Below are 57,671 nucleotides of genomic sequence, written 5' to 3'. Positions count from 1 at the left end.
CTTGGGGTGATTAATTACGCGCCGAATGTCGCGCAGTCTGCAGAAACCATTGTTGGTATGCAATTCATTATGATCGCGCTACCTGCACTCTTTTTTGTGGTGACCTTAGTCCTTTACTTCCGCTTTTACCGACTGAACGGCGACACGCTGCGCAGGGTCCAGATTCATTTGTTGGATAAGTACCGTAAGGTGCCGCGGCACCATGAGGAACCGGATATCCCGGCTATTGCGATAGTCACCCCAGGTGATGTGAAGGCGTAGCTATGGAATGGCATTCGTGGATTGGGTATTTGGCGGCTAGCCTGACGACGCTCTCATTCTTACCGCAAGCGATTAAGGTCATTACCACCCGCAACACGCAGGGTATCTCCGGTTTAATGTATGTAATGTTTGTGTGTGGGCTGGTGTTGTGGCTGATTTATGGATTATTGATTGAAGATACTGCCGTCAGCATGGCGAACTTTCTGACACTCCTGTTCGCCTTGCCGATTCTGGTTATCAAGTCTCGCAATGGGTAGGCAGATTGCCGGATAAGCGTCAGCGCTATCCGGCAGTTTTTAACTGTCTGTTGTGCCAGCCCGCCAACACGAGCACCGTGGTTAGCGCACCGAGCAGGGCGCAGAACATATCCGACTGGGTATCCCACGGGTCGCCCTGCGTCCCGAGAAAATCATCTGCTCCCTGACCCATCGCCAGCGCTGCCCACCATTCGATCAGCTCATACATCGCGCTAATCGCCAGCGCCACGCAGCAGACCAAAAATGCCAGCATTTTGCGGCCACGAACTATATTACCGCGCACTAAAATCTCTCTTGCCGTCAGGGCGGGCACCAGACCCTGGAAGAAGTGACCCAGCTTGTCATAGGGGTTACGACTGAGATCCAGCCACTCCTGAACCTGAAAACCGACAGGGACTTTAGCGTAGGTATACATACCGCCGACCATCAGAATGATGGCGTGCAAGAAAATGAGCGTGTAGAGCAAGGGCGTCAGCGGGTAGCGCTTCATGGTCGCCAGCAACAGTGGAACGACAATAATGACCGGCGTAACTTCCATCAGCCAGGTGATTTTCTCTGTGGCTGAGATACCGGTGTAGATAAGTATTAGCGCCAGGAGCAGCGCGCCAGAGTGCAAGATTGTGGAGTTCAGTGTGCGGAGCATGGCGAATTCACAAGTAATGGAAAAGGTTACTATTCCCTGTGAGCGGCAAAAATTCAACGCCAGTAAATGGGGGGATAAAGTTGGCCCGGGGGGATCACTGGACTGACGCCAAAAATCTGTTGTCAGTCCAGTGCCGGGCCGAATGGGTTACTTCGCGCAGTTAGCGCATTGTTTGCTGACGATTTGCTGGAAGAAATCGTTGCCTTTGTCATCGACCAGAATGAAAGCCGGGAAATCTTCGACTTCGATTTTCCAGATAGCTTCCATACCCAGCTCAGGGTATTCCACGCATTCCAGATGTTTAATACTCTGCTGCGCAAGTACCGCTGCCGGGCCACCAATGCTACCTAAATAGAAGCCGCCGTGTTTATGGCAGGCGTCTGTCACCTGCTGGCTACGGTTACCTTTTGCCAGCATGATCATGCTGCCGCCGTGAGACTGTAGCAGGTCAACATAGGAGTCCATACGACCCGCAGTGGTTGGCCCTAAAGAGCCGGACGGATAACCTGCAGGTGTTTTGGCCGGGCCCGCGTAGTAGATAGGGTGATCTTTCACGTACTGCGGCAGACCTTCGCCGGACTCAATACGTTCTTTTAGCTTCGCGTGGGCAATATCGCGACCGACAATGATGGTGCCGCTCAGCGACAGACGGGTAGAAACCGGATACTGAGAGAGCTGAGCGAGGATCTCTTTCATTGGGCGGTTAAGGTCAACTTTAACCACTTCACCTTCGCCTGCCTGGCGCAGCGACTCCGGAATGTACTGGGCTGGGTTATGTTCCAGTTTTTCGATCCAGATCCCTTCGCGGTTAATCTTGGCCTTGATGTTACGGTCTGCGGAGCAAGACACACCCATACCAACCGGGCAGGATGCGCCGTGGCGAGGCAGGCGGATCACGCGGATATCGTGCGCGAAGTATTTTCCGCCAAACTGGGCGCCGAGGCCGAGTTTCTGCGCTTCTTCCAGTAGTTCCTGTTCCAGTTGCAGATCGCGGAACGCCTGGCCGTGCGCATTACCTTCAGTCGGCAGTGCGTCATAGTAGTGTGTGCTGGCCAGCTTCACCGTTTTCAGGGTGCTTTCCGCTGACGTGCCGCCAATGACGAATGCAATGTGGTACGGCGGGCATGCTGCGGTACCCAGCGTGCGCATTTTCTCAACCAGGAAGTTTTTCAGTTTGCCGGGGGTGAGCAGCGCTTTGGTTTCCTGATACAGATAGGTTTTGTTCGCTGAACCGCCGCCTTTGGCCACGCACAGGAATTTGTATTCGTCACCATCCACGCTGTACAGGTCGATTTGTGCGGGCAGGTTGGTGCCGGTATTCACTTCTTTGTACATATCCAGCGCCGCGTTTTGCGAGTAGCGCAGGTTATCTTCAATATAGGTATTAAATACGCCCTTGGAGAGTGCCGCTTCGTCGCCGCCACCGGTCCAGACGCGCTGACCTTTTTTACCCATGATAATTGCCGTACCGGTGTCCTGGCAGGTTGGCAATACGCCTTTAGCAGCGATTTCGGAGTTTCTCAGGAACTGCAGCGCTACGTATTTATCGTTTTCGCTGGCTTCGGGATCATGGAGAATTGAGGCGACTTGCTGTTGGTGTTCAGGGCGGAGCATGAAGGAGGCATCGTGGAAGGCTTGTTGGGCCAGTAGCGTAAGTGCTTCAGGGGCTACTTTCAGGATTGTTTCGCCTTCAAACTCGCCGACGCTGACGTGATCGGAGGTCAGCAGGTAGTACTCAGTTTTGTCTTCCCCCAGTGGGAAAGCCGCCTGATAAGTGAATTCAACTTTTGACATTTGCTTCCAGCCTTTTCATTTTTCTCAGGAATTTTAAAATTCTCTGTGTCTTGACGGTGGCGTGCCGTTCCAAAGCGGACGGCACGCGCACTGTAATTACAGGAAACCGTACATTGCAGCGAAGATCCAACCAAAGACACAGGATACGCTCACGCCGATCAACCCAGGTAGAATGAAGCTGTGGTTGATAACGAAACGGCCAATGTGGGTGGTGCCGGAACGGTCAAACTGAATAGCCGCCAGATCGCTCGGGTAAGTCGGCAGAATGTAGTAACCGTAACATGCCGGAGCGGAAGCAACGATGTACGCTGGATCAACCCCAATTGCCAGTGCGACCGGAACAATCGCCGCCAGCGCCGCAGCCTGGGAGTTTACAAATTTGGAAACCAACAGCAGAACAATTGCATAGGCCCACGGATACTCTTTCACCATATTGCCCAGCACACCTTCGATTTCCGTCATGTGCGCGCCGAACATTGTTTCGGCCATCCAGGCAATACCGTACACCGCCACAATCGCGATCATACCGGAACGGAAGACTTCGTTTTTAGATATTGAAGCGGGATTGGTCTTCGTCAGGATAATAATCAGCGCACCGGTCAGCAGCATGAACATCTGGATAACCAGTACCATTGACAGCGGTTTGCCGCTGAAGGTAGGGCGCAGCTCAGAGAACGCGCCGAGCACGGCAACAACGGCGATAGCGGCAAGGAAGATCCACATGGCCAGCCAGTTGCTTTTCGGCAGCTTTTTGTCTAACAGTGTGGCGGTATCGCCATAAACGTAGTTGTGGTTTTCAGGAACGGAAATAAACTTCTGGAACTCTTCATCTTTATCCAGATCTTTACCGCGGAACCAACTGAAGATACCGATCGCCAGGATACCCAACAGGGTAGACGGGATAGTGATGCTAAGCAGGTCGAGGAATTCAAGATGCTTGCCTTCAAACGTTACGTTACCCAGCATTGCGACCAGTGATACAACGGCCACGGACACCGGGCTGGCGATAATCCCCATCTGCGCACCGATAGAACTCGCCGCCATCGGACGTTCCGGGCGAATATTGTTCTTAATAGCAACGTCATAAATGATTGGCAGGATGGTGTAGACCACGTGGCCTGTACCGCAGAGAATCGTCAGGGTGCAGGTAACGAAGGGGGCGACGATGGAAACGTATTTTGGGTTACGGCGCAGCAGCTTTTCAGCGATTTGCAGCATAACGTCAAGGCCGCCGGAGGCTTGCAAGGTTGCCGATGCGGCCACCACGGCAATAATAACCAGCATTACATCTACAGGTGGTTTACCCGGCTGGAGATGGAAAACGAAAACCAGAATGACCAGGCCGATACCACCTAATAAACCCAGCGCGATACCGCCCTTTCTGGCACCATAAAACAAACATATTAATATTATAAGAAGTTGTATACTAAATAACATTTTATTTACCCTCGCGAAAAAACCAGTCAATTTTTTGAAAAATGGATCTGTGCCACATTCTTTTTTGCCGGAATAGGCATCAAAAAATGGTCAGTATTCGATATGTCCGTATTTGCGATTAATGTTCAAATGTCTTGCTAGAATGTTTTTTTAACGTTATGGCGATATTTAGCTTTTTTCTGTGGCTTTGATCAGAGGAGAGAATCCTCAGGCGATGGGAAGCAGAGCTGGACATGGAGAGCTGCGGTTGACGCTGTAATTTATCTGTTTTGCGTTTTCCGCTATTTCGTGAACCACCGACAGAATGGGTGAGTAGGTTATTTGTGTGATCACGCTCACGCCATTTCATAATGTGATGAGGTTGGCGTGCGGATACTTTTATTTGCTCACAAAAATGTACGGTGTCCATGGTACGTAGCATGGTCTCCATTGCTACCAGTCTAGATTTTGTATGTCTGGTTAATTTCAGACTAATCCTTTATGGGTAAAAATACACACTCTGCGAGCTAGATAATACTTAATTAACTTTTGTTAGCGATTTTGAAATTAAAAACAGTGTGACGTTAATCAATATTAAAATAATACATTTAACATGCTGGATACAAATATATTTGATCTAACGCAAATTTATAATTCTGCAGCATGATTCAGAAAAGAAGGGATTTTTCATTATTTTAATAATTGTTACTTTCAAATAACAAATAATCCCAAATTGTTTTTATTGGCAATATTGTTTTAGTAATGAGTAATGTTCAGCCTGAACGCGGTAACGATAAACCGGTCTACCGGTTACGCCATAATGGATGCTGGTAAATAGGATGTGACAATTGACGAGCCAGATAAGATATTTACGGCAAGAAACGCGCGAGATATTGACCTCGTTGGCCAGTTCATCGGTGGAGAATTCCTGATCCTGATGCTCATCAATCCACTGGCACAGCGTGCGTAACGTTTGTGGCGTTAATCCTTTAGGTAAGCGCCGCGCTTCCTGTTCATTGGAGGAGCTGCCGTGAATCAACTGGTCAAGCTCAGACTGTTCATAGTACTGATGCTTTTCCATCTCGGTTTTCTTTTGTAGCCAGCCGGTCAGCGCCTCTTCAAAACGGGATGCCTGGAACGGTTTGATCAGGTAGTCAACGACACCATAGTGGAGAGAGTCTTTGATGGTGGTCGCGTCAGCGGCGGAAGAGATGACAATGACATCACACTTGCAACCTTCGCTGTGCAATACAGGCAACAGATCCAGACCGTTTTCTTTTTGCATATAAATATCAAGCAAAATCAAATCGATATGATTGCCGCTATGAAAGATTATCTCTTTTGCTTTCTCCAGCGTGGAGGCTGTGCCGCAGCAATGAAAACCGGAGAGTTGCGCGACATAACGGCGGTTTAATTCCGCTACCATTGCATCGTCATCGACAATTAAGACATTGATCATCTGCTGGCCCTCTCACCATTCCACGGTAACTGTACAAAAAATTGGGTGAAGATCCCAGGTTCTGACTCGACGGAAATATTGCCGCCAACGTTTTCAACCTGTTGTTTAACAAGCGCTAAACCAACGCCCCGTTCGGTTCCTTTTGACGAAACGCCCTTCTCAAAGATGTGCTCAATGTGTTCGGGGGCAATCCCCGGACCATCGTCATTCACTTCGCAATGCAACCAGCCGTGTCGATAATGCAAGGATACGCTGATCTCGCCACCAGGTTCTTGACCTAGCGCCTCCAGGGCGTTTTCAATTAAATTCCCCAGAACGGTAATCAGCACAGCCACCTGATCTTCGTTGCTGTTTTCCGGCAACTGGCTTTCATTGCTGATCACCAGGCTATGGCCTAAATCAGATGTGCGATTAATCTTACTGAGTAAAAATCCTGCGATCACCGGGGATTTTATTTTTCCTAACAGTGAGCCAATCTCTTCCTGATAACTGTTCGCGGTCTTCAGGATGTAATTTTCAAGCTGCTTATAACTTTTCAGATGCAATAATCCCAGAATCACGTGCAATTTATTCATGAATTCGTGGGATCGTTCACGAAGTGCGTCGGCATAGTTGACCATGCCGTCCAGTCGTTGCATTAGTTTTCGGACTTCAGTCTTATCTCTGAATGTTGAAATGGCCCCGATGATTTTACCGTTGCTGAGTACCGGAACCGTGTTAATTAAGAGTAGCCGATCCTTCACCATGATCTCTTCATCGCGACGCGGCGTTCCGTCATGCAGTACCTGTGAAAAATCGGCCACTTTTGACCATGCGTGGCTGAGCGTGGAGAGCTGGGCATCGTCTTGCGATTTGTGGTAATCCAGCAGCTCTTGTGCCGCCTGGTTTATCAGCGTCACTTCACCGCACTCGTCAACGGCAATGACGCCTTCCTTTATAGAGTGCAGCATCGCCTGGCGTTGTTCGAACAGATTGGAGATTTCATAAGGCTCCAGACCAAACAGAATACGCTTGAGGACTTTGACAAATACCCATGTGCCGAGCAGCCCAACCAGCACGCCAAATAAGATGGACCAAAAGATGCTGCCACGGCTGTTATTGATCTGCTCAGTCACCCTGCTTAGCTCAAGGCCGATCGACACGACGCCTATCTGCCGGTGATGCTCGTCATAAATAGGGGTAAATACGCGCAGGGCTTGCGCCAGAAATCCGCGATTAATGGCGACATTCTCTTTCCCTTGCAGGGCCAGCAAAATGTCATCGCCTTTAAACGGCTGACCGATTCGCTGCGCTTCGGGATGGGAGTAACGAATGCTTTGCATATCGGTGACGACGATGAACAAAAAATCGTTGCTCTTATTCACCGCTTGGGCAATCGCCTGAATACCGCTTTCCTCAGGCTTTTTCATTAGCCCCTGGCGGATCTCCGGGGAGTTTGCCAGCGTTCGTGCGACCGCAAGCGCTTTACCCGCTAATGCATCGCGCGTCATGTTGCTGATTTGCGAGAAATAAATCAGATGAACGACAAGCAGTACGGAGAAGAGTACCGCACTGACCATGAGGATCACGGTAGTGCCGAGCTTCATCGGGCGTTTGCGTATAGCAGTACGTTGCAGAGAGTGTCTCATCACGGTCCTGGAATCACGGTTTGTATGGGTATTATCGCCTGATGGGATGCGTAATTCAAAGGTGGTAGGGATGATGGGGCATGGGCTGCCTGGGCTTTTCTTCTATATATAACGTAGAGCGAGTCTCTTTTTATATAGAGATTTCCTTATCTGCTTTCACTTCTTTCAGGGAGGCTGACCACTATTTTGCTTACGATTGTGGATAACTCTGTGTGTAAATGGGTATAAGGCGGGGTTTTGCTGTGGAATGCAGCGGTCAGTCATTTTTCTGCAATTTAAGGGTTGCGGGCCGCGGGAAACTCCCTATAATGCGCCTCCATCGACACGGCGGATGTGAATCACTTCACACAAACAGCCGGTTCGGTTGAAGAGAAAAACCTGAAAATGAGGGTTGACTCTGAAAGAGGAAAGCGTAATATACGCCACCTCGCGACAGAGCGCTAAAGCGCGTCGCAACTGCTCTTTAACAATTTATCAGACAATCTGTGTGGGCACTCGAAGATACGGATTCTTAACGTCGCAAGACGAAAAATGAATACCAAGTCTCTGAGTGAACACGTAATTCATTACGAAGTTTAATTCACGAGCATCAAACTTAAATTGAAGAGTTTGATCATGGCTCAGATTGAACGCTGGCGGCAGGCCTAACACATGCAAGTCGAACGGTAGCACAGAGGAGCTTGCTCCTTGGGTGACGAGTGGCGGACGGGTGAGTAATGTCTGGGAAACTGCCCGATGGAGGGGGATAACTACTGGAAACGGTAGCTAATACCGCATAACGTCGCAAGACCAAAGAGGGGGACCTTCGGGCCTCTTGCCATCGGATGTGCCCAGATGGGATTAGCTAGTAGGTGGGGTAACGGCTCACCTAGGCGACGATCCCTAGCTGGTCTGAGAGGATGACCAGCCACACTGGAACTGAGACACGGTCCAGACTCCTACGGGAGGCAGCAGTGGGGAATATTGCACAATGGGCGCAAGCCTGATGCAGCCATGCCGCGTGTATGAAGAAGGCCTTCGGGTTGTAAAGTACTTTCAGCGAGGAGGAAGGTGTTGAGGTTAATAACCGCAGCAATTGACGTTACTCGCAGAAGAAGCACCGGCTAACTCCGTGCCAGCAGCCGCGGTAATACGGAGGGTGCAAGCGTTAATCGGAATTACTGGGCGTAAAGCGCACGCAGGCGGTCTGTCAAGTCGGATGTGAAATCCCCGGGCTCAACCTGGGAACTGCATCCGAAACTGGCAGGCTAGAGTCTTGTAGAGGGGGGTAGAATTCCAGGTGTAGCGGTGAAATGCGTAGAGATCTGGAGGAATACCGGTGGCGAAGGCGGCCCCCTGGACAAAGACTGACGCTCAGGTGCGAAAGCGTGGGGAGCAAACAGGATTAGATACCCTGGTAGTCCACGCCGTAAACGATGTCGACTTGGAGGTTGTGCCCTTGAGGCGTGGCTTCCGGAGCTAACGCGTTAAGTCGACCGCCTGGGGAGTACGGCCGCAAGGTTAAAACTCAAATGAATTGACGGGGGCCCGCACAAGCGGTGGAGCATGTGGTTTAATTCGATGCAACGCGAAGAACCTTACCTACTCTTGACATCCAGAGAACTTAGCAGAGATGCTTTGGTGCCTTCGGGAACTCTGAGACAGGTGCTGCATGGCTGTCGTCAGCTCGTGTTGTGAAATGTTGGGTTAAGTCCCGCAACGAGCGCAACCCTTATCCTTTGTTGCCAGCGATTCGGTCGGGAACTCAAAGGAGACTGCCAGTGATAAACTGGAGGAAGGTGGGGATGACGTCAAGTCATCATGGCCCTTACGAGTAGGGCTACACACGTGCTACAATGGCATATACAAAGAGAAGCGACCTCGCGAGAGCAAGCGGACCTCATAAAGTATGTCGTAGTCCGGATTGGAGTCTGCAACTCGACTCCATGAAGTCGGAATCGCTAGTAATCGTGGATCAGAATGCCACGGTGAATACGTTCCCGGGCCTTGTACACACCGCCCGTCACACCATGGGAGTGGGTTGCAAAAGAAGTAGGTAGCTTAACCTTCGGGAGGGCGCTTACCACTTTGTGATTCATGACTGGGGTGAAGTCGTAACAAGGTAACCGTAGGGGAACCTGCGGTTGGATCACCTCCTTACCTTAAAGAAACGTTCTTTGTAGTGCTCACACAGATTGTCTGATGAAAAGTAAATAGCAAGGCGTCTTGCGATTGAGACTTCAGTGTCCCCTTCGTCTAGAGGCCCAGGACACCGCCCTTTCACGGCGGTAACAGGGGTTCGAATCCCCTAGGGGACGCCACTTGCTGGTATGTGTGAGTGAAAGTCGCCGACCGAAGTATCTCAAAACAGACTTTCGAGTCTCGTTTGAGATATTTGCTCTTTAAAAATCTGGATCAAGCTGAAAATTGAAACGACACACTGTTTCATTTCTCCGTAAACAAGAAATGAAAAGCGGTGTGTTCGAGTCTCTCAAATTTTCGCAATACTGAAGTGTTTTACGAAACATCTTCGGGTTGTGAGGTTAAGCGACTAAGCGTACACGGTGGATGCCCTGGCAGTCAGAGGCGATGAAGGACGTGCTAATCTGCGATAAGCGTCGGTAAGGTGATATGAACCGTTATAACCGGCGATTTCCGAATGGGGAAACCCAGTGTGATTCGTCACACTATCATTACGTGAATACATAGCGTAATGAAGCGAACCGGGGGAACTGAAACATCTAAGTACCCCGAGGAAAAGAAATCAACCGAGATTCCCCCAGTAGCGGCGAGCGAACGGGGAGCAGCCCAGAGTCTGAATCAGCATGTGTGGTAGTGGAACGGTCTGGAAAGTCCGGCGATACAGGGTGACAGCCCCGTACACAAAAGTGCATATGTTGTGAACTCGAAGAGTAGGGCGGGACACGTGGTATCCTGTCTGAATATGGGGGGACCATCCTCCAAGGCTAAATACTCCTGACTGACCGATAGTGAACCAGTACCGTGAGGGAAAGGCGAAAAGAACCCCGGCGAGGGGAGTGAAAAAGAACCTGAAACCGTGTACGTACAAGCAGTGGGAGCCTCTTTATGGGGTGACTGCGTACCTTTTGTATAATGGGTCAGCGACTTATATTCTGTAGCAAGGTTAACCGAATAGGGGAGCCGAAGGGAAACCGAGTCTTAACTGGGCGTTAAGTTGCAGGGTATAGACCCGAAACCCGGTGATCTAGCCATGGGCAGGTTGAAGGTTGGGTAACACTAACTGGAGGACCGAACCGACTAATGTTGAAAAATTAGCGGATGACTTGTGGCTGGGGGTGAAAGGCCAATCAAACCGGGAGATAGCTGGTTCTCCCCGAAAGCTATTTAGGTAGCGCCTCGTGAACTCATCTTCGGGGGTAGAGCACTGTTTCGGCTAGGGGGTCATCCCGACTTACCAACCCGATGCAAACTGCGAATACCGAAGAATGTTATCACGGGAGACACACGGCGGGTGCTAACGTCCGTCGTGAAGAGGGAAACAACCCAGACCGCCAGCTAAGGTCCCAAAGTCATGGTTAAGTGGGAAACGATGTGGGAAGGCACAGACAGCCAGGATGTTGGCTTAGAAGCAGCCATCATTTAAAGAAAGCGTAATAGCTCACTGGTCGAGTCGGCCTGCGCGGAAGATGTAACGGGGCTAAACCATGCACCGAAGCTGCGGCAGCGACACTATGTGTTGTTGGGTAGGGGAGCGTTCTGTAAGCCGTTGAAGGTGTGCTGTGAGGCATGCTGGAGGTATCAGAAGTGCGAATGCTGACATAAGTAACGATAATGCGGGTGAAAAACCCGCACGCCGGAAGACCAAGGGTTCCTGTCCAACGTTAATCGGGGCAGGGTGAGTCGACCCCTAAGGCGAGGCCGAAAGGCGTAGTCGATGGGAAACAGGTTAATATTCCTGTACTTGGTGTTACTGCGAAGGGGGGACGGAGAAGGCTATGTTAGCCGGGCGACGGTTGTCCCGGTTTAAGCATGTAGGCGGAGATTCCAGGTAAATCCGGAGTCTTGCTAACGCTGAGGTGTGATGACGAGGCACTACGGTGCTGAAGTAACAAATGCCCTGCTTCCAGGAAAAGCCTCTAAGCATCAGGTAACACGAAATCGTACCCCAAACCGACACAGGTGGTCAGGTAGAGAATACCAAGGCGCTTGAGAGAACTCGGGTGAAGGAACTAGGCAAAATGGTGCCGTAACTTCGGGAGAAGGCACGCTGATATGTAGGTGAAGTGATTTACTCATGGAGCTGAAATCAGTCGAAGATACCAGCTGGCTGCAACTGTTTATTAAAAACACAGCACTGTGCAAACACGAAAGTGGACGTATACGGTGTGACGCCTGCCCGGTGCCGGAAGGTTAATTGATGGGGTTATCCGTAAGGAGAAGCTCTTGATCGAAGCCCCGGTAAACGGCGGCCGTAACTATAACGGTCCTAAGGTAGCGAAATTCCTTGTCGGGTAAGTTCCGACCTGCACGAATGGCGTAATGATGGCCAGGCTGTCTCCACCCGAGACTCAGTGAAATTGAACTCGCTGTGAAGATGCAGTGTACCCGCGGCAAGACGGAAAGACCCCGTGAACCTTTACTATAGCTTGACACTGAACACTGGTCCTTGATGTGTAGGATAGGTGGGAGGCTTTGAAGTGTGGACGCCAGTCTGCATGGAGCCAACCTTGAAATACCACCCTTTAATGGCTGGTGTTCTAACGTAGACCCGTGATCCGGGTTGCGGACAGTGTCTGGTGGGTAGTTTGACTGGGGCGGTCTCCTCCTAAAGAGTAACGGAGGAGCACGAAGGTTAGCTAATCCTGGTCGGACATCAGGAGGTTAGTGCAAAGGCATAAGCTAGCTTGACTGCGAGAGTGACGGCTCGAGCAGGTGCGAAAGCAGGTCTTAGTGATCCGGTGGTTCTGAATGGAAGGGCCATCGCTCAACGGATAAAAGGTACTCCGGGGATAACAGGCTGATACCGCCCAAGAGTTCATATCGACGGCGGTGTTTGGCACCTCGATGTCGGCTCATCACATCCTGGGGCTGAAGTAGGTCCCAAGGGTATGGCTGTTCGCCATTTAAAGTGGTACGCGAGCTGGGTTTAGAACGTCGTGAGACAGTTCGGTCCCTATCTGCCGTGGGCGCTGGAGAATTGAGGGGGGCTGCTCCTAGTACGAGAGGACCGGAGTGGACGCATCACTGGTGTTCGGGTTGTCATGCCAATGGCATTGCCCGGTAGCTAAATGCGGAAGAGATAAGTGCTGAAAGCATCTAAGCACGAAACTTGCCCCGAGATGAGTTCTCCCTGACCCTTTAAGGGTCCTGAAGGAACGTTGAAGACGACGACGTTGATAGGTCGGGTGTGTAAGCGTAGCGATACGTTGAGCTAACCGATACTAATGAACCGTGAGGCTTAACCTTACAACGCCAAAGGTGTTTTGGCGAAAGAGACATCGAAATTCAGCTTGATTACAGATTACATCGACAGGCCCGAGAGGTGTGTTGATAAACAGAATTTGCCTGGCGGCTGTAGCGCGGTGGTCCCACCTGACCCCATGCCGAACTCAGAAGTGAAACGCCGTAGCGCCGATGGTAGTGTGGGGTCTCCCCATGCGAGAGTAGGGAACTGCCAGGCATCAAATAAAAACAAAAGGCCCGGTCGAAAGACCGGGCCTTTTGTTTTATCTGTGGTCTGTCGGTGAGTGCTCTCCTGAGGAGGACAAATCCGCCGGGAGCGGATTTGAACGTTGCGCAGCAACGGCCCGGAGGGTGGCGGGCAGGACGCCCGCCATAAACTGCCAGGCATCAAATAAGTGAAGAAGCTCATCCTGCCGGATGGGCTTTTTTGCGTCTGCAGGGAATGAAGACTGCCGATGCAGCGTACCGTTTTATCCAGCCCATACTGTTGTAACCGGTGTGCGGGCCTGAGAAGCGCAGCACACCAGGCTCTCCCTGCAGCACATTGCCTGCTATCCGTGCACGGGGTTGAGTAACAGGTACTGTCGCTCAGGATCGCGGACCTCTGTACGTCCCATCACGTTAACCCCCATCTTCTTATAGAACCCAGATGTCAGCTTGTTAAAAGGCACGACTAATCTTGCATATGGATTTTGTGGGGGGTAGAGCAGTAAAGATATTGAGAGATGATCGGTTGGAAAGTATCAGAAACTATAAAAGCAAAAACCCGCCTCTAGGGCGGGTTCTTTAAATAGTGGTGCCCGGACTCGGAATCGAACCAAGGACACGGGGATTTTCAATCCCCTGCTCTACCGACTGAGCTATCCGGGCAACGGGGCGCATTAAACCGTAATCCGGACACCCCGTCAACCAAATTTCTCGCTTTTTCTGTCGGTTGCTTAACTATGCAGCGATTTCGCTGTTTTCTCGAGGATTTTGCTCAAAATTACAGCCCACCGTTATCGCCTTCGCGGGGAACCCATTCACTTTTAATGGATGTTACATGGCGTGTGCCGGTAACTGAATACTCTCCGACAATATCCTGATCTTTTGGCGAAACGAGAGTGATGAACTCTCCTCTACCAAAATAACTCTCGACAGAACCGATAAGGCACTCCCCATTTACCCAGACAGGAATGGCTGCGACAGGTTCAGACGTATAGTTCCCTGCAATCCCTGAACTGTAATTGTCCGCGTCTTCCTGCAACGTACCGGCAGGGATTGGGCAGATTGGGGAAACGCCGTCGCTTGCCTGTTGGTTTTGTAAAAGAATGCTTTGCATTTTGTTCAGTTCGGTAATGAGCTTTGTTTTGTCTTTGGTATTCAATTTCGGGAGTAGGGGTTGTCCTTCTTCTCGTGGTTCGATTGAATTCATATCGTATTCATAGCGATAGTGGACGGCTACGACGGGAGCCTTCTCGTCTGGGCTAAATGGACGCAACAGATAAAGCTTCTCTTCATTATATAAGCCGTTGTACCAGAGAGCGTAAACCTTACCGTTGATGCGCACCCATTGGCTCCACTGGTTGGCGCCGCGCCCATTCTCCGAAAATAGCGCCCCGGGTACGCCAAAGTTATCGTCATCCTGTTTGCCATTAACGACGACGAAGGCATTATCACCGCGTTTGAGTACGCCGGTGTAGCTGAATAATCCTGTGCCACCAACGTAGCTGTTGATGATGAGATCGCGTTTACCGTCGTCATCCAGATCAATGAGCGTAAAGTTCACGCCTCCATTTTCCGAATCGACACTAAACGTTGTGCGGGAAAATGCCTGCCACTCATCATCGCTAATCTCAGGGGAGGGTTTCGTGGTTGGTTCTGTTGAGTCTTCAGCGTAAGAGATCCTGAAATCAGTGATTTGACCGGTTAATGGAAACTGACTGGCGATTTTGCTCAGTTCTAAGCCCGGATCGCTTTTTTGCATGCTCTCTACGGCGCTACGTAGCGTTTTTAGGGCCGTGTTATCTGTGTCTACATCAGACTGAGAACGTACGATGCTAACGAACGTAGGGAGCGTCCAGACACCGCCAACAGAAAGGTTTCCTTGTCCGCCGCTGCGGTATTCGTCGCGCAAGGTGAAGTTGTTACCCTCCCAGACCCAGAGCTGAATGGGATCGCTGAAACGGGCTATCTCACCGTTCTCATATTCACTGGCATCACTCGTGATTAGTTTAGGCGAAGAAGTTAGTTCAGTATTGGTTAGCCAGAGGATGGTACGTGAGCTATCAAAGCATTCGGTTTGAATGAGTACATGTTGTTTATCCACCGGAATGCGGTAATAAATGCGTTCCTGACCCTCTTCCAGTTCGCGGCAATTCATCTCGGGAGTGACCCTAATTTGGGGTTCTATTTTTTGTCGCTGCGCGGTCGTTAATGGTTCCACGTCCGGCGTGCGGATGACGGGTTGGGTGATGATAAGTGGGGCAGGCTCAGCGTTAAGCACATCATTACTGGTTTTATCTCCTGGATGCAGCACAGCGCTTTGGGTATTGATGCGTTTCTGGAATTCATCCATTTTCAGCAGCACAGCGCTCGAACCTGCATTAGAAAGCAGTAATCGTTCGCCATCTGCTGCAAACTCAATGGTATTGTCCTGACGTAAGGCGTCCAGAAACACCTTTCGCTGTTGGTAGTTGAGTTTAAAATATCCCTCTGCGGAAAACGTTAGCGCGCCTTGCTTTTGACCATCAATAAAAAGCGTGGCGTCTTTCAGGGAGGGTTGATTCGCCGTACGCTGTGCAAAAGCAACCTCGACATACACGCTGGTGTCGGGGCCAGCCGCACGTGTGAGCAGTACGCTTACCGCATGGTCACTATAACCTGCTGCCCGACAGGTACCCGTATTATCACACGCAACTTCCCAGTCTTTATGTGCAAACGAAAAACCGTTTAATGGATTGGCATACAGGGGGGCAGAGATAAAACCTGCGAGGAGAATGCAGTGCGCGAGACGCATATAATTCCTTTTAATATGTCGGTATTGCCGAAATTATATGCGGTTCACAAAAGTTACGAAATCCGAATTAAGTCAGCGCACCGCCCATACGGCACTGAGCAAAGCGCAGGATATCTTCAGCCAGGCGGTGTGCCGTTTCGACATCAGCATGGCTACGATTCACCAGCATGCGGCTCAGACAGCCCTCCAGCACCAGTTCCATCTGTTTGGCAACCATTGCAGGGTCGTCAACTTCCAGCGTCGTCAGCAGCTCATGGGTGAAGTCATGTGCCGCCTTTTTTTGCTGATCGGCTAACTGATGGATCGGATGCCCGGGATCGGGGTAAAACGTACAGGCGGCGATAAACAAGCAGCCTGGATAGCGATTATTGCTCACGCATTCGGACAGCGCGGTGTAGCGTGCCAGTAATTTCTGTTCAGCGCTCAGGGTGTCATCCAGCAAAAGTTGACGCCGCCAGATATCCACCCGCTGGCTGAGGTAACGTAACGCATCGTACAGAATGGCCTCTTTGTCGGGCCAAAAGCGTTGTAGTTCATCAAGAGGATAATCGATACGATCGGCCACCATTTCCAGTGTGGTATTGGCTATCCCTTGAACCTCAAGTAATTTCAGGGCTTCTCCCAGGACATCTTCACGTTGCACGGTATTCTCCTCCGTATTTCCTGTTGCAAGTGTCGCTCACGGTTGGCGATCGCGCAAATGTGCGCTGAAGGTCGCGGCATCCATAAAGCCGGTTACCCGAGCCTCCGGATGCTCTTTCCCCTCGGCGTCAAAGAACAAAATAGTCGGCAAACCTAAAACCTGTAGATGTTTCAGCAGAGCGACATCCTGGGCATTATTTGCAGTCACATCCGCCTGCAAAAGCACCGTGTCGCCTAGCGCTTGCTGAACCTGCTGATTGCTAAACGTATACTTCTCAAACTCCTTGCAGGCCACGCACCAGTCAGCATACAGATCCAACATCACGGGCTTGCCTTTAGCTTGTGCCAGCGCCTGATTTAGCGCATCCACCGAAGCCACAGGCGTGAAGTTAAGGTGTGTCTGGGTTTGAGCATGCGGCACGCCGAACGTCCAGTCCTGCAATGGCCGAACGCTTACCAGCGCTGCAGCTAACAGGATAATCTGCACGATGCGCATCCAGGCGTGCTTTGCCTGCAGGCTGGTGATAAATGCCCAGCTAAAGAATGCGACGCCCAACAGCGACCACAGGCGAACGCCCCAGTCGTCGCCAATGATGCGTTCGAGTAAGAAGACGGGGAGCGCCAGAATGACAAAGCCAAAAGCGGTTTTGACATGTTCCATCCATGGGCCGCTTTTAGGCAACAGACGATTACCGAATACGGTAATTAGCATCAGAGGTAATCCCATCCCTAGCGCGTACAGATACAGCGTGCCGCCTCCCAGCCACATGTTCCCGCTCTGAGCGATATACAGCAAAATCGCGCTTAGCGGGGCCGTTGTACAAGGAGAACAGATGAGGCCGGCAATCGCCCCCATCGCAAAGACGCTACCGGGGGAACCGCCTTGCTGACGGTTACTCATCAATGTAAGGCGTGTTTGCAGCGATGAAGGGAGTTGCAGCGTGAACAAGCCAAACATCGAAAGGGCCAGCAGCGTAAAGACCACGGCAAGGCCAATCAGGACGTAAGGATGCTGTAGCGCAGCCTGGAACTGCAATCCAGCGGCGGCAACAACCAGACCCAGCGCGGTATAAGTGAGCGCCATTCCCTGGACGTAGATAAACGTCAGCAGCAGCGCGCGTCCGGTTGATAAGCGTTGTTTGCCGCCCAGCACGATACCGGAAATCAGCGGATACATCGGCAATACGCAAGGTGTAAACGCGATGCCAATTCCGATTAGCAATGCCCACAGCGCAGAGAAGGGAAGCTGGGTTGCGGGTTGTGGTCTCTCTTGCAAAGTATCGGTGGCAGGAACTGGCGCAGCTGTCGCCCTGGTATTGGCAGACACTTCACTTAATGGCACCGTTTTAGTTTCAGGCGGATAGCAAAAACCGGCGTCGGCACAACCCTGGTATGTGACCGTTAATGTTGCGCCAGATTTAGCCTGATTGACCGTGACCGGGATAGTCAATTGTTTACGGTAAATCTCACTTTTGCCATAAAACTCATCTTCATGCCAGACGCCTGGCGGTAGTTTTACCTCGGCGATATCGGCCTGAGATGGCGTAATGCTTATCTGTTTGCGATACAGATAGTAGCCATCTTTAACCTGCCATGAGAGGTTCAGATCGTGTTGGTTTTGCTGAAAATCAAAAACAAACGCCCGATCGGCAGGAACAAACTGCGAGCGGCCAGGCGCGTCAAATAATCCGGCAAAGGTAGATGTGCTGCACAGCAGCAGGATCAGCGTAAGGATGCGTTGAGCCATGAGCGGTAATCAAAGTCTCCGTGAGTGACGGGTAAAACCAGAAGTTCAGGCGTTTGGTATGGATGATGTGACTTCAGGCAATCGAGAAGGGCTTGCTGGTGTGTGACGGTGGTTTTTAAAATCATCTGGACTTCATATTCCTGCTCCAGCTTACCTTCCCAATAATAGAGGGAGGTCGCGCCAGGCAGCAGCGTCACGCAGGCAGCCAGCTTTTCCGCCAGCACTTTGGCGGCCAGATCCTGGGCGGTTGCTTCATCTGGGGCGGTACAGAGCACCACAACGGTATCGGGGATGGAAATATCCTGACTCTTTACATCAAGCATAAACACCTCGAAAGAACAGAGTAACCAGCTAAAGAGTGGTCACTATACAACGGACGAGGGAAGGATGTTAGTTAAAGCGGGATGATGAGGAGGAGGAACTGCAGGGCGCGAAGGCACCCTGCAGTAAAGTCTTACAGCATGAAGCTGCCCAGCAAGAAGCCGAAGCAGACAGCCAAAAGCACGCCCAGAGTACCCGGGATGAAGAACGGATGGTTAAAGACGAATTTACCGATGCGGGTTGTACCGGTGTCATCCATCTGCACCGCCGCAACCAGCGTTGGGTAGGTTGGCAGAATGAACAGGCCAGAAACAGCTGCGAAAGACGCAACAGCAGTCAGTGGGGAAACGTTCAGAGCCAGAGCCATCGGCATCAGTGCTTTAGCAGTTGCAGCCTGAGAGTACAGCAGCGCAGAAGCAAAGAAGAAGATGACAGCCAGCAACCACGGATGACCCTGAATTACGCTACCTGCAGTATCTTTGATCCAGTCAATGTTGTGAGATACGAAGGTATCACCCAGCCATGCAACACCCAGGATACAAATACAGGCGCTCATACCCGCTTTAAAGGTGCTGGAGTTCAGGATGGAGTCAGTTTCAACGCGGCAGACGATCGTAGTCAGCGTCGCGACGCTCAGCATGATGATCAGGATTGCGTTGGTGGTGTTCATCAGCGGTTTAGCGACCAGGCCGAGGCTTGGGCTGTTGATGATGGCGTATACAACTACGCAAATCACGCCCAGCAGGAACAACCAAACGGAGGTTTTCGCGCCAGCTTTGATTTCAACTTGTCTTTCACCACGCAGTTCAACCAGGCCTTCTTCCAGACGCTTACGATAAATCGGGTCGTCAGACAGTTTGGAGTTGAACAGCATCGTTACCAGGAAGGACATCACCAGAACGGCCAGCAGAGTGGACGGAATGACCACGGACAGCAGGTGAATGTAGCTGATGCCATGACCTTCCATTACGGAAGACATGTAAACCACAGCTGCGGAGATTGGCGACGCCGTAATCGCAATCTGTGCAGAAACCACTGCGGTAGAGAGCGGACGGCAAGGTTTGATACCTTGTTCCTTCGCGACTTCAGCGATAACCGGCAGAGTTGCCAGAGAGATGTTGCCGGTACCGGCAAAGATAGTCAGGAAATAGGTCACGATTGGTGCAAGGATCGTGATGTATTTCGGGTTTTTACGCAGCAGTTTTTCAGTTTGATGAACCAGATAGTCCAGACCACCGGCAATCTGCATGGCAGAGATGGCAGCGATAACCGCCATGATAATGGAAATAACATCGAACGGAATATTACCTGGTTTTACGCCAATAGCGGCAAGAACCAGAACACCCAGCCCACCTGCAAATCCAATACCGATACCCCCAAGTCTGGCACCTAAAAAGATTGCCAGCAAAACGATGATAAGTTCTAAAACTATCATATTAGCCTTCCTTGTTGTTTAACAAGTTGATATTAAATTGTTGTTTTTAAGTAACTTCGAATAAGAAAAAAGGCACGTCATCATGACGTGCCTTCTCTGGTACTACCCTACACGATTACTGTTCGCTTTCATCAGTATAACGTTTTGCTTTATAAGCAGGGTGCATCAGGTTCTGTGCAGAGAAGATATCGTCCAGTTCAGACTCGGTCAACAGACCGCGTTCCAGGACAACTTCACGTACGCTCTTACCGGTTTCGGCACAAATTTTACCGACGATGTCGCCGTTGTGGTGACCGATGAACGGGTTGAGGTAAGTAACGATGCCGATGGAGTTGAATACAAACGCTTCACAGACTTCTTTGTTAGCAGTGATACCACTAACGCATTTTTCCAGCAGGTTGTAGCAAGCATTGCTCAGAATGTGAATGGATTCAAACATTGCCTGGCCAATGACCGGCTCCATTACGTTCAGCTGCAGCTGACCAGCTTCAGATGCCATAGTAACGGTGATGTCGTTACCGATGACTTTAAAGCAAACCTGGTTTACGACTTCTGGAACAACTGGGTTCACTTTTGCTGGCATGATAGAAGAACCAGCCTGCAGTTCCGGCAGGTTGATCTCGTTCAGACCAGCACGTGGGCCAGAGGAGAGCAAACGCAGGTCGTTACAGATTTTGGACATCTTAACAGCCAGACGTTTCAGTGCGCCGTGAACCATAACGTATGCGCCGCAGTCAGAAGTTGCTTCAATCAGGTCTTCTGCCGGAACACAGGCGAAGCCAGTGACTTCAGCCAGTTTCTGTACTGCCAGCGGGGAGTATTCTTTCGGCGTGTTCAGACCCGTACCGATTGCAGTTGCACCGAGGTTAACTTCCAGCAGCAGCTCAGCGGTACGACTAATGTTTTTCACTTCTTCTTTCAACAGTACGCTGAAAGCATGGAATTCCTGACCGAGGGTCATCGGTACAGCATCCTGCAGCTGGGTACGGCCCATTTTCAGGATGTCCTGGAATTCAACAGCTTTTTGTTCGAAGCCTTCACGCAGCTGGTTCAGGGCATCGATCAGTTTGATGATGGATGCGTATACCGCGATACGGAAGCCAGTTGGGTAAGCGTCGTTGGTAGACTGACATTTGTTAACGTGGTCGTTCGGGTTCAGGTACTGATATTCACCTTTCTGGTGACCCATCAGTTCCAGACCGATATTGGCCAGCACTTCGTTGGTGTTCATGTTGACGGAGGTACCCGCACCACCCTGGTAAACATCTACCGGGAATTGATCCATGCATTTTCCGTTATTCAGGACTTCATCACACGCCGCGATGATGGCATTTGCCACACTCTTAGGAATGGTTTGCAGCTCTTTGTTGGCCATTGCCGCTGCCTTTTTAACCATTACCATACCGCGAACAAATTCAGGAATGTCGCTGATTTTGTTGTTGCTAATGTAGAAGTTTTCAATCGCTCTCAGAGTGTGAACACCGTAGTAGGCGTCCGCTGGAACTTCCCTGGTACCCAACAAGTCTTCTTCGATACGAATGTTGTTTAACATGTGAACCTTCTTTTTCAAGCTGCCAATGATTTGACTAAACACACAGGATATATGTGATTTCGATTGTTTCTCGACCGACGATTATCCCCTGCATCGGTCTGATACTCGAGATCATATGCTGGTTCAGGATTTCTACCGTAATCTGGATCACTTAAAGCGTGGAATTTACCCCTTATTTATTATTCTGTGAAATGGATCACCCCTTTAGGATTAATACTAAAAATAAGTGTACAAGCGACTTGAAATTTTGCTAACCACCTCAACATCTAATTGATGCGAGTCACATAATTCATCGGACAGGCGTTGAAAAAAACGACTGTTATTGACAGGAGAACCCTTTGCGCTGGATACCATTACTTGCCATTTTTCTCTATGTTTACATAGAGATATCTATTTTTATTCAGGTTGCCCATGTCCTGGGTGTCCTGATGACGCTGATTTTGGTTATTTTTACGTCGGTTATCGGTATGTCTCTGGTTCGTAACCAGGGATTTAAAAACTTTTTACTGATGCAACAAAAAATGGCGGCTGGTGAAAGTCCTGCTGCAGAAATGATCAAGAGCGTGTCGCTGATCATTGCTGGTCTGCTGTTGGTACTGCCCGGTTTTTTCACCGATTTCCTCGGTCTTCTTCTTTTATTACCCCCGGTGCAAAAACATCTGACGATGAAACTGCTGCCGCATTTGCGTTTTTCGCGTATGCCGGGCGGTGGTTTCAGCGCCGGAACCGGTGGCGGTGAGACCTTTGATGGCGAATTTCAGCGCAAAGACGACGATCGCAACCGTATTGATCATAAAGACGATCCTCGGGATTAAGCATCAGTATGCGGGCCGGATAAGCGTGAGCACCATCCGGCAAAATGCTTATCTGCCGGATGATGGCGTCAACGTCACCTTATCCGGCCTGCGGGGTAAAAACAGCCACAGCCCTGCCAGCATAATCAGCGCATACAGGCTCTTCCAGCCAACCATTGCCAACAGCAGCAGACACAGTAGACCGCCAATGACCGCCAGCATGCGATACTGCCCTTTCAGTAATCGACATCCCGCCAGCATGCATAGCAAATAAATCATAATAAAGATGCCGTTAGCATAGACGATTAACGCATCGAGATTGATTTTCAGCATATAGATGCACAACGTACTGATCACGCAGCAGCCCAATACGGCGTTTAGCGCATTGCGCGGAAGGTGACGGGGAGACAGACGCGCCAGATGGCTCTCCGGCTTATATTGCGCTTGCGACCAGACCAGCCGGGCGAAGCTTTGAATATAAATGTTGAGACTGGCAAAACAGGCCAGATAACCAATGATGCAGGCGACCCACAGTGCCTGTTCGCCAAATAACTGCACGACGATCTCTGGCAGTGAGGCCGCCGCCGCCATTTGCTCACCGTAGGCGCCAAAATGAAGCACGACGACGGTGCATGCCCAATAAACAGAGCCCGCAAGCAGCAGGCCGATCATCAGCGCGCGCGGGAAATCCCGCTCCGGGTTTTTGAATTCAGATGCCAGATGGGCAAACGCTTCAAGGCCAACAAAACACCAGAACATCACCGACAGCGCGGCGAACAGTCCGGGGAGCTCAATCTCGGTTATCGCAGGGAAGGGGATTTCGCCAGGTTTCACATCGCCTGCCCACCAGATGGCGACAATGAGGGCAACAATCAATCCGGCAATGACCGTTTGCAGATTAGCGCTAGAGCTGGCACCGTGGGAGCCGATATACCAAACCAATGCCAGCGTACCGAGCTCTGCCAACAGAAGCTGTTCGTCATGCCAGCCAAACATCGCCTGACCAAATCCGGCGGCAATATGTAATGCCGCAGGCAAGCCGACGGGAATCACCGACAAAAATAGCCATCCGGTGACGCGCTCCAGGCGTGAGCCAAAGGCCATACCAACAAAATGCGCCACGCCACCCGCGCTGGGAAAATGACGACCCAGTACGGCAAAGACAATCGCCACGGGAAAGACTAAAACAATCAGCACCGGCCAGGCCCACAGGCTGTTGTTGCCAGCCACCAGCGCGGCTAGCGCAGGGACGGCGAAAACGCCTGTACCTAGTAATGATGTCGACAACAGGCCAATGCCCTGAGCCAGTCCCAGCTCTTGTTTCAGTCCGCTCATAAGTTGTTATCCGGTTATGCCCATTGACCGGGCTACAGCGCAGATTTTTGATGGTATCACAATCGTATTTGCTTATGACGACGTGACTGAAATCGTTATAAAATGTGATGCGCGTCGGCGTTTTGCCGGAATTTTCTGCTGATATAAATTTTTTTTCGCTTGCCCCCTTGAAGGTACAAAGCCCCATCCCCATTTCTCTGGTCACTAGCCGGGAAACCGTTCACGGGCCGGCGTCACCCATAACTGATAAAGACTTTCTCAAAGGAGAGCTATCAATGAGTATTCGTCCGTTACATGATCGTGTGATCGTCAAACGTAAAGAAGTTGAATCTAAATCTGCTGGCGGCATCGTACTGACCGGTTCTGCAGCAGGTAAGTCAACTCGTGGCGAAATCATCGCTGTCGGTAAGGGCCGCATCCTGGACAACGGTACCGTACAGCCGCTGGACGTTAAAGTCGGCGATATCGTTATTTTCAACGATGGCTACGGTGTTAAATCTGAGAAGATCGACAATGAAGAAGTGTTGATCATGTCTGAAAGTGACATCCTGGCAATTGTTGAAGCCTAATCCGCGAACGACACTGAACATACGAATTTAAGGGAAAGAGAAAATGGCAGCTAAAGACGTAAAATTCGGTAACGACGCTCGTGTGAAAATGCTGCGCGGCGTAAACGTACTGGCAGATGCAGTGAAAGTTACCCTCGGTCCAAAAGGCCGTAACGTAGTTCTGGATAAATCTTTCGGTGCACCGACCATCACTAAAGATGGTGTTTCCGTAGCCCGTGAAATCGAACTGGAAGACAAGTTCGAAAACATGGGGGCGCAGATGGTGAAAGAAGTTGCCTCTAAAGCGAACGACGCTGCAGGCGACGGTACCACCACCGCAACCGTACTGGCGCAGTCCATCATCACTGAAGGTCTGAAAGCCGTTGCTGCAGGCATGAACCCGATGGATCTGAAACGTGGTATCGACAAAGCTGTCGCTGCTGCCGTTGAAGAACTGAAAGCACTGTCCGTACCGTGCTCTGACTCTAAAGCTATTGCTCAGGTTGGTACTATCTCCGCTAACTCCGACGAAACCGTAGGTAAACTGATCGCTGAAGCGATGGACAAAGTCGGTAAAGAAGGCGTGATCACCGTTGAAGACGGTACCGGTCTGCAGGACGAACTGGACGTGGTTGAAGGTATGCAGTTCGACCGTGGTTACCTGTCTCCTTACTTCATCAACAAGCCGGAAACTGGCGCAGTAGAACTGGAAAGCCCGTTCATCCTGCTGGCTGACAAGAAAATCTCCAACATCCGCGAAATGCTGCCGGTGCTGGAAGCAGTAGCAAAAGCCGGTAAACCACTGCTGATCATCGCTGAAGATGTTGAAGGCGAAGCGCTGGCAACTCTGGTTGTTAACACCATGCGCGGTATCGTGAAAGTCGCGGCGGTTAAAGCGCCTGGCTTCGGCGACCGTCGTAAAGCGATGCTGCAGGATATCGCTACCCTGACCGGTGGTACCGTTATCTCTGAAGAGATCGGTATGGAGCTGGAAAAAGCAACACTGGAAGATCTGGGTCAGGCGAAACGCGTTGTTATCAACAAAGACACCACCACCATCATTGATGGCGTGGGTGACGAAGCTGCAATCCAGGGTCGCGTGACTCAGATTCGTCAGCAGATCGAAGAAGCAACTTCCGACTACGACCGTGAAAAACTGCAGGAGCGCGTAGCGAAACTGGCAGGCGGCGTTGCGGTTATCAAAGTTGGTGCTGCGACTGAAGTTGAAATGAAAGAGAAGAAAGCCCGCGTTGAAGATGCCCTGCACGCGACCCGTGCTGCGGTAGAAGAAGGCGTGGTGGCTGGTGGTGGTGTTGCGCTGATTCGCGTAGCGTCTAAGATTGCCGGTCTGAAAGGTCAGAACGAAGACCAGAACGTAGGTATCAAAGTTGCGCTGCGCGCAATGGAATCTCCGCTGCGTCAAATCGTACTGAACTGCGGCGAAGAGCCGTCTGTAGTGGCTAACACCGTGAAAGCGGGTGACGGTAACTACGGTTACAACGCTGCAACTGAAGAATACGGTAACATGATCGACATGGGTATCCTGGATCCAACCAAAGTAACGCGTTCAGCTCTGCAGTACGCGGCTTCTGTTGCGGGTCTGATGATCACCACCGAGTGCATGGTTACTGACCTGCCGAAAGGCGATGCGCCTGACTTAGGTGCTGCTGGTGGTATGGGCGGCATGGGTGGAATGGGCGGCATGATGTAATTTAATCTTCATACTTCAAGCCGCAGGTTCATTGGCTGCGTTCGTTCACCCCAGTCACTTACTCATGTAAGCATCTGGGGATTCATGAACTTGCCGCCTGCCTGCAACTTGAATTATTTGATTAAATACGTATCTCGCGAAAAATGAGAAACCCTCGGGCAGAAATGTCCGGGGGTTTTTCTTTTGGTCATCTTTTTAGTATATGATTCAGCTACGGACATAACGTCCAGCTCATTGATTATGGGGAATGACATGCACGTGAAATATTTAGCAGGGATCGTTGGTGCCGCGCTACTGATGGCGGGTTGTAGCTCCAGCAACGAACTGAGTTCAGCCGGGCAAAGCGTACGCTTCGTCGAAGAGAAGCCTGGCGCAGAGTGTCAACTGATTGGCACTGCAACCGGTACGCAAAGCAACTGGCTTTCTGGCCAGCACGGCGAAGAGGGTGGCTCTATGCGTGGCGCAGCAAACGATCTGCGTAACCAGGCTGCGGCAATGGGTGGTAACGTGATTTATGGCGTCAGCAGCCCATCACAGGGAATGCTGTCCAGCTTTGTTCCTACTGCCAGTGAAATGACTGGACAGGTTTATAAGTGCCCAAATTGATAAATGCTGTTGATGCCTGATGGAGACGCTACAACTTCTTATCAGGCCTACGATACAAATTCGTCGGCCTGATAAGCGCAGAAACATCAGGCATTTTGAGCGTTATGCACAGACTGAGCGCGTAAATGATGCAGCGCGCCCAGGCACTGATCCTGATTGAGCTTTTGCGCCTTATCACCCGTCAACGTTCTGACAAACACCTGGCACGGTACACCAGCAAGCTTTTTCAGCCGTGGGCTGAAATCGAGAAGACGGCGAGTAATGGCTTCGGCCTCTTTGCTGCCGGAAGGGGCGCGAGTTTTTACTACCGAACCACAGAACTGGGCTTTTCCTTGATCATCCGTATAGCGGTAAATAATCGCCAGATAATGATTAAACAGGCTTTGTTTCCATTCGGGGTGCGTATAAGAGTCGTATTCCAGATTGTCGTTTGCCCGGCAATCAACATCGTACAGCGGCAGGAAATCCAGCAGCGATGTAATTCGTAGCGCTAATTCCCGCATGCCAGCATTATTTATTGCATGAATAACAGCATGGATCAGCACCCGAATCTGTAGTTCATTAACCAGTAATTCACACGTTTGTCCATCATGCAGTGTCAGAGAAAATGTTAAGTTTTCGCCTTTGTCATCCACTAATATCAGCGAATTTATGCGACGATTAATGTCGGCATTTTTTAGCTCATCTTCCTGAATCAAAGGAATATTTTCGTGCATCTTTTTGCTGACTTTATCGCATTCCTTCTCATATTGCGCATGTTCGTCTTCGCTAAGCTGATGTTTGGCGGATAGCCTGCTTTCCAGGGCGATAAGCAGATCTCTTAGCCCAAGCGGAGAAAGAAAAAATAACGACGTTTTATTCCTTGGTTCTTTTATCTTTAATGCTAAAGCAATAAATTCATTCTTTTGACGGATAACACCGGTATTAATGCCCTTAATACTTATAGCCATAAAAGGTTCTCCCTAACCATATATTTATTAATATTCTGAATTTGGTTCTACTGATACAAATTATGAATTAATGATTTTATAGCGCTAATTAAAATAGCACAGATTAAAAGCGTGGCTCCACTTGTGAGGATTTAAATAATAAGTAATCGTGGTGAGTGTCCGAAATCGGACACTCAATAATGGTTATTGTTGGCGTAGTTGCAGATCCAACGGCGTTTTACTTGGCTCTCCGCCAATTTCACGCGCCAGTTTGGGGACCATATAGCCGGAAACCAACGTCAGCAGTTCACGCATAATGTGACGTGCCTCATCGTCGCTGACCATAAAGTGGGCGGCACCTTGCACTTTGTCCAGTACGTGCAGGTAATAGGGCATCACCCCCGCATCAAACAGAGTGTTGCTCAGGTTCGCCAGCGTTTGTGCGTTATCGTTCACGCCACGCAGCAAAACGCTTTGGTTGAGTAGGGTGACGCCAGCGGTACGCAGTCGGACCATCGCCTGGTGAAACGCCTCATCGACCTCATTGGCGTGGTTAATGTGGTTGACCAGCAGAATCTGCAGGGAGGAACGCGCAAAGCGCTGGGCCAGTCCTTCAGTAATGCGCGCGGGGATCACAATCGGCAAACGGCTGTGAATGCGCAGACGCTTAATGTGCGGGATGGCTTCCAGTTGCGTGAGTAACCAGTCCAGTTCATGGTCCTTGGCCATTAGCGGATCACCACCGGAGAAGATAATCTCATCCAGCTCAGGATGCGCGCTAATGTAGTCCAGGGCGACCTGCCAGTTGCGCTTATTGCCCTGGTTTTCGGCATACGGGAAGTGTCGGCGGAAGCAATAGCGACAATTTACCGCGCAACCGCCTTTAACCAACAACAGCGCCCGATTGCGATATTTATGCAGCAAACCGGGGACCACGCTGTGCTGTTCTTCCAGCGGATCGGTCGAGTAGCCAGGTGCAGCAACAAACTCTTCCTGGGAAGTAAGTACCTGACGCAAAAGCGGATCGTCCGGATTGCCTTTTTCCATACGAGCAATAAAGGCGCGCGGTACGCGCAGGGCGAAAAGTCGTCTCGCGTCGCGTCCGGCCAACAGTTTTTCATCTGCGTCTATATTCAAAAGATGCAGAAGTTCATCAGGATCGGTCACAACATCGGCAAGTTGCGATAACCAATCTTCTCTGGATGGGGTATTTAGGGTTACAATATGCGCCATTTTGTGGCTTAGCTACCAGTTAACAATTTTCAGAGGGCCTTATGGCAACGTACTATAGCAACGATTTTCGTGCTGGTCTTAAAATCATGTTGGACGGCGAACCTTATGCGGTTGAAGCCAGCGAATTCGTTAAACCAGGTAAGGGCCAGGCATTTGCGCGCGTTAAGCTGCGTCGCCTGCTGACCGGTACTCGCGTAGAGAAAACCTTCAAGTCTACCGATTCCGCTGAAGGCGCAGACGTAGCCGACATGAACCTGACCTTCCTGTATAGCGACGGTGAGTTCTGGCACTTTATGAATAACACCACTTTCGAACAGCTGGCTGCAGACGAGAAAGCGGTAGGCGATAACGCTAAATGGCTGCTGGACCAGGCTGAATGCATCGTGACCCTGTGGAACGGTCAGCCGATCTCCGTGACTCCGCCAAACTTCGTTGAGCTGGAAGTCGTTGAAACTGACCCAGGTCTGAAAGGCGATACCGCTGGTACTGGCGGCAAACCGGCTACTCTGTCTACTGGCGCAGTCGTTAAAGTTCCGCTGTTCGTACAGATCGGTGAAGTGATCAAAGTGGATACTCGCTCCGGCGAATACGTTTCTCGCGTAAAATAAGATATCTATTTGATCTTATGGCGCAGGTTGCTGCGCCATACTTTTTCCAGGGCAGGAATGATGAAACGTCTTCTCAGTCTTGTAATGCTCATCCTTTTCACCAGCACTCTCCTGGCGGGTTGTAATACCGCGCGCGGCTTCGGTGAAGACATCAAACATCTTGGCAATTCAATCTCTCACGCCGCCAGCTAACACTCTCTCATAGTCTTAAAAACGGTTGTTTATCCATCACACTTGCGGATCTTGTCTATTATTAATGAGCTATACACAAACAATATTGGCTAGAAAAGGAAGACGTTATGGTTAAAAAGACAATTGCTGCGATCTTTTCTGTGTTGGTTCTTTCTTCAGTGTTGACTGCGTGCAATACCACGAAAGGTGTTGGGCAGGATATCTCTGAGGGCGGTAGCGCAATCTCTGGTGCAGCGACAAAAGCTCAACAATAATCATGAACGGTACGACGTCACGTCGTACCGTTAATTCCCCTTCCCGGGGAGTGAGAGAAACGGCGAGAAGCGGTTCCCCATGTGCAGTTTCATGCGGATATTCCGTTTATAGGTGTAGACCGTCTTGCCATGAATGCTGAGTGCGGCGGCTATCGCATTGTTACTCACACCATCCATCCACATCGACAATACTTTCTCCTCCTGCGGCGTAAGCAGCGGAGTCGCGTTTTCGGCTATTTCTAATGTGGGGCGAAGCTGTAGCGCCTCCTGAATCGTGTGTGAGAGCGCGTTCAGTGTGGTGTGCTTGGTTAAGACCGAATAGGCGACGGATTGAGAGGAAGCCATTGAGGTGTGCTGTCTTTCAACTGATTGCAGTAAAATCAGCGGGATGACGCCGCAGCTCATGAAAAAGGGTTTAATTGGCGGACTGGTATGCGTCTCGCTAATAAAACTGTATAAATCCGCGATCACCAGATGCGGCTTCCACTGCAAAATATGCTCTTTTGCTAACAGGAGATTATTGATCCCTGACACAAGAAATGAGGAGCTGAACCTGCCAGAATGATTAAGCAAGGCCTCAATCCCTGTGCGGGTAAAGTGGCACCGGTCAATCACTAAAATTTTAAGCATAACCTTTTCGCATTCAGAAGAGAGGCAATCGACTTTCCGGATTCAGAAAGCCCTTCATCATAGAGAACTCCGATGAGTGCCAAATGCGGGAACTACGCCGCTAATTATGCTTAATTCTTGCTTTTAGCGGGCAGCGAATAAAAAGGTTGAAATTCATTTTCTCTCGGGCAAAAATGCCATTTCACACATCAGCTTTGCAGGACGACCTGCAAACGCTTCTTTCACCGGGGACGGCCCCATTGTTCTGGAGCCTGATATGTCCTGGATCGTATTATTAATTGCAGGTCTGCTCGAAGTTGTCTGGGCGATTGGCCTGAAATATACCCACGGTTTTACGCGTTTGACGCCAAGCATTATCACTATTGTGGCAATGATCGTCAGTATCGCCATGCTCTCCTGGGCAATGCGTACGTTGCCTGTAGGAACCGCCTATGCTGTATGGACCGGTATCGGCGCAGTCGGGGCGGCCATTACAGGGATTCTGCTGCTGGGTGAATCTGCCAGCCCGGCGCGGTTACTGAGCCTCGGGCTGATTGTGGCCGGTATTATTGGCCTCAAGCTGAGCACCCACTAAGCGCCAGGCTGTTTTACCCAAATCAGCTTATTCACCTCAAACCCTTCCCGGGTCGCGATGGCCAGCATTTGCTGTTTCATTTCATCTGAAATAGTAGGGGTCCGTGAAAGGATCCACAGGTAGTCGCGATCCGGCCCGCAAACCAGCGCGTGACGATATTCCCTGTCGAGGGCAATCACGTTATACCCGCCATAGAAGGGGCCAAAAAACGAGACCTTGAGCGCAGCGCGGTTTGGGTCGCCAGTGAAGTAGGCTTTCCCCTCCGTTTTCTGCCACATTCCTCTGTCCGGGTTATAGCCCTTGTTAATAACATTGATACCGCCGTCGTCGCGCAGGCTGTAGGTAGCAGTCACTTTTTCCAGTCCGCGCTCGAATCGATGGTCGAAACGCGCAATTTCATACCAGGTGCCCAGATAGCGTTTGGCATCAAAGTTATTTACTACGGTAACACCTTTCGGTGGTGTTGGGGTGCTGCAAGCGACAACCAGAAATGCAGCCGTAACTGCAGCAACGACGGGCAGAATGCGCATGGGATTTTCCTTGCTGGATTTTTGTTAAGTGTAGATGACAGCAGGAAAAAAAGAGAAAGAAAGGAAGCCCAATATCCAGGGCCTCCTTGTCCGTTACTGCAGTTTTTCAAGAATGCGCCAGGCGGCCTCGACGCGAACAGGGTTTGGGTAGCTCTTGTTTGCCAGCATCACGATGCCAAGGTTTTTTTCTGGAACGAAAGCAACGTAGCTGCCGAATCCGCCAGTGGAGCCCGTTTTATGCACCCATGAGGCTTTCACGGCAGGCGCGGGCGGGTTTACCTCAACGGCAGGAAGCGCTGCCAGTGCCACTTTGCTGTCGCTACCGCTAATTATCGAGTTGGCCTTCACCGGCCAGTTCAGCATCTCCCAGCCCAGGCCCTGGTACATATCGCCAATACGCCAGTAACGTGACTGCGCAAGCTCGATGCCCTGCTGGAGCGTTTTCTCCTGAACCTGGCTGGCGTCCATGTTGGCCTGAACCCAACGGGTCATATCGATAACGCTCGATTTCACCCCGTAGGCTTCGGCATCAAGTTGGCCAGGGGATACATGCACTGGCTTTCCTTCGCGATAACCCCAGGCATAATCTTTTTGTTCGCTCTGCGGAACCGTAATCCAGGTATGCGCCAGTTTTAAGGGGTGCAGGACGCGTTTCGTCATCGCCTCTTCGTAGCTCATGCCTGAGGGTTTCACCGCCAGGGCGCCAAACAGGCCAATGCTGGAGTTAGCATAAAGACGTTTAGCGCCTGGGGCCCATTGCGGCTGCCAGTTTTGATAAAAGCGTAGTAACGCGGCTTTATCCGTAACGTCGTCCGGAACCTGAAGCGGCAGGCCGCCTGCCGTGTAGGTGGCTAAGTGCAGCAGGCTGATACCCTGCCACTGCTTACCAGTCAGTTCAGGCCAGTACTGCGTGACCGGATCGCTGAGCTTAATTTCGCCGCGGGCGATAGCATCGCCGCCCAGCACGCCGTTGAACGTTTTACTGACCGATCCGAGTTCAAACAGCGTTTGTTGCGTGACTGGACGGTTATTGGCGATATCGGCTTTACCCCAGGTAAAGTAATAAGGTTTCCCCTGATAGATAATCGCAACGGCCATACCCGGAATAGCCTGCTCCTGCATCAGCGGTGTGATGGTGCGGTTAACGATATCGGCAATTTGTTGTTCTGTTTTTGCGGCGGCAAACGTGGAGAACGAAGCTGTCAGCAGCAGCGCGCAGCATATCGATTTTTTCATCATGAAATCAGTTCCGTAATTAAAAGCGAAAGGGTGTCCGGGCCCGTCAGACGTAATCAGTGTGTTTGATTTGCACCGTGTTGACAAACGGTTAAATTTAGCAGCAGATATAAGTTTTTCTAACAGGCCAGATAATGACGCGTAGCTATATCCCCCTTAACTCGCTGCGGGCTTTTGAAGCAGCGGCCAGACATCTCAGCTTTACCCGCGCTGCGATTGAGCTCAACGTGACGCATTCTGCAATAAGCCAGCATGTGAAAGCGCTGGAGCAACAGCTGAATTGTCAGCTTTTTGTACGTGGTTCTCGAGGGTTAATGTTGACGACTGAAGGGGAAAGTCTGTTACCTGTACTTAATGACTCTTTCGATCGTATGGCGGGGATGCTGGATCGTTTTGCCACTAAACAGACTCAGGAAAAACTAAAAATTGGCGTGGTGGGGACCTTTGCGGTCGGTTGTCTTTTCCCTCTGTTGAGCGACTTTAAGCGCCACTGTCCGCATATTGATTTGCATATTTCCACCCACAATAACCGTGTGGATCCCGCCGCCGAAGGGCTGGATTATACTATTCGCTACGGAGGAGGAGCCTGGCACGATACCGATGCGCAATATTTGTGTAGTGCGCTGATGTCTCCGCTGTGTTCACCGACATTGGCCTCGCAGATTAAAGCACCTGTGGACATCCTGAAATTTCCGTTATTACGATCGTATCGGCGTGATGAATGGACGCTTTGGATGCAGGCCGCCGGAGAAGCGCCTCCGTCACCGACGCACAACGTGGTGGTGTTTGACTCGTCCGTCTCAATGCTGGAAGCCGCGCAGGCGGGGATTGGTGTGGCAATTGCACCGGTAAGAATGTTCACGCATTTGCTCAGTAGTGAACGTATCGTGCAGCCTTTTCTAACGCAGATTGATCTGGGGAGTTACTGGATAACGCGTTTACAATCTCGTCCGGAGACGTCCGCGATGCGTGAGTTTTCCCGCTGGTTGACCGGGATGCTGCACTAATAAAAAGGCCCGCCATTGGCGGGCCTGATAATTAACGCATGCGATTAGATGGTCAGGATCCCAATAGCCGTTACAACGGTCAGGATAGCTGCCAGTCCGTAGAATACCCATTTGCCCGCAGGCACGTGGATTTTCAGGTCATGCATTGCGTGGTGCATACGGTGTAAACCGCACCACAGCGGCAGAACGATCATCAGGAACAGAAACGCACGTCCGATGAAGCTCTGAGCGAATGCCAGTACGCGTTCATAGCTGAAAGCATCAGGAACAAAGCCCAGCGGCAGCATAATGCCGACCAGCAGGATCATCACCGGCGCAATGATTGCGCTCCACATACCGCCTGCACCAAACAGGCCCCAGAATACGGGTTCGTCAGAGCGTTTTGGATTTGGATTAATCATTCCGGACTCCTTACCAGAACAGGGCAACAAACAGTATTACTACTGTCGCAACCACAGTAACTGCCCAGAGACCTTTGATGATCGGCTCTGGCCCCATTTTTTCGTCTTTTACGATGATGTTGGCAGCTTTTGGCGCCAGCTCAAACCACGTTTTGGTATGCAGCAGCGCTGCTGCCAGGGCGATAATATTCAGGATCACCACCACCGGGTTTTGCAAAAAGGCGACAAAGCCCATCCAGGAGTCTGCACCATGCTTGAGTGCAAACAGGCCGATAATCAGTTCAATGCTGAACCAGACTGCCGGAACCGCCGTGCCTTCGCGCAGCATGTAAAAACGATAAAATGGCAGCTTTTTCCACCAGGTGGACGTCATTGGTCGCACATAGGGTTTGCGTTTAGTCGTCATCGTGCACTCCTTAGCGTGGTTTCAGGGTAGCGATAAGAAAGTCTTTTGAACTTTCAACTTTACCCTGCTGAATGGCTGCAGCCGGATCGACGTGTTTCGGGCAGACTTCGGAGCAGTAGCCCACAAAAGTACAGGACCAGACGCCGTTCGGGCTGTTCAACTGAGCCATACGCTCCTTCTTACCGTGGTCGCGGCTATCTTCGTTGTAACGATGCGCCAGCGTAATCGCAGCCGGTCCAATGAACTCTGGGTTCAGGCCGAACTGCGGGCACGCGGCGTAGCACAGACCACAGTTGATGCAACCGGAGAACTGATGATACTTCGCCATCTGCGCCGGAGTCTGGGTGTTTGGACCCTGATCCGGTGTACGCGGGTTACCGATGATGTACGGTTTGATCGCTTCCAGGCTTTCGATAAAGTGCGTCATGTCGACGACCAGATCGCGCTCAATCGGGAAGTTGCCCAGCGCTTCAACCTTCATGCCGTTGGTGTAATCACGCAGGAAGGTTTTGCACGCCAGTTTAGGTACATTGTTGACCATCATGCCGCAGGAGCCGCAGATCGCCATACGGCAGGACCAGCGGTAGCTCAGGTCCGGTGCCAGGTTATCCTTGATGTAGCCCAACGCATCCAGCAATGACGTGGTTTCATCATAAGGAACTTCGTAGAAAGCACTGTGCGGCGCGGTATCGGTTTCCGGGTTATAGCGCACCACCTCAACTTTCAGGTTTTTCATCTCAGCCATTCGCCTTCTCCTTCTTATCGGCTGCTTCCGCTTCGCCACCGTAAACACGTTTAGCCGGTGGCAGAGTGGTGATTTTCACGTCGCTGTATTCCAGACGAGTCGTGCCGTCAGCATCGCGGAAGGCGAGGGTGTGTTTGAGGAAGTTCACATCGTCACGCTCGGTGCAGCCTTCATCCAGACGCTGATGCGCGCCGCGGGATTCTTTACGCGCCAGAGCAGAGTGCGCCATACATTCAGCAACGTTCAGACCGTGACCCAGTTCGATGGTGTACAGCAGGTCGGTGTTGAAGACGCTGGAGGTATCAGTGATACGTACGCGCTTGAAGCGTTCCTGCAGCTCCGCCAGTTTATCAACGGTTTTCTGCATGAGTTCCGGTGTACGGTAGATACCGCAACCTTCTTCCATGGACAGGCCCATTTCGTCACGGATCTTAGACCAGTTTTCGTTACCTTCCTGGTTAACCAGATCTTTCAGACGTTTTTCAACGCCAGCAACCTGCGCATCGAGCGCGGCACTGTTTGCAGCGCCAGCCGTTGCAGCACGTTCTGCAGCCTGTTCACCGGCCATACGACCGAAGACCACGAGTTCCGCCAGGGAGTTAGAACCCAGACGGTTAGCGCCATGCAGACCAACAGAGGAACATTCGCCCACAGCGAACAGACCTTTAATGCGGGTTTCACAGTGCTGATCGGTTTCGATACCGCCCATGGTGTAGTGCGCGGTAGGACGTACCGGGATCGGCTCTTTAACCGGATCGACACCCACGTAGGCTTTCGCCAGTTCGCAGATGAACGGTAAACGTTCGAGCAGTTTTTTCTCGCCGAGGTGACGGAGGTCGAGGTGAACCACATCGCCACGCGGGGTGGAAATGGTGTTGCCTTTACGCCATTCGTGCCAGAAAGCCTGAGAAACTTTGTCGCGCGGACCGAGTTCCATGTATTTGTTTTTCGGTTCGCCCAGCGGGGTTTCCGGACCCATGCCGTAATCTTGCAGATAACGGTAGCCGTTTTTGTTGACCAGGATACCGCCTTCACCACGGCAGCCTTCGGTCATCAGGATACCAGAGCCTGGCAGACCCGTCGGGTGATACTGAACGAATTCCATATCACGCAGCGGAACGCCGTGGCTCAGCGCCATGCCCATACCGTCGCCAGTTACGATGCCGCCGTTGGTGTTGTAACGGTAAACACGACCTGCGCCGCCCGTTGCCATCACAACAGCATTAGCACGGATCTGCATCAGCGTGCCTTCCATCATGTTCATGGCAACCAGGCCGCGAGCATGGCCATCATCAACCAGGATATCCAGAACGAAGTGTTCGTCAAAGCGCTGAATCTGTGGGAACTGCAAAGATGTTTGGAACAGCGTATGCAACATGTGGAAGCCGGTTTTATCCGCGGCAAACCAGGTACGCTCGATTTTCATACCGCCGAAGCGACGTACGTTGACGCTACCGTCTTCACGGCGGCTCCATGGGCAGCCCCATTGTTCCAGTTGCGTCATTTCAGTTGGGCAGTGGTGGACAAAGTAATCCACGACATCCTGCTCACACAGCCAGTCTCCGCCTGCTACCGTATCGTGAAAATGGTAGTCAAAGCTGTCATGATCCTGCGCGACAGCAGCAGAGCCGCCTTCGGCAGCAACGGTATGGCTGCGCATTGGGTACACTTTTGAGATCAGTGCGATTTTAGCGTTGGGATTTGCTTGTGCGGCAGCAATTGCAGCACGTAATCCCGCGCCACCGGCGCCTATAATGGCAAGATCGGCTTGAAAGGTTTGCACGACATTCCTCCAGATTGTTGTTATTTCATTCCTGCCTGAAATCAGATGCTTCATCGGCTTCAAACAGGTTATGAACGCGTTTCCACTGCTCCTTTATAGGTACAATAGTATAGTCTCAGGGATGTGCGGGAAATTTGACGTGTTCGATTTTTTTAGCGTGTCAAAGGGGGGAATTATCATTGAATTTGATTAATTTAATTACTAAACCACCCCATGTCGCTTTTTTTATCCAATTGCCAGTGTGGATTATTGGCGCGCGAAATTTGTCTCGTTAACGCGATACGAGTAGACTTCGTGCCCTTGTCTTAAATCGGAGAAACAACCATGAGCGAAACGGCAACCTGGCGGCCGAGCGCGTCCATCCCCAATCTGTTAAAACGTGCAGCAATTATAGCGGAGATTCGCCGCTTTTTTGCCGATCGTGGCGTGCTTGAGGTTGAGACCCCTTGTATGAGTCAGGCAACGGTAACGGACATCCATCTGTTCCCGTTCGAAACGCGTTTCGTCGGCCCTGGACACGCCCAGGGAATGAATCTCTATTTAATGACCAGCCCGGAATACCATATGAAGCGCCTGCTGGTGGCAGGATGCGGCCCGGTGTATCAATTGTGCCGCAGCTTCCGTAATGAAGAGATGGGGCGTCATCATAACCCTGAATTCACCATGCTCGAGTGGTATCGTCCGCACTACGATATGTATCGCCTGATGAATGAAGTGGATGATTTGCTCCAGCAGGTGCTGGACTGCTCACCTGCGGAAAGTCTCTCGTACCAGCAAGCCTTCCAGCGCCATCTGGAGATAGACCCGCTGTCTGCAGATAAAACCCAACTGCGGGAAGTGGCGGCGAAATTGGATCTCAGTAATATCGCCGATACCGAAGAAGACCGGGACACCTTACTGCAGTTGCTGTTTACGATGGGCGTTGAGCCGCATATTGGCAAAGACAAACCGACGTTTGTGTATCATTTCCCGGCCAGCCAGGCATCACTGGCGCAAATCAGTACCGAAGATCACCGCGTGGCTGAACGTTTCGAGGTTTACTACAAAGGTATTGAGCTGGCGAATGGTTTCCATGAATTGACCGACGCGCGCGAACAGCAGCAGCGGTTTGAACAGGATAACCGCAAACGTGCCGCGCGTGGCTTGCCGCAGCAGCCTATCGACACCAACCTGCTTGAAGCGTTAAAAGTGGGTATGCCGGATTGCTCTGGCGTGGCGCTGGGCGTTGACCGTCTGGTGATGCTGGCGCTGGGTGCAGAGAGCCTGGCCGAGGTTATCGCATTTACCGTCGATCGCGCGTAACGTCTCTCCTTCAATACAAAGTGGCGGTGAAATAGCCACTTTGTAGCATATTTTTTCATTTACCCTATAATAGCCACAATTTACTCCTGGATATTTGATATCGTTCAGGTATCAATTCTGTGTTGATTTTTCTATCGCTGAACTCTGAAAAGAGGGCAGTGCCAACCGGTGAGTGGCGTTTGTTAAACGCTTGCCAGAGTAAGGGATGGTTTAATGACCCAAACAATAAAAAAGATGAGCCTAATAGGTCTCATCCTCATGATATTTACGTCTGTTTTCGGTTTTGCGAATAGCCCCTCCGCATTCTATTTAATGGGGTATAGCGCGATTCCGTGGTATATATTTTCTGCATTATTATTCTTTATCCCATTTGCTTTAATGATGGCGGAAATGGGGGCTGCCTATCGGAAAGAAGAGGGCGGAATCTATTCGTGGATGAATAATAGCGTTGGGCCACGCTATGCGTTTATCGGCACGTTTATGTGGTTTTCTTCCTATGTAATATGGATGGTAAGTACCGCAGCGAAAGTCTGGGTACCTTTTTCAACCTTCTTATTTGGCGCAGACATGACGCAGCACTGGCGTTTTGCGGGGCTTGAGCCTACGCAGGTCGTCGGGTTGCTCGCCGTCGGTTGGATGATTCTGGTAACCTGCGTGGCCTCCCGGGGTATTAATAAGATTGCTCGTATTACGGCAGTAGGCGGAATTGCCGTAATGTGTCTTAATTTAGTTCTGTTGTTAGTGAGTGTCGCTATTTTGTTATTAACTGGTGGTCACTTTGCGCAGGATATTAATTTCATCTCCTCGCCTAATCCGGGATATCAGTCCGGTCTGGCCATGTTGTCATTTGTTGTGTTTGCTATTTTTGCTTACGGCGGAATAGAAGCCGTGGGGGGATTAGTTGATAAAACAGAAAAGCCAGAAAAGAACTTTGCGAAAGGCATTGTCTTTGCCGCGATTGTCATTTCTGTCGGTTATTCACTGGCCATATTTTTATGGGGCGTTAGCACCAACTGGCAGCAAGTATTAAGCAATAGCTCGGTCAACCTCGGCAATATAACGTATATCCTGATGAAAAGCCTCGGGATGACGTTAGGTAACGCGCTGCATGTTTCTCCTGAAACCGCGATGGTGACGGGGGTGTGGTTCGCGCGTATCACCGGGCTTTCTATGTTTCTCGCCTATACCGGCGCTTTTTTCACGCTCAGCTATTCGCCACTAAAAGCGATTATTCAGGGAACGCCGAAGGCGCTGTGGCCAGCGCCGATGACCAAACTGAATGCCGTGGGGATGCCGACGACGGCAATGTGGTTGCAGTGCCTGCTGGTGAGCCTGTTTATCCTGCTGGTTTCGTTTGGCGGCGATACGGCTTCAGCGTTCTATAACAAACTGACGCTGATGGCGAACGTCTCGATGACGCTGCCGTATCTGTTCCTCGCGCTGGCGTTTCCGTTCTTTAAAGCCCGTACGGGCCTGGAAAGACCGTTTGTTGTCTTTAAAACCCGAGCGGCGACGTTACTGGCCACATCGGTGGTTGTGCTGGTGGTGACGTTTGCCAATGTGTTCACCATCATCCAGCCGGTGATTGAAGCAGGGGACTGGAACAGCGCATTGTGGATGACCGGAGGCCCGATCTTCTTCTCGCTGTTGGCAATGGCGATTTATCAGAACTACAGCCGCCGCACGGCCAACGAGCCTGAGTGGGCGGTGGAGTAAACTTCCTGCTGAATCCGGCCTACAAAAATGATTCTTCGTAGGCCGGATTCGGCGAAGCTGCCATCCGGCATCATTTTTGTTTACAAACTCCCCGCCGGGCGACTGCTTCTGCCCGCAGAACTTAAGGTTCTTCCCGTTTGCTTACCGCCGAGGCTCTCCAGACGCATCTGGAACGGTGGGAACGGCATATCGATACCGTGCTCACGGAAGCCAGCCAGAATCAGCTGGTGGATTTCGTGGCGCAGCGGCATACGATGCCCCATCTCAGCGGCATAAATACGCAGTTCGAAGATTTGAATCCCTTGCTGCAGGTCAACCAGGAAGACTTCTGGCGCCGGGTTATCGATAACCAGCGAGCAGCGTTGTGCGGCAGTAAGGAGGATCTGCGTAACCTCCTCGCTGTTAGCCTCCGACGGTGCCGGGATGGTTAATACCACACGGGTGACCGAATCCGATAACGACCAGTTGATAAACTGCTCGGTGATAAAGGCTTTGTTGGGCACGATGATCTCTTTGCGGTCCCAGTCGCTGATGGTCGTGGCGCGGGTATTAATTTTCGTCACGCTACCGGTAAGATCGCGAATCGTCACCGTGTCGCCAATGCGGATTGGTTTTTCAAAGAGGATAATCAGGCCGGAAATAAAGTTGGCGAAGATCTCCTGCAAACCAAAGCCCAGACCGACACCGAGAGCCGCTACCAGCCATTGCAGTTTGGACCACTCAATACCGATCATTGAGAAGCCCACCAGACCGCCAATCAGCATCAGCAGGTACTTGGTGATGGTGGTGATGGCGTAACCGGTGCCGGGGGTTAAATCGAGATGTTGCAGCAGCGCCAACTCCAGCAGCGCGGGCAGGTTGCGCACTAACTGGGTAGTGATGATAAACACCAGGATTGCGATAAGCACTGCACCCAGCGTTATCGGCTCTAAACTTTCCACACCCTGCACCGTGGAGGTGACATCCCACAACGAGATATTTTCCAGGAAGCCGAAAGCGGAATGAATTTCTGACCACAGCACAATGACCGAGAGCAGGGCGATAAGCATCAGGATAGAGCGCACCAGGCGCAGTGATTGCGCGCTGATAGCATCCAGATCCACTTCGCTTTCATCAACATCAATCGTGCCTTCAAGGCTGGTGGAATGCGCTGGTTCTTCTTCACCCCGTGCGCGCTGCGCCAGCATTTCGGCACGTCGATGCTTGGCGCGGTCAAACGCCAGTCGGCGGCGCTGGATCAGCATCCAGCGGCGGATAACGTGATACACCACCAGTAACAAGAACCAGATAGCTACGGACGTTTCCAGACGCGCCAGTAAAGCTTGCGACGTGGCGAGATAGCCCACTGCCGCAGCGAGAATGGCAATCAGCGGTGCGCCCATCAGCATATTCCACAGCATGCTGTTGACCATGTTATCGCTGTTGCCTTCTTTATCGAGGTACAGCGGTATCCCGGCGCGTTTCAGGCTCAGGGTCACGACCGCCAGCGCACCGCAAATCAGAATAAAGCACAAACGCCCCAGTGAGGCGGAGAATTCCCGGTCATTGAGATTATCAAACATAATCACCGCCATGATCAGCGGCACAATCAGCCCGATACTCATCAGGTAATAGTGCATGGCTTTCGCGACGCGGTTACGCGGCCAGCCAAAGTGGGCAATGAACAGACCGTTGGGGCGCGCAAAGGTGGCGCAAATCATTACTGCCCACAGCATGGGCACCGTGGCGGTAACGCCATCCCCGATAGCGACAGCCAATGGATAAGGCCAGGCTTCCTGCAATCCGTAACCGAGCGTTGCCCACAGCACCGGCAACGGAGAAGCGACGAGTATCGACCAGAACACCGTGCGTATCGTCAGCCAGAAGTGGTCCTGGGTGACTTTCCCGACCCGCGCAGATGAACGCTCCAGAAAACGGGTGAAGTGTTTGCGCGAAGAGAGGCTAAAGCCAACCAGCACCAATGCCGCGAAAAGCGGCAGCAGCGTTTCTTTGCTGGTCAGCATCATGATGCTGGCTTTGCCCAACTGATTAAACGTATCTAATGAGATCAGACGCCGCAGATCCTGGACGATGTCGACAGGCCAGGAGAGGGAGATGGGGCTAACGTCCGAGGTCCAGAAAAGATAGCGGTGCGTTGCTTCGTTGACCTCTTTTAGCGCATCTTCCAGTTGGCTGTTAGAGACTTTGAGCTTGGTCAGCTCAAGGATCAGCGTATCGCCACCCTGTAACAAAGAGTTCAGCAGCTCACGTTGGGTGCGTAACTGGGCGTTGAGAATGCTGCTCTGTTCAGCGGTCAGCGGTTGTCCATCGGCCTGATGAATCTGACGCAACTGCGGCTGTTTATTGAGGAGATCCTCATAGCGCATACGGTGCACGCGAAGCTGCGCCATTTCGGTATCCAACTGCTGAGGCTTGGGCATTTCCGGTAAACGGGATACCTGCGCGCGCAGCGCTTCTCCCAGCATATTTGAGACCCCAAGCCACTGAGACTGCTCTCGCAGCGTATTCAATGCCTGGCGCACCTGCAGCGTTTGGCTGGCGGCTTGACGCTGTTGCGAGGCGACCAGGTCCATACGTTGCGCCTGCTGGTTTAATGCCTGAGACAGTTCGCGGTTAACCTTGAACTGGTCGACAATACCTTCCGGCAGTCCCGCGCTGTTTTCCGCCAACAGTTCGGTGCTTTCCAGCGCTCGCTCTGCCTCACGCTGACGTTGACTGTTGAGCTGGTTGCGCAAAGCCTGCAGGTAAGTATCGAGCTGCTGGCTCTGTTTTTCCGCCAGCTCTGAGCGCATACGCGCCAGTTCCTGGCGGTTATTAGCGGAAAGCTGCGCCAGCTCCAGTTCATCGACCAGGGCTTTGAGTTTGGCGGATTCAGCCTGCATCGCCTGATTCTGCGCGGGATTAGAGTTGGCGGTACCAATACGTCGCTCAAGCTCATTTAGCTGGCGGCGGGCATCGGTTTGCTGTTGAGGAAGCTGGCTTAACGAGTCGGCGATTTCCCGGGCGCGATCCTGCTCCTGCTGGGCCTGACGACTCTTTTCCAACAGTTGGCTGCTGACCTGGAGGATCTCCTGGTTTAACGCATCGGTGGTGAGTCCGGTTGGCACATTGCGCGGTTCATCGCGCAGGTTGCTAAGCTGCGCGCGTAATGTTGCGGACAGCTTGGGGAAGTTATCAATAACCTGCTGATATTGCTGGGCACGCTCGAGAGAACCTTTACGCTCCTCGAGGGCATTCAGCGCGGACTGGAGAGCCTCAACGGTTTCTGGCTGAGCAGGTTTCGCCGCTTTTGCCTGCTCCAGTTCCTGGGTGAGTTGTTTGGCATCGGGGGCCGTCGCAGCGTACGCCCCCAGGCTGAGGCACCAGGCCATCAGAAAAGTGATAATCAGGCGCACAGCAGCGATTCCTATGTTTAACTTTCGTCTTTTTTGTCGTCAACCAGCGGGCTGGCGTCGTGTTCTGCTTCGATCTCTTCTTTCGCAAGCGGGGCAGGTTCTGCCTCTGGCGTCACGAATGTCTCGGTCGAGATGGCCATTGGCTGGCCGATTTTGGTCACTGAAAGGTCCTGCAACTGCTCAACCAGGTTAACTTTGCCAGGCGCGAACAGGTTGATAACGGTGGAACCGAGCTTAAAGCGGCCCATTTCCTGACCTTTCAACAGCGCCACCGACCCTTCGCTTTCGCCTTCCGGCCAGGTCCAGCGTTTGATGACGCCTTCACGCGGTGGGGTAATGGTGCCAGCCCATGCGGTTTCAATACTGCCAACGATGGTCGCGCCGACCAGAATCTGCACCATCGGGCCAAATTCGGTATCAAACAGACAGATTACGCGTTCGTTGCGTGCAAACAGGTTTGGAACGTTTTGCGCAGTCAGGATATTTACAGAGAAGAGATCGCCTGGCACGTACATCATTTCACGCAGGATACCGTTACACGGCATATGTACACGGTGGTAATCGCGTGGAGATAAGTAAGTGGTCACAAACGTACCGTTGCGGAATTTGTCCGCCATCTGGTAGTTGCCGGCCAGCAGTGCTTCAAGGGTATAGCTGTGCCCTTTGGCCTGCAGCAGTTTGTCTTCTTCGATGCTTCCTAACTGGTTAATCACGCCGTCAGCAGGCATGACCAGTACGTTTGGATCGGTGTTAATCGGGCGAACGTCGTCGCGCAGTGGGCGAACAAAGAAGTCGTTAAAGGTGCGATAGCTGGCGGTGTCCGGCTTTTGCGCCTCTTTCATATCGACCTTGTAATATTTCACGAACAGATCGATAACCAGTTTAGTCAGCCATCCTGCTCGTTTGCTCGCACCCCAACCCGCCAGGCGAGTGAGCCATAGTTTCGGCAGAATGTATTGTAGCGAAAGCTTAAATGAGTTTAACAAGGTAGCCTCCAGGCCATAATTTGTTCCCGATCCGGCATACGGGCCGGATCCTGAAAAAAGGGGGACGATTCTAGCGATGCTTAGCTTAGTTGTCAGTTGTCTGTATCAGAAAAGTTTTTACGTGTTTTTACCTGCGCCATGCTTTCCAGGATGCGGTGATAATTTTCAAACCGAGTTTCGGCTATTGCCCCTTTTTCTACGGCCTCACGGATAGCGCAGCCTGGATCGGTATCATGCTTGCAGTCGCGGTATTTGCAGTGGCCCAGGTAGTCATGGAATTCGACAAAACCATGTGTGATTTGTTCCGGCTCCAGATGCCACAATCCGAACTCACGTACGCCAGGGGAGTCGATAACGTCGCCACCGTGCGGGAAATGATACAGGCGAGAGGCAGTGGTGGTGTGCTGTCCAAGGCCGGAGTTGTCGGAGACATCGTTGGTCAGGATCTCTTCCTGCAGACCGAGAAGATTATTGAGCAGGCTAGATTTACCAACGCCCGACTGACCGGCAAAAATGCTGATGCGATCGGTTAATGCTTCTTCAAGCGGTTTCAGGCCGTCTTTCGTGCGGCTTGATACCATCAACACGCGATAGCCAATGTGGCGATAAATATCCATCTGTTCGTTAACAAAGGCCATGCCTTCGTCATCCAGCAGATCGATCTTATTCAATACGATAATCGGTTCAACGTGTAGCGTTTCACAGGCTACCAGATACCGGTCGATAATATTGAGTGACAGCTCGGGTAAGATGGCTGAGACAATAACGATCTGGTTGATGTTGGCGGCAATGGGTTTCACCCCGTCGTAAAAGTCGGGACGTGTCAGTACCGAGGTACGCTCGTGTACCGCTTCAACGATGCCTTTGACATTCACGCCTTCTGCTGCTGCTTTTCCCGGGCGCCAGACAACGCGATCGCCGGTCACCAGCGAGCGAATTGTACGGCGGATGTTGCAGCGGTGAATCTCACCGTCAGCAGATTCCACGTCGGCATGCATGCCAAAACGGCTGATAACGATGCCTTCAGCGGTTTCGCCAAACAGGTTGTCGTCGTAGTCTGGCTTCTCCGTGGACGTTTTCAGACGACGCTGGTGATTGGCGTTCACACGGCGCTGTTGGCCTTTGGAGAGTTTATTTTTACTCAATCGGACTGACTCCTGGTCGCCCATAATGGGCAAAACATTTATGATACACGCAATTTTAGATGAATATAGTCACACTGAATGTGACGCTGAAGGGTGGAAAATAGCATGAGTGCCAATGAAAACAACCTGATTTGGATCGATCTGGAGATGACAGGTCTGGATCCCGAGCGCGATCGCATAATTGAGATAGCCACGCTGGTGACGGATGCCAACCTGAATATTCTGGCTGAAGGACCGACAATTGCGGTGCACCAGTCCGACGAACAGCTGGCATTAATGGATGACTGGAACGTACGTACGCATACCGGTAGTGGGCTAGTGGATCGCGTGAAGGCGAGCACCATGGGGGATCGTGAAGCTGAACTGGCTACGCTGGCTTTTTTGAAAGAGTGGGTTCCAGAAGGGAAATCACCTATCTGCGGCAACAGCATCGGTCAGGATCGTCGTTTCCTGTTTAAATACATGCCGGAGCTGGAGGCGTATTTCCATTATCGCTATCTTGACGTCAGTACGCTGAAAGAGCTGGCGCGTCGTTGGAAGCCGGAAATTCTTGCTGGCTTCACCAAGCAGGGAACGCATCAGGCGATGGACGATATTCGTGAATCTGTTGCTGAGCTTGCTTACTATCGCGAACATTTTATTAAGCTTTGATTTTGTGGATGGCCGGACGGCGCTGTGGCTTACCCGGCCTACGAATATCGTTCCTGCGCGCTTGCACTGAGGTATGATTGTCGCTAAATTAGACGACTTGCCGATAAATTCAGCACTTAAACAGAAAAACGAAAAAATCGCTTTTAGGGGGGTTGCAGCTAAACGGATTTCTCGTATAATGCGCCTCCCGTAACGACAGAGAATTACACGTTACGGCAGCAGCAAAAGCAGTACAAATTTGCGGGAATAGCTCAGTTGGTAGAGCACGACCTTGCCAAGGTCGGGGTCGCGAGTTCGAGTCTCGTTTCCCGCTCCAAAATTTGAAAGTGCTTGTAAAGCACAGACCACCAATCGCAGAATTTCGAATTGCGACAAGGCGAAAACTGAATGAATCCTTAGGAGCTTACTAAAGTAAGTGACTTAGGCGAATGAAGGCAGCTAACGCAGTAGCGGTTCGAAAGACGAAGATTAAGCGGGAATAGCTCAGTTGGTAGAGCACGACCTTGCCAAGGTCGGGGTCGCGAGTTCGAGTCTCGTTTCCCGCTCCAAAATTTGAAAGTGCTTATGTCTACAAAGCACAGACACACCCAAGCGGGAATAGCTCAGTTGGTAGAGCACGACCTTGCCAAGGTCGGGGTCGCGAGTTCGAGTCTCGTTTCCCGCTCCAAATTCTTACCCCAATAAAAATATCCACAGCGAATAAATACGTTGGGGACGTTTTGTTTCGTCATTGACATACTCTTGTAAACAGACTTATCCACAGGCTCGGGTATTATTCCTGGAATGCAAAAAACTTAGTCGGGTGAATAGTATCATTTTAACTATTTGAAAATATTGAATTAATTATCATTTCAAATTGTTAATGCGATCACTTGACGATTTTTTCCCTCTTGAATATCAATGTGTTTTTATTTTTATACACAAGCTGTGGATGACTTAAGCGTCACGCGGCAGACCCTTTTCAATGACCCTGACCAAACGTTGTTTCTTCGGTAACTGCACTTCAACTACGCAGGCATTTCGCTTCTCGATTTGCTGAGCAACCGCCCACTCTATGTGTTCGTCGAGAAGTGGGTGCTCACCTCTGCGACTTTCCAGCGCGTGAATAACGGCTTCATCCCATGGGGCATTACCCAGCGCAACGGCGATATTTCGCAGCCAGCGCAGGTGACCAATACGACGAATAGCAGACCCCTCCGTGACTTTTAAAAACCACGCTTCGCTCCAGCTAAACAGCTCTATTAACTCCGGAGCATGAAGCTGTTTGCGTGGGTTGAAGTCATCCTCTGTCGTCAACTGCGAGTAACGGTTCCACGGGCAAATGAGCTGGCAATCATCGCAGCCGTAAATTCGATTCCCCAACAGGGGACGAAATTCTTCCGGGATCGGGCCTTCCAGTTCGATAGTGAGATAAGAGATACAGCGGCGCGCATCTACCGTGTAGGGTTCAACGATGGCCCCAGTGGGACAGATGGTCATACAGGCGACGCATTTCCCGCATCCTTCTTCTACTGGGTTGTCGACCGGCAGGGGCAAATCGATCAGTAATTCCCCGAGAAAGAAAAATGAACCAGCTTCGCGATTGAGGATAAGTGAGTGCTTACCTGTCCAGCCAAGCCCGGATTTTTCCGCTAATGGACGCTCAAGAATGGGCGCAGAATCGACAAAAGGTCTAAAATTCAGCGAAACGCAGTGCTGTTGAATCCTCTCTCCCAGCTTTTTTAAGCGGTTACGTAGCAGTTTATGGTAGTCGCGCCCAAGCGCGTAACGGCTGACGTAACCCAGAGAGGGGTTTTTCAACGTGCTGGCAAAGGCCGCATTGGCAGGAAGATAGTTCATACGTACGCTGATGACACGTAACGTACCGGGTAATAATTCGTGAGGTCGGGCGCGCATCATGCCGTGACGGGCCATCCAGTCCATCTCGCCGTGATAGTGTTTATCCAGCCAGGCCTGCAGTTTGGGCTCCGCTTCGCTGAGGTCGGTATCGGCAATACCGACCTGCTGAAAGCCAAGCTCCAGCCCCCACTGCTTAATATTTTGCGCTAACTGATTGAGATCGAGGGGCTCTGACATGACGGACCATACAATGAAGAAAAACCCCGCAAGTATACCACACTCCATTTGGCACGCCGATGACATCAGGTGGATGGAGCGAGAGGCGGCAGACAGTTTAGGACTGACGTTGTACGAGCTGATGCAACGGGCGGGAGAGGCGGCGTTTCAGGTCACCCGCAAGACATATCCAAACGCTCAGCACTGGCTGGTGCTATGTGGTCATGGCAACAACGGTGGTGATGGTTACGTGGTGGCAAGGCTTGCCAAAGCTCAGGGGCTTGATATTACGTTGCTGGCACAGGAGAGTGATAAAGCGCTCCCTGAGGAAGCACAGCAGGCGCGCGACGCCTGGCTTAACGCCGGTGGCGTCATTCATGCTGCGGATATCAATTGGCCAGATCGCGTGGACATCATTATTGATGCGCTGTCAGGCACGGGCTTAAAACACGCGCCGCGTGAGCCTCTCTCGGCATTGATCGAACGTGCCAATCACCATCCTGCCCCTGTCGTGGCGATAGACATTCCATCCGGCCTGCTGGCGCAGACGGGCGCGGCGCCGGGTGCGGTTATCAATGCTGCGCACACCGTGACCTTTATTGCGTTAAAGCCTGGTCTGCTAACCGGTAAAGCGCGCGATGTCACCGGACGCCTGCATGTTAACGCACTCGGACTGGACGACTGGCTGGCGGGACAGAACGCGCCGCTGCAACGGTTTGATGCTCAACAGCTTGTACACTGGTTAACGCCGCGTCGACCCACCTCGCACAAAGGCTCCCACGGTCGGCTGGTGATCATCGGTGGAGACCACGGCACGGCTGGCGCAATACGCATGGCCGGTGAAGCGGCGCTGCGTGCAGGAGCCGGGTTGGTCAAAGTGCTGACCCGAAGTGAAAATATTGCGCCTATTCTGACTGCCAGACCGGAACTGATGGTCGATACGCTGACGCCGCAGACTCTGGAAGAGAGCCTGGCGTGGGCGGATGTTGTGGTGATAGGACCAGGGCTTGGTCAGCAGGAATGGGGTAAAAAAGCGCTGCAAAAGGTAGAGAATTTTCGCAAACCGATGCTCTGGGATGCGGATGCGCTGAACCTGCTGGCAATCAACCCCGATAAACGTCACAATCGCGTGATCACGCCGCATCCTGGTGAAGCCGCGCGACTTCTGGGCTGTTCCATTGCAGAAATTGAAGACGATCGATTACTTTGCGCACAACGTCTGGTAAAACGGTACGGAGGCGTCGTCGTGCTGAAAGGCGCGGGTACGGTTGTTGCTGCCGAACAGGCCGAATTGGGTATTATTGATACCGGCAATGCTGGAATGGCCAGCGGCGGAATGGGTGATGTGCTTTCCGGTATTATTGGCGCATTGCTCGGACAGAAGCTTACCCCGTATGATGCGGCATGTGCGGGATGTGTCGCACACGGTGCGGCGGCGGATGTGCTGGCGGCGCGTTTTGGTACGCGCGGCATGCTGGCGACAGATCTCTTTACCACGCTACAGCGTATTGTTAACCCTGATGTGATTGACGTTTATCATGATGAATCGAGTAATTCCACTACCTGATGAGCAGGCGACTTTAGACCTGGGACTGCGGGTAGCCAAAGCCTGTGATGGCGCGACGGTAATTTATTTGTACGGCGACCTGGGGGCGGGTAAAACCACTTTCAGCCGGGGATTCCTGCAGGCGTTAGGTCACAAAGGAAATGTAAAAAGCCCCACCTATACGCTGGTTGAACCTTATTCGCTCGATAATTTGATGGTATATCACTTCGATCTGTACCGACTTGCGGACCCAGAGGAGCTGGAATTTATGGGGATCCGCGATTATTTTGCCAATGACGCCATCTGCCTGGTGGAATGGCCGCAACAAGGTAAAGGTGTACTGCCAGACCCGGACGTCGAAATACACATTGAATATCAGGCGCAAGGTCGAGAGGCGCGCATAAGCGCAGTCTCCTCATCGGGTGATTTATTGCTGGCGCGTTTAGCCGATTAACCTTAAGGGTGGCGGGATGATTTATCGCATCAGAAACTGGCTGATGGCAACACTGGTCCTGCTGTGCGCGCAGGCAGGGGCCGCCAGCCTCTCCGATCTTCAGGTGTCCAATGGCGATCAACAAGCGCGGATTACGCTGAGCTTTATTGGCGATCCTGAATACGCAGTTTCGCAGGACGGGAAACGAACCGTCGCGTTGGATATTAAACAAACCGGTGTGATTCAGGGGTTACCGCTGCTGTTTAGCGGCAATAATCTGGTGAAATCTATCCGTTCCGGCACGCCAAAAGATGCGCAGTCTCTGCGCCTGGTGGTGGATTTAACCGAGAACGGCAAAGCCGAAGCCGTAAAACGCCAGAACGGCGGCAATTATACCGTCGTGTTTACCATCAAAGCTGATGCGCCTCCGCCGCCTCCACCACCTCCAGTGGTTGCGAAGCGTGTTGAAGCGCCGGTTATCGCCCCGCGCCCTGCCGAGCCTGCGCGTAATCCGTTTAAAGCGGAAAACGATCGCACCACGATGGTAACCAACAGTAATACCTCCACACGACCTGCGGCGCGCGCCAGTACCAGTAACGGCGAAAAAGTAGTTATCGCCATTGATGCCGGACACGGCGGGCAGGATCCTGGCGCTATTGGTCCCGGTGGCACACGTGAGAAAAACGTCACGATTGCCGTGGCGCGTAAACTGCGCAGTTTGCTCAATGATGACCCGATGTTTAAAGGCGTACTCACCCGTGATGGCGATTACTTTATCTCGGTGATGGGGCGTTCAGACGTTGCGCGTAAACAAAACGCCAACTTCCTGGTCTCTATACATGCAGATGCCGCACCAAACCGGGATGCCACTGGTGCTTCCGTCTGGGTACTGTCAAACCGTCGGGCAAACAGTGAGATGGCCGGCTGGCTGGAACAGCACGAAAAGCAATCGGAACTGTTGGGTGGGGCGGGCGATGTGCTGGCAAACAGCCAGTCCGATCCTTATCTCAGCCAGGCCGTGTTGGATCTGCAGTTCGGTCATTCGCAACGCGTTGGGTATGATGTAGCGACCAGCATGATCGGCCAGTTAGAACGTATTGGCTCGATGCATAAGCGTCGTCCGGAACACGCCAGCCTTGGGGTATTACGTTCGCCTGATATCCCGTCAGTGCTGGTTGAAACCGGCTTTATCAGTAACAACAGCGAAGAGCGTCTGTTGGCGAGTGATGACTACCAGCAGCAGCTGGCCGAGGCAATTTACAAAGGATTGCGTAACTATTTCCAGGCGCACCCGATGCAAACCGGGCCTCAGGGCACACCGGCGCAAACCGCGAGTGCGGTATCGCCTGGCAACACGTTAACAAATTAAGGATTAGCCATGCCGATTCAGGTTCTACCGCCACAGCTGGCGAACCAGATTGCCGCAGGCGAGGTGGTAGAACGGCCTGCGTCAGTGGTGAAGGAGCTGGTGGAAAACAGTATCGATGCCGGTGCGACGCGCATTGATATTGATATTGAGCGCGGCGGCGCGAAGCTTATCCGTATTCGTGACAACGGCTGCGGGATTAAAAAAGACGAGCTGGCGCTGGCGCTGGCGCGTCATGCCACCAGTAAAATTTCCTCGCTTGACGATCTCGAAGCCATCGTGAGCCTCGGGTTTCGCGGCGAAGCGCTGGCCAGTATCAGCTCCGTTTCTCGTTTAACCCTGACGTCGCGTACGCAAGAACAACCTGAAGCCTGGCAAGCCTATGCCGAAGGGCGCGACATGGATGTGACGGTTAAACCCGCTGCGCATCCGGTGGGAACCACGCTGGAGGTGTTAGATCTGTTCTACAACACTCCGGCGCGGCGCAAGTTTATGCGCACCGAGAAAACTGAATTTAATCATATCGACGAAATAATCCGCCGCATTGCGCTGGCACGTTTTGATGTGACGATTAATTTGTCGCACAACGGCAAAGTGGTGCGTCAGTACCGGGCAGTGGCTGCGGATGGGCAGCAAGAGCGCCGACTGGGCGCGATTTGCGGCACGCCGTTTCTGGAACATGCGCTGGCGATTGAATGGCAGCATGGCGATTTAACGCTGCGCGGCTGGGTGGCCGATCCTAACCACACAACGGCGGCGCTGGCGGAAATCCAGTACTGCTATGTGAATGGCCGGATGATGCGCGACCGGTTGATCAACCATGCTATTCGTCAGGCCTGTGAAGATAAGCTGGGAGCCGATCAGCAGCCCGCTTTTGTGTTGTATCTGGAAATCGACCCGCATCAGGTGGATGTTAACGTACATCCCGCCAAACATGAGGTCCGTTTTCATCAGTCCCGCCTGGTGCATGATTTTATTTACCAGGGCGTGTTGAGCGTCCTGCAACAGCAGCTTGAAACGCCGCTGCCGTTGGCTGATGATGACGAGCCCGCGCCAAGGCACATCCCAGAAAACCGCGTCGCGGCCGGGCGTAACCATTTTGCCGAACCGGCCCCGGCGCGTGAACCTGCGACACCGCGTTACTCAGCATCTGCTGGCGCTGGCAGTAGTGGTGGCCGTCAGACGGGGGCCAGTTGGCCTCATGCCCAGCCTGGATATCAAAAGCAGCAGGGTGAGATTTATCAGCAACTGCTACAGACGCCGGTTCCGCCGCGTAAAACGCCGGTTTCTGAAACGCCATCAGCTCCTTTATCCGGCAGCAGTCAGGGCTTTGGGCGGGTGCTAACCATTGTCGGTACGGACTGCGCATTACTCGAATGCGATGGTCATATTCGGTTGCTGGCATTGCCGGTGGCGGAACGTTGGCTACGTCAGGCGCAGTTAACGCCGGACCAGGGCGTCGTTTGCGCTCAGCCGTTACTGATCCCTTTACGTCTAAAAGTAAACGCTGATGAAAAAGCGGCGCTGCAAAAAGGGCAGAGCCAACTGGCTGAGTTGGGTATTGAATTTCAACTGGATGCACAGCATGTGACCATCCGGGCGGTGCCTTTACCCTTACGCCAACAAAATTTACAAATCTTGATTCCTGAACTGATAGGCTACCTGGCGCAGCAGTCCGAATTCGAACCGGGCAATATTGCACAGTGGATTGCACGTAATCTGATTAGCGAGCATCCGCAGTGGAGCATGGCTCAGGCGATTACGCTGTTAGCGGATGTTGAGCGGCTTTGTCCACAACTCGTGAAGGCGCCGCCGGGTGGTTTGTTACAACCTGTTGATTTACATTCGGTAATGAATGCCCTGAAACATGAGTGATACCCGTAAGGCGAGCCTGCCAAAGGCGATTTTTTTGATGGGGCCGACGGCCTCCGGTAAAACGGCACTGGCAATTGAATTGCGTAAAGTTTTGCCTGTAGAGTTGATAAGCGTTGATTCCGCCCTTATTTACAAGGGGATGGATATCGGTACAGCCAAGCCTGATGCAGATGAATTACAGGCCGCGCCGCACCGGTTGCTGGATATCCGCGATCCGTCCCAGGCGTACTCTGCTGCGGATTTTCGCCGCGATGCGTTAGCCGAGATGGCCGATATCACCGCCGCGGGGCGTATTCCGCTGCTGGTGGGCGGCACAATGTTATATTTCAAAGCCTTGCTTGAAGGGCTGTCGCCGTTACCGTCGGCAGATCCGGAAGTCAGGGCCAGAATTGAGCAGCAGGCGGCAGAGCATGGGTGGGACGCGTTACACCGACAGCTTCAGGAAATAGATCCGGTGGCTGCGGCGCGTATTCATCCAAATGATCCGCAAAGACTTTCCCGGGCACTGGAAGTTTTTTTCATTTCGGGTAAAACTTTAACGGAGCTGACGCAAACGTCAGGAGATGCTTTGCCGTATCAGGTGCATCAGTTTGCTATCGCCCCGGCGAGCCGTGAACTGCTCCATCAGCGAATTGAGCAGCGTTTTCATCAGATGTTGGCTTCAGGTTTTGAAGCAGAAGTCCGGGCGCTATTTGCCCGTGGAGATTTGCATACGGATTTGCCTTCCATTCGTTGTGTAGGGTATCGCCAGATGTGGTCATACATTGAAGGCGAAATTTCATACGATGAAATGGTTTATAGAGGTGTTTGCGCCACGAGGCAGTTGGCGAAACGACAGGTAACCTGGTTGCGTGGTTGGGAAGGGGTGCACTGGCTTGACAGTGAAAAGCCTGACCAGGCGCGAAACGAAGTATTACAGGTTGTTGGTGCTATCGCGAACTGAATGTGTACAATTGAAACGTATCGTGCGCAATTTTTCAGAATCGAAAGGTTCAAAGTACAAATAAGCATATAAGGAAAAGAGAGAATGGCTAAGGGGCAATCTTTACAAGATCCGTTCCTGAACGCACTGCGTCGGGAACGTGTTCCAGTTTCTATTTATTTGGTGAATGGTATTAAGCTGCAAGGTCAAATCGAGTCTTTTGATCAGTTCGTGATCCTGTTGAAAAACACGGTCAGCCAGATGGTTTATAAGCACGCGATTTCTACTGTTGTCCCGTCTCGCCCGGTTTCTCATCACAGCAATAATGCCACCGGCGGCACTGGCAGCAACTACCATCACGGTAGCAACGCGCAAGGTTCATCTGCGCAACAGGACAGCGAAGAAACCGAATAAGGTTGTTAGCTGTTTTACACACGGGGAGCCAGCGATCCTGCGTTCCCCGTTGATATATATTAAGGGGTTGACGCTTGTTTGACCGTTATGATGCCGGTGAGCAGGCGGTACTGGTACACATCTATTTTTCGCAAGACAAAGATATGGAAGACCTCCAGGAGTTTGAATCTCTGGTTTCTTCCGCCGGTGTCGAAGCAATGCAGGTGATTACCGGGAGCCGTAAAGCACCGCACCCGAAGTATTTTGTTGGTGAAGGTAAGGCAATCGAAATTGCGGAAGCCGTAAAAGCGACTGGCGCTGCGGTGGTGATTTTTGATCATGCTCTAAGCCCCGCCCAGGAACGTAACCTGGAACAGTTGTGCCAGTGTCTTGTTATCGACAGGACAGGTCTTATTTTAGATATTTTTGCCCAGCGTGCGCGCACCCATGAGGGTAAGTTGCAGGTTGAGCTGGCGCAGTTGCGCCATATGGCTACTCGTCTGGTCCGTGGCTGGACCCACCTTGAAAGGCAAAAGGGCGGGATTGGTTTGCGCGGTCCGGGTGAAACCCAGCTCGAAACCGACCGTCGTTTGCTGCGTAATCGCATTTTGCAAATACAGTCGCGCCTGGAAAAAGTTGAAAAGCAACGTGAGCAGGGGCGACAGTCGCGCAAGAAAGCGGATGTCCCAACCGTATCACTGGTGGGATATACCAACGCCGGAAAATCCACCCTGTTCAACCAGATCACCGAAGCCCGGGTTTACGCAGCGGATCAGCTGTTTGCGACCCTGGACCCAACGCTGCGCCGTATAGACGTAGCGGACGTCGGTGAAACCGTGCTGGCGGATACCGTAGGGTTTATCCGTCATTTGCCGCACGACCTGGTGGCGGCGTTTAAAGCCACCCTGCAGGAAACGCGTCAGGCGACATTGCTGCTGCATGTTATTGATGCTGCAGATTTTCGTGTGCAGGAAAACATCGAGGCCGTCGACACGGTGCTCGAAGAGATCGATGCGCATGAGATCCCGACTCTGCTGGTGATGAATAAAATCGATATGCTGGATGATTTTGAACCACGTATCGACAGAGATGAAGAGAATAAACCCATTCGCGTTTGGGTTTCAGCGCAAACGGGAATAGGTATACCACAGCTTTTTCAGGCTTTGACTGAGCGACTTTCCGGTGAGGTGGCGCAGCATACGTTGCGTTTGCCGCCGCAGGAAGGGCGTCTGAGAAGCCGGTTTTACCAACTTCAGGCAATAGAAAGAGAGTGGATGGAGGAGGACGGCAGCGTAGGTCTGCAGGTTCGTATGCCGATCGTAGACTGGCGTCGCCTCTGTAAACAAGAACCGGCACTGGAAGACTATATTGTCTGACCTGACGGATATGGCCTGAAGATTTTTTCGCCTCTATACCTTGTGGGTTTTGTGCAGCATGAAGGTGGCAAGTCCTGAAATCTTCAGGAGCATAGTCAACTATGTGACTGAGATTAAAGGGCGTAGCCAACGCATCGGCAGCGCAAAATACGCAGGTATAGCATCGCATAACAAATATGGAGCACAAAAATGGCGTGGAATCAGCCCGGTAATAACGGACAAGACCGCGACCCGTGGGGAAGCAGCAAACCTGGCGGCAACCCTGAGGGAAATGGAAACAAAGGTGGTCGCGATCAGGGACCTCCCGATCTGGATGATATCTTCCGCAAACTGAGTAAAAAGCTCGGTGGTCTGGGTGGCGGTAAAGGTGCTGGTTCTGGCGGCGGTAGCTCATCGCAAGGCCCGCGTCCGCAATTGGGTGGTCGAGTTTTTACTATCGCAGCGGCAGCTATCGTCATTATCTGGGCGGCCAGCGGTTTCTACACCATTAAAGAAGCGGAACGCGGCGTGGTGACACGCTTCGGTAAATTCAGCCATTTGGTTGAACCGGGTCTGAACTGGAAACCGACCTTTGTCGACGAAGTGACGCCGGTCAACGTGGAAGCCGTGCGTGAACTTGCCGCATCCGGCGTGATGCTGACCTCTGACGAAAACGTCGTACGCGTTGAAATGAACGTGCAGTACCGCGTGACCGATCCGCAGCGTTACCTGTTTAGCGTAACCAGCGCGGATGACAGTCTGCGTCAGGCAACCGACAGCGCCCTGCGTGGGGTTATCGGTAAATACACCATGGACCGTATCCTGACCGAAGGGCGTACCGTTATTCGTAGCGATACCCAGCGTGAACTGGAAGAAACGATCCGTCCGTACAACATGGGTATCACCCTGCTGGACGTCAACTTCCAGGCAGCACGTCCGCCGGAAGAAGTAAAAGCCGCGTTTGACGATGCCATTGCAGCACGTGAAAACGAGCAGCAGTACATCCGTGAAGCAGAAGCGTACACCAACGAAGTTCAGCCACGTGCTAACGGTCAGGCGCAGCGTATTCTGGAAGAAGCGCGTGCTTACAAAACGCGAACCATCCTGGAAGCACAGGGTGAAGTGGCTCGTTTCGCAAAAATTCTGCCGGAATATAAAGCCGCACCGCAAATTACTCGCGAGCGTCTGTATATCGAAACCATGGAAAAAGTGCTGAGCAATACCCGCAAAGTCCTGGTTAACGATAAGGGCAGCAATCTGATGGTTCTGCCGCTGGATCAAATGCTGAAAGGCGGTAGTGCGCCAGCAGCAAAGAGTGACAGCAGTTCAAACCTGCTGCGTCTGCCGCCAGCAACGACGTCCGGCACTGGAGCAAGCAATACCTCGTCCACCAGTCAGGGCGATATTATGGACCAACGCCGCGCGAACGCGC

The 57,671-nt window shown here is 51.8% G+C and carries 48 protein-coding genes, 5 tRNA genes and 3 rRNA genes (2 of these 56 running past the window's edge); 29 read left to right on the top strand and 27 right to left on the bottom strand.

Translation table 11 applies throughout. The features are described 5' to 3' along the window. Together melB and HV345_RS21380 are read left to right on the top strand one after the other, a co-directional pair. Window positions 1-261: the 3' portion of a melibiose:sodium transporter MelB gene (melB, locus tag HV345_RS21385; RefSeq protein WP_181636031.1), read on the top strand. Its footprint begins 1,170 nt before the window's first position; 261 of the gene's 1,431 nt are visible here — the last part of the coding sequence; the start codon falls outside the window, past its left edge; the stop codon is at window positions 259-261. Window positions 262-263: 2 nt separating this feature from the next. Further along, complete coding sequence (locus tag HV345_RS21380) at window positions 264-518, top strand: SemiSWEET transporter (RefSeq protein WP_016155416.1); 255 nt, start codon at window positions 264-266, stop codon at window positions 516-518. 25 nt (window positions 519-543) lie between these two features. On the opposite strand, the gene HV345_RS21375 is transcribed toward HV345_RS21380, so the two are convergent. The 6 genes from HV345_RS21375 to HV345_RS21350 form a co-directional block, all read right to left on the bottom strand. Further along, entirely contained in the window at window positions 544-1,161 is a 618-nt protein-coding gene (locus tag HV345_RS21375) for a DUF2238 domain-containing protein (protein ID WP_181636030.1), read from the bottom strand. A gap of 147 nt (window positions 1,162-1,308) precedes the next feature. Continuing rightward, complete coding sequence (fumA, locus tag HV345_RS21370) at window positions 1,309-2,955, bottom strand: class I fumarate hydratase FumA (protein ID WP_016155418.1); 1,647 nt, start codon at window positions 2,953-2,955, stop codon at window positions 1,309-1,311. A gap of 96 nt (window positions 2,956-3,051) precedes the next feature. Then, on the bottom strand, window positions 3,052-4,392 hold the full coding sequence (gene dcuB, locus HV345_RS21365) for an anaerobic C4-dicarboxylate transporter DcuB (protein WP_003031873.1): 1,341 nt from the start codon (window positions 4,390-4,392) through the stop codon (window positions 3,052-3,054). Window positions 4,393-4,510: 118 nt separating this feature from the next. Continuing rightward, the gene (locus tag HV345_RS21360; protein WP_131341598.1) at window positions 4,511-4,813 is read right to left on the bottom strand and encodes a hypothetical protein; all 303 of its coding nucleotides are present in this window, start codon (window positions 4,811-4,813) and stop codon (window positions 4,511-4,513) included. A gap of 297 nt (window positions 4,814-5,110) precedes the next feature. Continuing rightward, complete coding sequence (dcuR, locus tag HV345_RS21355) at window positions 5,111-5,830, bottom strand: two-component system response regulator DcuR (RefSeq protein WP_016155419.1); 720 nt, start codon at window positions 5,828-5,830, stop codon at window positions 5,111-5,113. Beyond that, window positions 5,827-7,458: a sensor histidine kinase gene (locus HV345_RS21350; protein ID WP_181636029.1), complete on the bottom strand. Its 1,632-nt coding sequence runs from the start codon at window positions 7,456-7,458 to the stop codon at window positions 5,827-5,829. The genes dcuR and HV345_RS21350 overlap by 4 nt, the downstream gene beginning before the upstream one ends. Window positions 7,459-8,055: 597 nt before the next feature. Here HV345_RS21350 and HV345_RS21345 point away from each other — a divergent pair. From HV345_RS21345 to rrf, 4 genes are all read left to right on the top strand, one after another. Further along, a 16S ribosomal RNA gene (locus tag HV345_RS21345) occupies window positions 8,056-9,597 on the top strand. 85 nt (window positions 9,598-9,682) lie between these two features. Then, window positions 9,683-9,758 (top strand) — tRNA-Glu (locus HV345_RS21340). A 220-nt stretch (window positions 9,759-9,978) separates the two neighbouring features. Continuing rightward, window positions 9,979-12,885, top strand: a 23S ribosomal RNA gene (locus HV345_RS21335). A 98-nt stretch (window positions 12,886-12,983) separates the two neighbouring features. Continuing rightward, window positions 12,984-13,099: ribosomal RNA gene (gene rrf / locus HV345_RS21330) — 5S ribosomal RNA — on the top strand. Together the 16S, 23S and 5S rRNA genes with 1 tRNA gene alongside form the textbook arrangement of a ribosomal RNA operon. 577 nt (window positions 13,100-13,676) lie before the next feature. On the opposite strand, the gene HV345_RS21325 is transcribed toward rrf, so the two are convergent. The 7 genes from HV345_RS21325 to aspA all read right to left on the bottom strand — a co-directional run bounded on the left by HV345_RS21325 (window position 13,677) and on the right by aspA (window position 21,577). Continuing rightward, window positions 13,677-13,752 (bottom strand) — tRNA-Phe (locus tag HV345_RS21325). Between the two features lie 115 nt (window positions 13,753-13,867). Beyond that, complete coding sequence (locus HV345_RS21320; RefSeq protein WP_181636028.1) at window positions 13,868-15,880, bottom strand: DUF1176 domain-containing protein; 2,013 nt, start codon at window positions 15,878-15,880, stop codon at window positions 13,868-13,870. Window positions 15,881-15,947: 67 nt separating this feature from the next. Further along, window positions 15,948-16,523 (bottom strand): transcriptional regulator, encoded by a 576-nt coding sequence (locus HV345_RS21315; protein ID WP_016151385.1) that lies wholly within the window; start codon window positions 16,521-16,523, stop codon window positions 15,948-15,950. 36 nt (window positions 16,524-16,559) lie between these two features. Then, window positions 16,560-18,269: a protein-disulfide reductase DsbD gene (locus HV345_RS21310; protein WP_181636027.1), complete on the bottom strand. Its 1,710-nt coding sequence runs from the start codon at window positions 18,267-18,269 to the stop codon at window positions 16,560-16,562. Beyond that, window positions 18,245-18,592, bottom strand: coding sequence for a divalent cation tolerance protein CutA (gene cutA / locus HV345_RS21305; protein ID WP_003025447.1), 348 nt, complete (start codon window positions 18,590-18,592; stop codon window positions 18,245-18,247). The genes HV345_RS21310 and cutA overlap by 25 nt, the downstream gene beginning before the upstream one ends. 131 nt (window positions 18,593-18,723) lie before the next feature. After that, complete coding sequence (dcuA, locus tag HV345_RS21300) at window positions 18,724-20,025, bottom strand: anaerobic C4-dicarboxylate transporter DcuA (RefSeq protein WP_016151387.1); 1,302 nt, start codon at window positions 20,023-20,025, stop codon at window positions 18,724-18,726. Window positions 20,026-20,140: 115 nt separating this feature from the next. Further along, window positions 20,141-21,577, bottom strand: coding sequence for an aspartate ammonia-lyase (aspA, locus tag HV345_RS21295; RefSeq protein WP_016151388.1), 1,437 nt, complete (start codon window positions 21,575-21,577; stop codon window positions 20,141-20,143). Window positions 21,578-21,915: 338 nt separating this feature from the next. Between aspA and HV345_RS21290 the strand changes: the two genes are divergently transcribed. Beyond that, complete coding sequence (locus HV345_RS21290) at window positions 21,916-22,392, top strand: FxsA family protein (RefSeq protein WP_016151389.1); 477 nt, start codon at window positions 21,916-21,918, stop codon at window positions 22,390-22,392. 48 nt (window positions 22,393-22,440) lie between these two features. On the opposite strand, the gene yjeH is transcribed toward HV345_RS21290, so the two are convergent. Then, window positions 22,441-23,706 (bottom strand): L-methionine/branched-chain amino acid transporter, encoded by a 1,266-nt coding sequence (gene yjeH / locus HV345_RS21285; protein WP_181636026.1) that lies wholly within the window; start codon window positions 23,704-23,706, stop codon window positions 22,441-22,443. Window positions 23,707-23,981: 275 nt separating this feature from the next. On the opposite strand from yjeH, the gene HV345_RS21280 reads away from it, so the two are divergent. From HV345_RS21280 to HV345_RS21270, 3 genes are all read left to right on the top strand, one after another. Then, window positions 23,982-24,275: a co-chaperone GroES gene (locus tag HV345_RS21280; protein WP_000027827.1), complete on the top strand. Its 294-nt coding sequence runs from the start codon at window positions 23,982-23,984 to the stop codon at window positions 24,273-24,275. Between the two features lie 43 nt (window positions 24,276-24,318). Beyond that, on the top strand, window positions 24,319-25,965 hold the full coding sequence (gene groL, locus HV345_RS21275) for a chaperonin GroEL (protein WP_003025464.1): 1,647 nt from the start codon (window positions 24,319-24,321) through the stop codon (window positions 25,963-25,965). A gap of 252 nt (window positions 25,966-26,217) precedes the next feature. Then, a complete protein-coding gene (locus HV345_RS21270) occupies window positions 26,218-26,571 on the top strand; it encodes a DUF4156 domain-containing protein (protein ID WP_016151391.1) in 354 nt (117 codons plus the stop codon). Window positions 26,572-26,657: 86 nt separating this feature from the next. On the opposite strand, the gene yjeJ is transcribed toward HV345_RS21270, so the two are convergent. Further along, entirely contained in the window at window positions 26,658-27,521 is an 864-nt protein-coding gene (yjeJ, locus tag HV345_RS21265) for a YjeJ family protein (RefSeq protein WP_181636025.1), read from the bottom strand. 183 nt (window positions 27,522-27,704) lie between these two features. Continuing rightward, entirely contained in the window at window positions 27,705-28,733 is a 1,029-nt protein-coding gene (gene epmB / locus HV345_RS21260) for an EF-P beta-lysylation protein EpmB (RefSeq protein WP_103766923.1), read from the bottom strand. Window positions 28,734-28,774: 41 nt separating this feature from the next. On the opposite strand from epmB, the gene efp reads away from it, so the two are divergent. From efp to ecnB, 3 genes are all read left to right on the top strand, one after another. Continuing rightward, entirely contained in the window at window positions 28,775-29,341 is a 567-nt protein-coding gene (efp, locus tag HV345_RS21255) for an elongation factor P (protein WP_003025478.1), read from the top strand. Window positions 29,342-29,398: 57 nt separating this feature from the next. Then, a complete protein-coding gene (gene ecnA / locus HV345_RS21250; protein ID WP_016151394.1) occupies window positions 29,399-29,533 on the top strand; it encodes a lipoprotein antitoxin entericidin A in 135 nt (44 codons plus the stop codon). A gap of 107 nt (window positions 29,534-29,640) precedes the next feature. Beyond that, window positions 29,641-29,787: a lipoprotein toxin entericidin B gene (gene ecnB / locus HV345_RS21245; RefSeq protein ID WP_016151395.1), complete on the top strand. Its 147-nt coding sequence runs from the start codon at window positions 29,641-29,643 to the stop codon at window positions 29,785-29,787. Window positions 29,788-29,817: 30 nt separating this feature from the next. Here the strand turns inward: ecnB and HV345_RS21240 are convergent, their stop codons facing one another. Next, complete coding sequence (locus tag HV345_RS21240; protein WP_046275848.1) at window positions 29,818-30,417, bottom strand: LuxR C-terminal-related transcriptional regulator; 600 nt, start codon at window positions 30,415-30,417, stop codon at window positions 29,818-29,820. Window positions 30,418-30,673: 256 nt separating this feature from the next. On the opposite strand from HV345_RS21240, the gene sugE reads away from it, so the two are divergent. Then, window positions 30,674-30,991 carry a quaternary ammonium compound efflux SMR transporter SugE gene (gene sugE / locus HV345_RS21235; protein ID WP_016151397.1) on the top strand — a complete coding sequence of 106 codons (318 nt, stop codon included), beginning with the start codon at window positions 30,674-30,676 and terminating at the stop codon, window positions 30,989-30,991. On the opposite strand, the gene HV345_RS21230 is transcribed toward sugE, so the two are convergent. Together HV345_RS21230 and blaCMY are read right to left on the bottom strand one after the other, a co-directional pair. Next, complete coding sequence (locus HV345_RS21230) at window positions 30,988-31,521, bottom strand: lipocalin family protein (RefSeq protein ID WP_103766922.1); 534 nt, start codon at window positions 31,519-31,521, stop codon at window positions 30,988-30,990. The genes sugE and HV345_RS21230 overlap by 4 nt on opposite strands. 93 nt (window positions 31,522-31,614) lie before the next feature. Beyond that, entirely contained in the window at window positions 31,615-32,760 is a 1,146-nt protein-coding gene (gene blaCMY / locus HV345_RS21225) for a CMY-2 family class C beta-lactamase (RefSeq protein WP_181636024.1), read from the bottom strand. A 131-nt stretch (window positions 32,761-32,891) separates the two neighbouring features. Here blaCMY and ampR point away from each other — a divergent pair, with 131 nt between their 5' ends. Continuing rightward, window positions 32,892-33,764, top strand: coding sequence for a LysR family transcriptional regulator AmpR (gene ampR / locus HV345_RS21220; protein WP_016151400.1), 873 nt, complete (start codon window positions 32,892-32,894; stop codon window positions 33,762-33,764). Window positions 33,765-33,808: 44 nt separating this feature from the next. Here ampR and frdD read toward each other — a convergent pair whose 3' ends face one another. From frdD to frdA, 4 genes are read right to left on the bottom strand one after another with little or no spacing between them, the layout of a single operon-like run. Further along, window positions 33,809-34,165 (bottom strand): fumarate reductase subunit FrdD, encoded by a 357-nt coding sequence (gene frdD / locus HV345_RS21215; RefSeq protein WP_003025535.1) that lies wholly within the window; start codon window positions 34,163-34,165, stop codon window positions 33,809-33,811. Window positions 34,166-34,175: 10 nt separating this feature from the next. Beyond that, on the bottom strand, window positions 34,176-34,571 hold the full coding sequence (frdC, locus tag HV345_RS21210) for a fumarate reductase subunit FrdC (protein ID WP_047414965.1): 396 nt from the start codon (window positions 34,569-34,571) through the stop codon (window positions 34,176-34,178). A gap of 10 nt (window positions 34,572-34,581) precedes the next feature. Continuing rightward, window positions 34,582-35,316 (bottom strand): fumarate reductase iron-sulfur protein, encoded by a 735-nt coding sequence (gene frdB, locus HV345_RS21205; protein WP_006686291.1) that lies wholly within the window; start codon window positions 35,314-35,316, stop codon window positions 34,582-34,584. Continuing rightward, window positions 35,309-37,099, bottom strand: a complete 1,791-nt coding sequence (gene frdA / locus HV345_RS21200; protein WP_016151402.1) for a fumarate reductase (quinol) flavoprotein subunit — start codon at window positions 37,097-37,099, stop codon at window positions 35,309-35,311. Before frdA ends, frdB begins: the two co-directional genes overlap by 8 nt. A gap of 324 nt (window positions 37,100-37,423) precedes the next feature. Here frdA and epmA point away from each other — a divergent pair, with 324 nt between their 5' ends. Continuing rightward, the gene (gene epmA, locus HV345_RS21195; protein WP_104651675.1) at window positions 37,424-38,401 is read left to right on the top strand and encodes an elongation factor P--(R)-beta-lysine ligase; all 978 of its coding nucleotides are present in this window, start codon (window positions 37,424-37,426) and stop codon (window positions 38,399-38,401) included. Window positions 38,402-38,614: 213 nt separating this feature from the next. Further along, entirely contained in the window at window positions 38,615-40,117 is a 1,503-nt protein-coding gene (gene yjeM / locus HV345_RS21190; protein WP_080859584.1) for a glutamate/gamma-aminobutyrate family transporter YjeM, read from the top strand. An 80-nt stretch (window positions 40,118-40,197) separates the two neighbouring features. Here yjeM and mscM read toward each other — a convergent pair whose 3' ends face one another. From mscM to rsgA, 3 genes are all read right to left on the bottom strand, one after another. Beyond that, the gene (mscM, locus tag HV345_RS21185) at window positions 40,198-43,512 is read right to left on the bottom strand and encodes a miniconductance mechanosensitive channel MscM (RefSeq protein ID WP_016151404.1); all 3,315 of its coding nucleotides are present in this window, start codon (window positions 43,510-43,512) and stop codon (window positions 40,198-40,200) included. Between the two features lie 17 nt (window positions 43,513-43,529). Continuing rightward, the gene (gene asd / locus HV345_RS21180; RefSeq protein ID WP_047358902.1) at window positions 43,530-44,498 is read right to left on the bottom strand and encodes an archaetidylserine decarboxylase; all 969 of its coding nucleotides are present in this window, start codon (window positions 44,496-44,498) and stop codon (window positions 43,530-43,532) included. Between the two features lie 92 nt (window positions 44,499-44,590). Further along, on the bottom strand, window positions 44,591-45,643 hold the full coding sequence (gene rsgA / locus HV345_RS21175; protein WP_019078196.1) for a small ribosomal subunit biogenesis GTPase RsgA: 1,053 nt from the start codon (window positions 45,641-45,643) through the stop codon (window positions 44,591-44,593). A gap of 105 nt (window positions 45,644-45,748) precedes the next feature. Between rsgA and orn the strand changes: the two genes are divergently transcribed. From orn to HV345_RS21155, 4 genes are all read left to right on the top strand, one after another. Then, window positions 45,749-46,294 carry an oligoribonuclease gene (gene orn / locus HV345_RS21170; RefSeq protein ID WP_016151407.1) on the top strand — a complete coding sequence of 182 codons (546 nt, stop codon included), beginning with the start codon at window positions 45,749-45,751 and terminating at the stop codon, window positions 46,292-46,294. Window positions 46,295-46,534: 240 nt separating this feature from the next. Further along, window positions 46,535-46,610: transfer RNA gene (locus HV345_RS21165), tRNA-Gly, on the top strand. Between the two features lie 156 nt (window positions 46,611-46,766). Continuing rightward, window positions 46,767-46,842, top strand: a tRNA-Gly gene (locus HV345_RS21160). Between the two features lie 43 nt (window positions 46,843-46,885). Then, a tRNA-Gly gene (locus HV345_RS21155) sits at window positions 46,886-46,961 on the top strand. A 269-nt stretch (window positions 46,962-47,230) separates the two neighbouring features. Here HV345_RS21155 and queG read toward each other — a convergent pair. After that, window positions 47,231-48,370 carry a tRNA epoxyqueuosine(34) reductase QueG gene (gene queG, locus HV345_RS21150; RefSeq protein WP_181636023.1) on the bottom strand — a complete coding sequence of 380 codons (1,140 nt, stop codon included), beginning with the start codon at window positions 48,368-48,370 and terminating at the stop codon, window positions 47,231-47,233. Here queG and nnr point away from each other — a divergent pair. The 8 genes from nnr to hflK all read left to right on the top strand — a co-directional run. Further along, the gene (gene nnr / locus HV345_RS21145; RefSeq protein WP_181636022.1) at window positions 48,369-49,916 is read left to right on the top strand and encodes a bifunctional ADP-dependent NAD(P)H-hydrate dehydratase/NAD(P)H-hydrate epimerase; all 1,548 of its coding nucleotides are present in this window, start codon (window positions 48,369-48,371) and stop codon (window positions 49,914-49,916) included. The genes queG and nnr overlap by 2 nt on opposite strands. After that, complete coding sequence (gene tsaE, locus HV345_RS21140; protein ID WP_016151410.1) at window positions 49,888-50,349, top strand: tRNA (adenosine(37)-N6)-threonylcarbamoyltransferase complex ATPase subunit type 1 TsaE; 462 nt, start codon at window positions 49,888-49,890, stop codon at window positions 50,347-50,349. The genes nnr and tsaE overlap by 29 nt, the downstream gene beginning before the upstream one ends. 16 nt (window positions 50,350-50,365) lie before the next feature. Further along, entirely contained in the window at window positions 50,366-51,697 is a 1,332-nt protein-coding gene (amiB, locus tag HV345_RS21135; protein ID WP_019078199.1) for an N-acetylmuramoyl-L-alanine amidase AmiB, read from the top strand. A 9-nt stretch (window positions 51,698-51,706) separates the two neighbouring features. Next, complete coding sequence (mutL, locus tag HV345_RS21130; RefSeq protein WP_019078200.1) at window positions 51,707-53,569, top strand: DNA mismatch repair endonuclease MutL; 1,863 nt, start codon at window positions 51,707-51,709, stop codon at window positions 53,567-53,569. Next, a complete protein-coding gene (gene miaA / locus HV345_RS21125; protein WP_016151413.1) occupies window positions 53,562-54,512 on the top strand; it encodes a tRNA (adenosine(37)-N6)-dimethylallyltransferase MiaA in 951 nt (316 codons plus the stop codon). The genes mutL and miaA overlap by 8 nt, the downstream gene beginning before the upstream one ends. An 84-nt stretch (window positions 54,513-54,596) precedes the next feature. Further along, window positions 54,597-54,905 (top strand): RNA chaperone Hfq, encoded by a 309-nt coding sequence (hfq, locus tag HV345_RS21120; RefSeq protein WP_003025584.1) that lies wholly within the window; start codon window positions 54,597-54,599, stop codon window positions 54,903-54,905. 74 nt (window positions 54,906-54,979) lie between these two features. Further along, the gene (hflX, locus tag HV345_RS21115; RefSeq protein WP_016151415.1) at window positions 54,980-56,260 is read left to right on the top strand and encodes a ribosome rescue GTPase HflX; all 1,281 of its coding nucleotides are present in this window, start codon (window positions 54,980-54,982) and stop codon (window positions 56,258-56,260) included. 189 nt (window positions 56,261-56,449) lie between these two features. Further along, a protein-coding gene (gene hflK, locus HV345_RS21110) for an FtsH protease activity modulator HflK (RefSeq protein WP_016151416.1) crosses the window boundary here: on the top strand, window positions 56,450-57,671 show its 5' portion. 32 nt of this gene lie beyond the right edge of the window; 1,222 of the gene's 1,254 nt are visible here — the first part of the coding sequence; its start codon is at window positions 56,450-56,452; its stop codon lies off the right edge, out of view.

Source organism: Citrobacter sp. RHBSTW-00986, assembly GCF_013783065.1.
Classification (GTDB): Bacteria; Pseudomonadota; Gammaproteobacteria; order Enterobacterales; family Enterobacteriaceae; genus Citrobacter; species Citrobacter braakii.
The sequence above is the reverse complement of the archived record's forward strand: the minus strand, read 5'-3'. Positions and strand labels throughout refer to the sequence as shown.

Bases quoted from the DNA above. Each gene is read 5' to 3' on its own strand.
- groL (WP_003025464.1), top strand. From the start codon at position 24,319: ATGGCAGCTAAAGACGTAAAATTCGGTAACGACGCTCGTGTGAAAATG.
- HV345_RS21350 (WP_181636029.1), bottom strand. From the start codon at position 7,458: ATGAGACACTCTCTGCAACGTACTGCTATACGCAAACGCCCGATGAAG.
- frdC (WP_047414965.1), bottom strand. From the start codon at position 34,571: ATGACGACTAAACGCAAACCCTATGTGCGACCAATGACGTCCACCTGG.
- dcuA (WP_016151387.1), bottom strand. From the start codon at position 20,025: ATGATAGTTTTAGAACTTATCATCGTTTTGCTGGCAATCTTTTTAGGT.
- yjeM (WP_080859584.1), top strand. From the start codon at position 38,615: ATGACCCAAACAATAAAAAAGATGAGCCTAATAGGTCTCATCCTCATG.
- dcuB (WP_003031873.1), bottom strand. From the start codon at position 4,392: ATGTTATTTAGTATACAACTTCTTATAATATTAATATGTTTGTTTTAT.
- HV345_RS21240 (WP_046275848.1), bottom strand. From the start codon at position 30,417: ATGCTTAAAATTTTAGTGATTGACCGGTGCCACTTTACCCGCACAGGG.
- blaCMY (WP_181636024.1), bottom strand. From the start codon at position 32,760: ATGATGAAAAAATCGATATGCTGCGCGCTGCTGCTGACAGCTTCGTTC.
- epmB (WP_103766923.1), bottom strand. From the start codon at position 28,733: ATGGCGCATATTGTAACCCTAAATACCCCATCCAGAGAAGATTGGTTA.
- yjeJ (WP_181636025.1), bottom strand. From the start codon at position 27,521: ATGGCTATAAGTATTAAGGGCATTAATACCGGTGTTATCCGTCAAAAG.
- ampR (WP_016151400.1), top strand. From the start codon at position 32,892: ATGACGCGTAGCTATATCCCCCTTAACTCGCTGCGGGCTTTTGAAGCA.
- aspA (WP_016151388.1), bottom strand. From the start codon at position 21,577: ATGTTAAACAACATTCGTATCGAAGAAGACTTGTTGGGTACCAGGGAA.
- fumA (WP_016155418.1), bottom strand. From the start codon at position 2,955: ATGTCAAAAGTTGAATTCACTTATCAGGCGGCTTTCCCACTGGGGGAA.
- HV345_RS21360 (WP_131341598.1), bottom strand. From the start codon at position 4,813: ATGCTACGTACCATGGACACCGTACATTTTTGTGAGCAAATAAAAGTA.
- dcuR (WP_016155419.1), bottom strand. From the start codon at position 5,830: ATGATCAATGTCTTAATTGTCGATGACGATGCAATGGTAGCGGAATTA.
- queG (WP_181636023.1), bottom strand. From the start codon at position 48,370: ATGTCAGAGCCCCTCGATCTCAATCAGTTAGCGCAAAATATTAAGCAG.
- ecnB (WP_016151395.1), top strand. From the start codon at position 29,641: ATGGTTAAAAAGACAATTGCTGCGATCTTTTCTGTGTTGGTTCTTTCT.
- amiB (WP_019078199.1), top strand. From the start codon at position 50,366: ATGATTTATCGCATCAGAAACTGGCTGATGGCAACACTGGTCCTGCTG.
- nnr (WP_181636022.1), top strand. From the start codon at position 48,369: ATGACGGACCATACAATGAAGAAAAACCCCGCAAGTATACCACACTCC.
- frdD (WP_003025535.1), bottom strand. From the start codon at position 34,165: ATGATTAATCCAAATCCAAAACGCTCTGACGAACCCGTATTCTGGGGC.
- frdB (WP_006686291.1), bottom strand. From the start codon at position 35,316: ATGGCTGAGATGAAAAACCTGAAAGTTGAGGTGGTGCGCTATAACCCG.
- HV345_RS21270 (WP_016151391.1), top strand. From the start codon at position 26,218: ATGCACGTGAAATATTTAGCAGGGATCGTTGGTGCCGCGCTACTGATG.
- yjeH (WP_181636026.1), bottom strand. From the start codon at position 23,706: ATGAGCGGACTGAAACAAGAGCTGGGACTGGCTCAGGGCATTGGCCTG.
- orn (WP_016151407.1), top strand. From the start codon at position 45,749: ATGAGTGCCAATGAAAACAACCTGATTTGGATCGATCTGGAGATGACA.
- tsaE (WP_016151410.1), top strand. From the start codon at position 49,888: ATGATGAATCGAGTAATTCCACTACCTGATGAGCAGGCGACTTTAGAC.
- HV345_RS21375 (WP_181636030.1), bottom strand. From the start codon at position 1,161: ATGCTCCGCACACTGAACTCCACAATCTTGCACTCTGGCGCGCTGCTC.
- miaA (WP_016151413.1), top strand. From the start codon at position 53,562: ATGAGTGATACCCGTAAGGCGAGCCTGCCAAAGGCGATTTTTTTGATG.
- hfq (WP_003025584.1), top strand. From the start codon at position 54,597: ATGGCTAAGGGGCAATCTTTACAAGATCCGTTCCTGAACGCACTGCGT.
- cutA (WP_003025447.1), bottom strand. From the start codon at position 18,592: ATGCTTGATGTAAAGAGTCAGGATATTTCCATCCCCGATACCGTTGTG.
- efp (WP_003025478.1), top strand. From the start codon at position 28,775: ATGGCAACGTACTATAGCAACGATTTTCGTGCTGGTCTTAAAATCATG.
- ecnA (WP_016151394.1), top strand. From the start codon at position 29,399: ATGATGAAACGTCTTCTCAGTCTTGTAATGCTCATCCTTTTCACCAGC.
- epmA (WP_104651675.1), top strand. From the start codon at position 37,424: ATGAGCGAAACGGCAACCTGGCGGCCGAGCGCGTCCATCCCCAATCTG.
- HV345_RS21230 (WP_103766922.1), bottom strand. From the start codon at position 31,521: ATGCGCATTCTGCCCGTCGTTGCTGCAGTTACGGCTGCATTTCTGGTT.
- HV345_RS21310 (WP_181636027.1), bottom strand. From the start codon at position 18,269: ATGGCTCAACGCATCCTTACGCTGATCCTGCTGCTGTGCAGCACATCT.
- HV345_RS21280 (WP_000027827.1), top strand. From the start codon at position 23,982: ATGAGTATTCGTCCGTTACATGATCGTGTGATCGTCAAACGTAAAGAA.
- HV345_RS21380 (WP_016155416.1), top strand. From the start codon at position 264: ATGGAATGGCATTCGTGGATTGGGTATTTGGCGGCTAGCCTGACGACG.
- sugE (WP_016151397.1), top strand. From the start codon at position 30,674: ATGTCCTGGATCGTATTATTAATTGCAGGTCTGCTCGAAGTTGTCTGG.
- HV345_RS21320 (WP_181636028.1), bottom strand. From the start codon at position 15,880: ATGCGTCTCGCGCACTGCATTCTCCTCGCAGGTTTTATCTCTGCCCCC.
- mutL (WP_019078200.1), top strand. From the start codon at position 51,707: ATGCCGATTCAGGTTCTACCGCCACAGCTGGCGAACCAGATTGCCGCA.